The 57,671-nt window shown below is 60.9% G+C and carries 44 protein-coding genes and 8 pseudogenes (1 of these 52 running past the window's edge); 21 read left to right on the top strand and 31 right to left on the bottom strand.

From position 1 onward, the window contains the following. The 4 genes from NKI38_RS09790 to NKI38_RS09775 all read right to left on the bottom strand — a co-directional run. Positions 1–336, bottom strand: the start of a protein-coding gene (locus NKI38_RS09790) for an HlyD family secretion protein (protein ID WP_352656818.1). 537 nt of this gene lie to the left of the window's left edge; the window shows 336 of its 873 coding nt (coding positions 1–336); its start codon is at positions 334–336; its stop codon lies beyond the left edge, outside the window. A gap of 100 nt (positions 337–436) precedes the next feature. Then, positions 437–2,776, bottom strand: coding sequence for an ABC transporter permease (locus tag NKI38_RS09785; RefSeq protein WP_352656816.1), 2,340 nt, complete (start codon positions 2,774–2,776; stop codon positions 437–439). After that, entirely contained in the window at positions 2,776–3,747 is a 972-nt protein-coding gene (locus NKI38_RS09780) for an HlyD family secretion protein (protein WP_352656814.1), read from the bottom strand. Before NKI38_RS09780 ends, NKI38_RS09785 begins: the two co-directional genes overlap by 1 nt. 283 nt (positions 3,748–4,030) lie before the next feature. Then, the gene (locus NKI38_RS09775) at positions 4,031–5,224 is read right to left on the bottom strand and encodes a patatin-like phospholipase family protein (RefSeq protein WP_352656811.1); all 1,194 of its coding nucleotides are present in this window, start codon (positions 5,222–5,224) and stop codon (positions 4,031–4,033) included. Positions 5,225–5,782: 558 nt separating this feature from the next. On the opposite strand from NKI38_RS09775, the gene NKI38_RS09770 reads away from it, so the two are divergent. The 6 genes and pseudogenes from NKI38_RS09770 to NKI38_RS09745 all read left to right on the top strand — a co-directional run. Beyond that, positions 5,783–6,430, top strand: a complete 648-nt coding sequence (locus tag NKI38_RS09770; protein ID WP_502899284.1) for a hydrolase — start codon at positions 5,783–5,785, stop codon at positions 6,428–6,430. 70 nt (positions 6,431–6,500) lie between these two features. Continuing rightward, the gene (locus NKI38_RS09765; RefSeq protein WP_352656807.1) at positions 6,501–6,788 is read left to right on the top strand and encodes a XapX domain-containing protein; all 288 of its coding nucleotides are present in this window, start codon (positions 6,501–6,503) and stop codon (positions 6,786–6,788) included. Between the two features lie 27 nt (positions 6,789–6,815). Further along, positions 6,816–8,705 (top strand): amidohydrolase, encoded by a 1,890-nt coding sequence (locus NKI38_RS09760; RefSeq protein ID WP_352656805.1) that lies wholly within the window; start codon positions 6,816–6,818, stop codon positions 8,703–8,705. A gap of 15 nt (positions 8,706–8,720) precedes the next feature. Further along, positions 8,721–9,212, top strand: coding sequence for a DoxX family protein (locus NKI38_RS09755; RefSeq protein WP_352656994.1), 492 nt, complete (start codon positions 8,721–8,723; stop codon positions 9,210–9,212). Positions 9,213–9,311: 99 nt separating this feature from the next. After that, positions 9,312–9,992 (top strand): DUF1275 family protein, encoded by a 681-nt coding sequence (locus NKI38_RS09750; RefSeq protein ID WP_352656803.1) that lies wholly within the window; start codon positions 9,312–9,314, stop codon positions 9,990–9,992. Between the two features lie 36 nt (positions 9,993–10,028). Next, a pseudogene (locus NKI38_RS09745) lies at positions 10,029–10,507 on the top strand (Dps family protein); the annotation flags it as partial. 94 nt (positions 10,508–10,601) lie between these two features. On the opposite strand, the gene NKI38_RS09740 reads toward NKI38_RS09745, so the two are convergent. From NKI38_RS09740 to NKI38_RS33525, 3 genes and pseudogenes are all read right to left on the bottom strand, one after another. Continuing rightward, on the bottom strand, positions 10,602–11,030 hold the full coding sequence (locus NKI38_RS09740) for a phosphatase PAP2 family protein (protein ID WP_352656801.1): 429 nt from the start codon (positions 11,028–11,030) through the stop codon (positions 10,602–10,604). 105 nt (positions 11,031–11,135) lie between these two features. Next, positions 11,136–12,270, bottom strand: a pseudogene (locus tag NKI38_RS09735) (MFS transporter). A 74-nt stretch (positions 12,271–12,344) separates the two neighbouring features. Next, positions 12,345–12,977 carry a Chromate resistance protein ChrB gene (locus tag NKI38_RS33525; RefSeq protein WP_502899281.1) on the bottom strand — a complete coding sequence of 211 codons (633 nt, stop codon included), beginning with the start codon at positions 12,975–12,977 and terminating at the stop codon, positions 12,345–12,347. 154 nt (positions 12,978–13,131) lie between these two features. On the opposite strand from NKI38_RS33525, the pseudogene NKI38_RS09720 reads away from it, so the two are divergent. Continuing rightward, a pseudogene (locus NKI38_RS09720) lies at positions 13,132–13,287 on the top strand (DUF1007 family protein); the annotation flags it as partial. 15 nt (positions 13,288–13,302) lie between these two features. Beyond that, positions 13,303–13,458, top strand: a complete 156-nt coding sequence (locus NKI38_RS09715) for a hypothetical protein (protein WP_352656798.1) — start codon at positions 13,303–13,305, stop codon at positions 13,456–13,458. 38 nt (positions 13,459–13,496) lie between these two features. On the opposite strand, the gene NKI38_RS09710 is transcribed toward NKI38_RS09715, so the two are convergent. The 6 genes from NKI38_RS09710 to NKI38_RS09685 all read right to left on the bottom strand — a co-directional run bounded on the left by NKI38_RS09710 (position 13,497) and on the right by NKI38_RS09685 (position 19,051). Continuing rightward, positions 13,497–14,498, bottom strand: a complete 1,002-nt coding sequence (locus NKI38_RS09710; protein ID WP_352656796.1) for a YncE family protein — start codon at positions 14,496–14,498, stop codon at positions 13,497–13,499. A gap of 10 nt (positions 14,499–14,508) precedes the next feature. After that, positions 14,509–15,411, bottom strand: a complete 903-nt coding sequence (locus NKI38_RS09705) for a DUF1259 domain-containing protein (RefSeq protein ID WP_352656794.1) — start codon at positions 15,409–15,411, stop codon at positions 14,509–14,511. Between the two features lie 76 nt (positions 15,412–15,487). Beyond that, positions 15,488–16,768 carry a cytochrome b gene (locus NKI38_RS09700; RefSeq protein ID WP_352656792.1) on the bottom strand — a complete coding sequence of 427 codons (1,281 nt, stop codon included), beginning with the start codon at positions 16,766–16,768 and terminating at the stop codon, positions 15,488–15,490. Between the two features lie 14 nt (positions 16,769–16,782). Then, a complete protein-coding gene (locus tag NKI38_RS09695) occupies positions 16,783–17,115 on the bottom strand; it encodes a chromate resistance protein ChrB domain-containing protein (RefSeq protein WP_352656790.1) in 333 nt (110 codons plus the stop codon). Between the two features lie 170 nt (positions 17,116–17,285). After that, on the bottom strand, positions 17,286–18,416 hold the full coding sequence (locus NKI38_RS09690) for a YncE family protein (protein WP_352656788.1): 1,131 nt from the start codon (positions 18,414–18,416) through the stop codon (positions 17,286–17,288). Positions 18,417–18,454: 38 nt separating this feature from the next. Then, positions 18,455–19,051, bottom strand: coding sequence for a superoxide dismutase (locus NKI38_RS09685; RefSeq protein ID WP_352656992.1), 597 nt, complete (start codon positions 19,049–19,051; stop codon positions 18,455–18,457). A gap of 649 nt (positions 19,052–19,700) precedes the next feature. On the opposite strand from NKI38_RS09685, the gene NKI38_RS09680 reads away from it, so the two are divergent. The 3 genes and pseudogenes from NKI38_RS09680 (at position 19,701) to NKI38_RS09670 (ending at position 23,360) form a co-directional block, all read left to right on the top strand. Beyond that, positions 19,701–20,678: a chromate resistance protein ChrB domain-containing protein gene (locus tag NKI38_RS09680; protein ID WP_352656787.1), complete on the top strand. Its 978-nt coding sequence runs from the start codon at positions 19,701–19,703 to the stop codon at positions 20,676–20,678. An 8-nt stretch (positions 20,679–20,686) separates the two neighbouring features. After that, the gene (gene chrA, locus NKI38_RS09675) at positions 20,687–22,102 is read left to right on the top strand and encodes a chromate efflux transporter (protein WP_352656785.1); all 1,416 of its coding nucleotides are present in this window, start codon (positions 20,687–20,689) and stop codon (positions 22,100–22,102) included. A 78-nt stretch (positions 22,103–22,180) separates the two neighbouring features. Further along, positions 22,181–23,360 (top strand): annotated as a pseudogene (locus NKI38_RS09670) (MFS transporter). A gap of 63 nt (positions 23,361–23,423) precedes the next feature. On the opposite strand, the gene NKI38_RS09665 reads toward NKI38_RS09670, so the two are convergent. From NKI38_RS09665 to NKI38_RS09635, 7 genes and pseudogenes are all read right to left on the bottom strand, one after another. Beyond that, entirely contained in the window at positions 23,424–23,975 is a 552-nt protein-coding gene (locus NKI38_RS09665; protein ID WP_352656783.1) for a cytochrome b, read from the bottom strand. 328 nt (positions 23,976–24,303) lie between these two features. Then, positions 24,304–25,188, bottom strand: a complete 885-nt coding sequence (locus NKI38_RS09660) for an NAD(P)-dependent oxidoreductase (protein WP_352656781.1) — start codon at positions 25,186–25,188, stop codon at positions 24,304–24,306. A gap of 238 nt (positions 25,189–25,426) precedes the next feature. Further along, complete coding sequence (locus NKI38_RS09655) at positions 25,427–26,332, bottom strand: NAD-dependent epimerase/dehydratase family protein (RefSeq protein WP_352656779.1); 906 nt, start codon at positions 26,330–26,332, stop codon at positions 25,427–25,429. Between the two features lie 61 nt (positions 26,333–26,393). Next, on the bottom strand, positions 26,394–27,425 hold the full coding sequence (locus tag NKI38_RS09650) for an aldo/keto reductase (RefSeq protein ID WP_352656777.1): 1,032 nt from the start codon (positions 27,423–27,425) through the stop codon (positions 26,394–26,396). A gap of 63 nt (positions 27,426–27,488) precedes the next feature. Next, a complete protein-coding gene (gene mgrA, locus NKI38_RS09645) occupies positions 27,489–28,514 on the bottom strand; it encodes an L-glyceraldehyde 3-phosphate reductase (RefSeq protein WP_352656775.1) in 1,026 nt (341 codons plus the stop codon). Positions 28,515–28,686: 172 nt separating this feature from the next. Then, positions 28,687–29,592, bottom strand: coding sequence for a LysR family transcriptional regulator (locus tag NKI38_RS09640; protein ID WP_352656773.1), 906 nt, complete (start codon positions 29,590–29,592; stop codon positions 28,687–28,689). 476 nt (positions 29,593–30,068) lie between these two features. Continuing rightward, positions 30,069–31,107 (bottom strand): annotated as a pseudogene (locus NKI38_RS09635) (IS110 family RNA-guided transposase). Between the two features lie 436 nt (positions 31,108–31,543). Between NKI38_RS09635 and NKI38_RS09630 the strand changes: the two are divergent. Further along, a complete protein-coding gene (locus NKI38_RS09630; RefSeq protein WP_352656770.1) occupies positions 31,544–31,702 on the top strand; it encodes an RES domain-containing protein in 159 nt (52 codons plus the stop codon). 43 nt (positions 31,703–31,745) lie between these two features. On the opposite strand, the pseudogene scpB (NKI38_RS09625) reads toward NKI38_RS09630, so the two are convergent. The 3 genes and pseudogenes from scpB (NKI38_RS09625) to NKI38_RS09615 all read right to left on the bottom strand — a co-directional run bounded on the left by scpB (NKI38_RS09625) (position 31,746) and on the right by NKI38_RS09615 (position 33,025). Continuing rightward, positions 31,746–32,466: pseudogene (scpB, locus tag NKI38_RS09625) on the bottom strand (SMC-Scp complex subunit ScpB). 2 nt (positions 32,467–32,468) lie between these two features. Next, positions 32,469–32,570 (bottom strand): annotated as a pseudogene (locus tag NKI38_RS09620) (DUF1403 family protein); the annotation flags it as partial. 305 nt (positions 32,571–32,875) lie between these two features. Next, a complete protein-coding gene (locus NKI38_RS09615; protein WP_352656769.1) occupies positions 32,876–33,025 on the bottom strand; it encodes a hypothetical protein in 150 nt (49 codons plus the stop codon). On the opposite strand from NKI38_RS09615, the gene NKI38_RS09610 reads away from it, so the two are divergent. Both NKI38_RS09610 and NKI38_RS09605 read left to right on the top strand, forming a co-directional pair. Further along, a complete protein-coding gene (locus NKI38_RS09610) occupies positions 33,026–33,460 on the top strand; it encodes a carbohydrate ABC transporter permease (RefSeq protein ID WP_352656767.1) in 435 nt (144 codons plus the stop codon). Between the two features lie 90 nt (positions 33,461–33,550). Beyond that, entirely contained in the window at positions 33,551–34,318 is a 768-nt protein-coding gene (locus tag NKI38_RS09605) for an SDR family NAD(P)-dependent oxidoreductase (protein WP_352656764.1), read from the top strand. A 549-nt stretch (positions 34,319–34,867) separates the two neighbouring features. Here NKI38_RS09605 and scpB (NKI38_RS09600) read toward each other — a convergent pair. The 4 genes from scpB (NKI38_RS09600) to NKI38_RS09585 all read right to left on the bottom strand — a co-directional run bounded on the left by scpB (NKI38_RS09600) (position 34,868) and on the right by NKI38_RS09585 (position 37,630). Continuing rightward, positions 34,868–35,554, bottom strand: a complete 687-nt coding sequence (gene scpB, locus NKI38_RS09600) for an SMC-Scp complex subunit ScpB (protein ID WP_352656762.1) — start codon at positions 35,552–35,554, stop codon at positions 34,868–34,870. A 3-nt stretch (positions 35,555–35,557) separates the two neighbouring features. Further along, positions 35,558–36,502 carry a DUF1403 family protein gene (locus tag NKI38_RS09595; RefSeq protein ID WP_502899283.1) on the bottom strand — a complete coding sequence of 315 codons (945 nt, stop codon included), beginning with the start codon at positions 36,500–36,502 and terminating at the stop codon, positions 35,558–35,560. Positions 36,503–36,750: 248 nt separating this feature from the next. Next, positions 36,751–37,344: a type II toxin-antitoxin system VapC family toxin gene (locus NKI38_RS09590; protein WP_352656758.1), complete on the bottom strand. Its 594-nt coding sequence runs from the start codon at positions 37,342–37,344 to the stop codon at positions 36,751–36,753. Then, positions 37,334–37,630: a hypothetical protein gene (locus tag NKI38_RS09585; protein ID WP_352656756.1), complete on the bottom strand. Its 297-nt coding sequence runs from the start codon at positions 37,628–37,630 to the stop codon at positions 37,334–37,336. The genes NKI38_RS09590 and NKI38_RS09585 overlap by 11 nt, the downstream gene beginning before the upstream one ends. 359 nt (positions 37,631–37,989) lie before the next feature. Between NKI38_RS09585 and NKI38_RS09580 the strand changes: the two are divergent. From NKI38_RS09580 to repC, 4 genes and pseudogenes are all read left to right on the top strand, one after another. Then, positions 37,990–39,035, top strand: a pseudogene (locus NKI38_RS09580) (site-specific integrase). A gap of 1,000 nt (positions 39,036–40,035) precedes the next feature. Then, a complete protein-coding gene (gene repA, locus NKI38_RS09575; protein ID WP_352656754.1) occupies positions 40,036–41,217 on the top strand; it encodes a plasmid partitioning protein RepA in 1,182 nt (393 codons plus the stop codon). Beyond that, positions 41,214–42,248, top strand: a complete 1,035-nt coding sequence (gene repB / locus NKI38_RS09570) for a plasmid partitioning protein RepB (RefSeq protein WP_352656752.1) — start codon at positions 41,214–41,216, stop codon at positions 42,246–42,248. The genes repA and repB overlap by 4 nt, the downstream gene beginning before the upstream one ends. A gap of 154 nt (positions 42,249–42,402) precedes the next feature. Beyond that, positions 42,403–43,746 carry a plasmid replication protein RepC gene (gene repC, locus NKI38_RS09565; protein ID WP_352656750.1) on the top strand — a complete coding sequence of 448 codons (1,344 nt, stop codon included), beginning with the start codon at positions 42,403–42,405 and terminating at the stop codon, positions 43,744–43,746. A 289-nt stretch (positions 43,747–44,035) separates the two neighbouring features. On the opposite strand, the gene NKI38_RS09560 is transcribed toward repC, so the two are convergent. Further along, entirely contained in the window at positions 44,036–44,968 is a 933-nt protein-coding gene (locus tag NKI38_RS09560) for a recombinase family protein (RefSeq protein WP_352656748.1), read from the bottom strand. Between the two features lie 282 nt (positions 44,969–45,250). On the opposite strand from NKI38_RS09560, the gene NKI38_RS09555 reads away from it, so the two are divergent. The 3 genes from NKI38_RS09555 to NKI38_RS09545 all read left to right on the top strand — a co-directional run bounded on the left by NKI38_RS09555 (position 45,251) and on the right by NKI38_RS09545 (position 47,747). Beyond that, the gene (locus tag NKI38_RS09555) at positions 45,251–46,369 is read left to right on the top strand and encodes an RHE_PE00001 family protein (protein ID WP_352656746.1); all 1,119 of its coding nucleotides are present in this window, start codon (positions 45,251–45,253) and stop codon (positions 46,367–46,369) included. Positions 46,370–46,460: 91 nt separating this feature from the next. Continuing rightward, entirely contained in the window at positions 46,461–47,138 is a 678-nt protein-coding gene (locus tag NKI38_RS09550; protein ID WP_352656744.1) for an XRE family transcriptional regulator, read from the top strand. Then, entirely contained in the window at positions 47,139–47,747 is a 609-nt protein-coding gene (locus tag NKI38_RS09545; RefSeq protein WP_352656742.1) for an RES family NAD+ phosphorylase, read from the top strand. It begins immediately after the preceding gene. A gap of 327 nt (positions 47,748–48,074) precedes the next feature. On the opposite strand, the gene NKI38_RS09540 is transcribed toward NKI38_RS09545, so the two are convergent. From NKI38_RS09540 to NKI38_RS09530, 3 genes are read right to left on the bottom strand one after another with little or no spacing between them, the layout of a single operon-like run. After that, positions 48,075–51,374: a UvrD-helicase domain-containing protein gene (locus NKI38_RS09540; RefSeq protein WP_352656740.1), complete on the bottom strand. Its 3,300-nt coding sequence runs from the start codon at positions 51,372–51,374 to the stop codon at positions 48,075–48,077. Then, positions 51,371–53,977, bottom strand: a complete 2,607-nt coding sequence (locus NKI38_RS09535) for a PD-(D/E)XK nuclease family protein (protein WP_352656738.1) — start codon at positions 53,975–53,977, stop codon at positions 51,371–51,373. The genes NKI38_RS09540 and NKI38_RS09535 overlap by 4 nt, the downstream gene beginning before the upstream one ends. A 47-nt stretch (positions 53,978–54,024) precedes the next feature. Continuing rightward, positions 54,025–57,144, bottom strand: a complete 3,120-nt coding sequence (locus NKI38_RS09530) for a hypothetical protein (protein ID WP_352656737.1) — start codon at positions 57,142–57,144, stop codon at positions 54,025–54,027. Positions 57,145–57,671 lie beyond the last annotated feature (527 nt).

The raw sequence follows: 57,671 nt of genomic DNA, 5'->3' as shown, positions 1-57,671 counted from the left end.
CGTGTCGAGCGTTTGTTTGCTGGCGAACTCCTTGCCGGCAAGTGCCGAGGCGCGGTCATATTGCTGCTGGGCGAGCACAAGGTTGGCTTGCGACGTCTGGATGGCCTGGTCGGCGATTGCCACCTCTTCCGCCCGCGTGCCCGAATAGACATGATTCCGCTGTGCCTTGGCACTCGCGGCGGCGGCCTTGGCTTCACCGACGGATGCCGTCAGTTCCGGGTTGTCAAGCACGGCAAGAAGATCGCCCTTGTGGACATGCTGGCCCGGATTGACGATGACCTTCGCCAAGCGCCCCGTGGCGTCGGGGGCGATGCGAATCTCGGTCTGCCGGACCATCCCGGCGATCGCAGGTACCGCCTCCTCCGCCCACGCTTGCCGGGCGTCGCACATTACCGCGCCTGCTACCGCCAATGAGATTGCGAGACAATATCCGTGTCTAGCGAGCATCGGGCATCCTCCACCCTGCGGTGATCTTGGCTGAGGCAACGGCAAGGATTGCGTAGACAGCTGTCAGCACCCACAGCCCCAGCCAGTCATGCGAGACGTCCGTCAGGCTCGCTCCCATCTGGTTGACCCGCACCAGGCCATCGATGCCGAAGGTGCTTGGAAGGATAAAGCTGGCGGAGCGAATCATTGGCGGCATCGCCTCCACTGGCCATGCGACGCCGACCAGGAAGAACATCGGAAGGCTGATTGCGACGAACAGGAGAACCGCGGTTTCGCGCTGCTTGAACCAGCTGCCGACGAACTGGCCAAACAGGCTGACCGAGAGGATGAAGGGAATGGCGAGCACGATCAGGTCGAGCACATGGTTGGTTGCCGAGAAACCGTAGACCCTCGGCAGCACGATGAGAAACAGTGCCAAGCCCGGCAAGGCAAGCAGCAGCTGCGCCAGGCTTTGACCGATCACCGCCGACACAGTGCCGCGGCGGCGGCGCGCGCGGCGGCCGCCCTGCTGGTAGGCCACCCCGGCCACCGTGGCCGAGCCCATCAGCCGTGTCTGCTGTATGATCAACATGAAAGCAGCGGGAACGACGTAGCTGCCATAGCCGCCTGTGGGATTGAACAAAGGCTGGTTCAAAATCTCAACAGGCGAGCTTTGCGCGAGAGCCGCTCGGTAGAGGCTTCCGTCCGGGCGGGCGCTGCGCGCGACAAGATCTGTAGTGACCGCACCCACTCCTTCCTGAATGCCTTGCAGGGTCCGGCTGTAGAGCAGGAAGTAGGCTGAATCGACATAGGCAGGCAGCCTGGCCTGATCGCCCTTCAATATCTCGCGCTCGGTTCCCGACGGAATGCTCAGGATTCCGAACACCTCCCGGCGGGCGAGCGCCGCCTGCGCGTCCGCCAACGTGGCCGGCCGAAGCGCCACCTTGACCGCTTCGTCGGCATTGACTGCCTGGATGATCGTGCGGCTGACCGTGGAGGAATCGTCGTCGACGACAGCTATTGGAATGTCCTTGATCAGTTGGCCGAGATAGGGTTGCGGGTAGAACACGCCGTAGACGATGGGCGCCAGAACGATCAGGCCGAAAGCCATGCGGTCACTGACGACGCCGCGAAATTCGTCGGTGAATGCGCGAACGATGCCGATCCTGCCTGGCCGGTCTTGCTGAGGTGCCGGGCTCGGTTTTGGCAGCGGCTTGTGGCCGATGGCGCGCAGTCTCAGCCAAGCCAGGCTGAAATAGATGACGGCAAGCCCCCCCAGCATCATGAAAGGCTCAACGGAATCCCCTGCCGGCACGCCGCGCGCCGCCTGGTCGAACAGGATCTGGATGTACCAGCGTAGCGGCAGCATCGCACCCCAGGCACGGGAGAAGCCGTTCATCGCCAGCACCGGAAAGCCGACGCCGGCGAAGCCGAAGGCCGGCGAACAGATAATACCGGTTAGGCTCAGCCCGAGAGGCAGGCTCCTGACAAGCAGCTGCAACAGCGCACCCAGCGACAGATAGGCGATGATCAGCAGGCAAGCGCCGAGGCCCACCAGAGCGGGATCGCCGCGGAATGGTATTTCGAAATAGCCGTGAATGATGCCGAGCCCGACCGCCATCATGACAAGGAAAATGCCGAAATAGGGAGCGAGCTTGCCGAGGAGCGCGACGAGCATGCTGTCCCCGGCCGTCGCCAGCCATTCGCGCATGTTGCGCGATCCGAACTCGGAACCGACGGCATAGCCCGCGGCAAGTGCGATCACGACATGCAGCACGGTCGGCAGGATCGCTCGCAACAGGAACTGCGCATAGTTCAGCGCGGGATTGGTCAGGACGTACTGTTCGACGACAAGCGGACCGGGCGTGAAGGCTGCGCTGCGTTGTCTCGCCGGCAGATCCGCCACGGCTGCCGAGAGTGCAGCCTGCAGCGCGCTCGAAGCGACGTTGCCGGGCGTAAAGAACTGCTTGTTGAAAAAGATCACGACCTGCGGCCGGCGCCCCGCCGCTATATCGCGTTCGAGATTCTGCGGAATATAGACTGCGGCGATGGCGTCGCCGAAACGGACGGCATGCATGGCGCCATCGAGATCGGCGGACCGTTTCGCCACGGTGACGCCCGGCGCTGAGCTGATCGCCTGCACGAAGGTCTCTGACGTCTTCGACCTGTCCTGATCGACCACGTCGACCTTGAGATCACGGATCACCGCATTGCTGAATGTGGCTGTAAGGATCGCGAAGGCGATCAACGGGATGCCGACAACGAGCAGCAGCGCGACCTTGTCGCGGCAGATCCAGGCCACCTCGCGCAGGGCGACATCGACAATGCCGAAACGGCGCGCGCTCCCCATCACTGCGCGCTCTTCCAGTCGGCGTAGGCGCTCATGCCGGGCCTGAGGCCTGGGATCTTGTCGACCGGATAGGCCCGCACCTCGAAGGTCCTGAGATCAAAATCGCCCGTCGCGCGCGTTGCGCGCCACCCGGCATACTCGCCGCGGGTGGCGATGGTGCGCACCTCGACGGTTATGGGCATGTCGCCAAGCGCCGGGATTTTGACCGCGAACCGGTCTCCAACCTTCAGACCCTTGATCAGATCCTCACGCAGATCGAAATGGACCCAGACGTCGCTGAGATCGACCAGCGAAAGCAACGGCACGCCGGGCGAGACATATTCGCCGACCTCCACGCCGATTTGATAGACTTGGGCCTCCATCGGCGCCTTGACGGTCATCTCGTCGGCCTGCGCCTTCAGTGTCGCGATCGCGGCCTCGGCCTTGGCGACGGCAGCCTGTGCAACGCCGCGTTCCTCGACAGTGTAGCCGGCGACGGCTTCCTGATAGGCGAGTTGTGCCTGCTCCAGCGTTCGCTTTGCCACATCGAGCGATGCGGTCGCCTCGTCGAGCTTTGCGACCGACTCGAAACCGCCCTGCGTGACCTGCTTGACCCGGTCATAGGTCTGCTGGGCAAGCGTCAGACTGGCCTGTGCTGACGCGACCTCAGCCTTGCGTTCAGCCACCACTTCGGCGCGCGTGCCGACCTGGATGCGCGTGAAGTCCGCTTGGGCAACGATCTTTGCAGCCTCCGCCTCGTTGAGCTTCGTCAACAGTTCCGGATTGTCGATCGCCACCAGCAATTGCCCGGCCGTAATATTGTCGCCGCGCGAAACCGGCCTTTGTCCGACCCTGCCGTCGATGCGGGCCGCTATGTCAATGCGCGTGGCATCGGCCTCGCCTTGCACAAGAAGCGGCTGTGGCCGAACTAGATACCACAAAGACAAGCCAACGATCGCCAGCACACTGAGCACGACGATGGCCGCCGCCATTTTCGAGGTTCTCGGTGGTTCAGCGGCAGCGAGTTCAACTGATGCGGGCGCTTGACGATCCGGAAATTCATCTCTTGTCGCACTCGTATCGGCCGCTGCGACGCTCCCCAGCGGCGACTCGTCAGTCGAAACCGATGTCTTGCTCATCGGGTCACGCGACATATCCGGCACCGTATGTCTCCGTTTGGTCTGGACAATCCTTGATGGCGGTTGTCATCGTGGCTGTACCTGCTTTCGCAATGGCTTGCGTGCTCGTCGGGGCCCTTCGAAGGTAGCCGACGCATCATCGCCCTTCATTGGAAGGCTCATCAAATCCGGGCGGAGTCTTTTTCCATGGGACGCCGTTGCGGCCCAGCTCGTAGCCTTTGGCGTAAAGCGCGCGCATGAAGCTTTGGTCGAACGGGCTCTTGGCTTCCACAGTGAAGTCGGCCGGAATGTCTATGGCGTTGAAGTCGATCCCGTCACGTTTGGCGACGGCATAGAGTCGGTAAAGGTCGCCGATACCTTGCGTCTTGATCAGCGACGAGACCGCCTTCTCGGCAATGTCTGGCAAGGTGGCTTTGACCGGGCTGTACTCCGGCGTGGTCTTGCCATTGCGGATCACATAGAGCCGCGCCTTCACCTTGGTATGGAATGTCTTGTCGAGTTGGCCGAGCGTCAGTCCGGCCGGCATGAGGAAGACCTCGTTGGCGGTGCCACCATCGACATGCATCTCGTGATAGGTCTTGCCGGCCGCGGTCACTTCGAGATCGACAGGCGGAAAGATGCCCGGGATGGACGTGGAGGCCAGGATGACCTCGTTGAAAAGTTTCCTTCGATCCGGCCGCCCGCTTGCCGCTATGGCTCCCATATCCCAGATGACGGCCCGATCCGCGTCGAGATTGGTCGTCCCGATAAACAGCCGGCGGCCCTTGGAATACTCAGCCGCAATCTTGGCAAGCATGGCGTCGGTAATATGTTCGTCGAGCATCTTGGCGAGCGGAGCGTTGCTGGTGAAGGAGCCACTGGAGAGTGCTCCGAGAAAACTGTGCCTGGTGTAGATGTTGGCGTCGGTGACCTCGGTGAATCCTGCCTTGAGTTCGTCGTCATAGGCCGGACCAAGGAAAGCAAAGGGTGCGATCAGCGCGCCGGCGCTGATCCCGGTGACGATATCGAATTTTGGTCTGGTCCCGGCCTTGGCCCAGCCTGCAAGAATGCCGGCTCCGAAGGCACCGCTGCTGCCACCGCCCGACAGTGTAAGGGCGTTCAGCGCTCTGAGATTTATGGACGGATCGGCCTTCGACGCCTTCAGCCTCTCGTCATGGAACCGCACAAGTCGCGCAGCCGGATAGGTGGCATAGGAATCGCCCCAGATCCGGATATCGCGCTGATAGCCGGGCGGTTCGGCCGCCGACGCCAATTGCTGTGGGACACCGTCGCGGGGAAAGGCCGCAATGCATCCTGTGAGCTGGCTTGCGCACAGGCCAAGCGCAATCATTCTGGCCCCTGCCCTCATGGAGCGATGGCCGAGGTTGCAGCCGCCTTGAAGGATGCGCATTGCGGCGGGAGAACATTCAGTTGTGCGACGAGAGAAGGACCGGGACCAGCTGCCTTCCGGTGTGACCATGAGGTCCGGACTGTCGTCATTGACCTGTCCTCATTCAAGCTAACGCGCAGCGAGAGAGGTTGGCAGCAGACTACTCCTCAACCGTCTCGACACTTCTACTCACGAAGCATCCTTCGACCACAGGCCGGTGTCCGGCGCTTGTACAAAGCATCTGATATTTTGACGTCTCATGCATGATCAACATCCGAGCAACCGTCCCATACGATTGGGCTCAGCCGAGCACGGCGGGCAGGCCTGCAATCCCGAGCGAAACGTCAAAAGCGCGGATAGTTCCTACAAGCCCTGAATTTCGAGTCGTGATCCAGTGCGCCTCACGGAAACAGAGGCTTGCCGACGCTCTCAATAGCGAGAAGCGCGAATGCACACTGCGTGCCGGTCAAGGCTCCGCACCGAACGTCAATCTATTTTTGAACGAGGACGACCATGCCGCTGACTGCTACTCCGAAACCCGGTTCAGAGCTGATTTCGCCAAAGGACCACACGCTGATCATGATCGACTTCCAGTCGCAAATGTCCTTTGCCACCAAGTCGATCGATGCCGTCCTGTTACGCAACAACGCGGCGCTGGTCGCCCATGCTGCGGCCGGCTTCGGCGTTTCGACCATCCTGACCACCGTCGCCGAGAAGACGTTCTCGGGACCGATGTTCGACGAGATCACAAATACCTTTCCCGGCCAGCCGCTGCTTGACCGCACCTCGATGAACACCTGGGAGGACGCCGCCGTCATCGCCCAGGTCAATGCGATCGGCAAGAAGCGTCTCGTCCTGTGCGGCCTGTGGACCAGCGTCTGCATCGTCGGCCCGTCTCTTTCCGCACTGGATCAGGGTTTCGAAGTCTATGTGATTGCAGACGCCTGCGGCGACGTCTCCGACGAAGCGCATGAGCGCGCCATGCAGCGGATGATCCAGGCCGGCGTACGGCCGATGACGTCGCTGCAATATCTGCTGGAACTGCAGCGCGACTGGGCGCGCGGCGACACCTACGAGCTGACGACGGGCATCGCCAAGAGATTGGGCGGCGCCTATGGCCTCGGCGTCATCTACGCCAAGACCATGCTCGGCGCGCACGAGGGTTGAATCGCCCGCAGTGGCGCTGGCGAAATCGCCGGCGCCGCCAGGCAATCCTTCCGTTCTCCTGGAGCGCCACATGAAACCCTATGTCATCTCGCTTGCCGTCGGCCTGCTCGTAGGCGTCATCTATGGACTGTTGAATGTCCGCTCCCCCGCACCGCCGATCATCGCGCTTGTCGGCCTTTTCGGCATCCTCGTCGGCGAACAACTGCCGCCGCTTGTCAAGAATATGTGGCGCAGTGAACCGGCGGCCCTGTCGTGGCTGCATCAAGTACGCCCGCATGTATTCGGGAATTTGCCGCAAGGCCGCATGCCGTCTGAGGTGTCGGAAGCCCGGGGCACAGACAAGAGCGCACAGGGTTGAATTCCAACATCTGCGAGGCAACGAACAATGGTTGAAGACGACACCGCCGACCTGATCCTGCATCATGGGCTGATCACCACACTTGACCGTTCCAACCCGACTGCGAGCGCCGTCGCCATCAAGGACGGCAAGGTCCTGGCAGTCGGCCACGACCAGGACATCATGGCATTGGCAGGCGCCAGCACCAGGATTGTCGACCTGAAGGGCAAGCGCGTGCTGCCGGGGCTGATCGACAATCATACGCACGTCGTCCGCGGCGGGCTGAATTTCAACATGGAACTGCGCTGGGACGGTGTCCGCTCGCTGGCCGACGCCATGGCGATGCTGAAGCGGCAGGTCGATATCACCCCGCCGCCGCAATGGGTGCGGGTCATTGGCGGCTTCACCGAACACCAGTTCGCCGAAAAACGCCTGCCCACCATCGCGGAACTCAACACCATCGCCCCCGACACGCCGGTGTTCATTCTGCATCTTTACGATCGCGCTTTGCTCAATGCCGCAGCGCTGCGCGCTGTTGGCTACACCAAGGACACACCGAACCCGCCCGGCGGCGAAATCAGTCGCGACGCAGCCGGCAATCCAACCGGACTGCTGCTGGCCAAGCCGAACGCCGGCATCCTCTACGCAACGCTCGCCAAGGGCCCGAAACTGCCCTTCGACTACCAGGTCAATTCCACCCGTCATTTCATGCGCGAACTCAACCGACTCGGCGTGACCGGCGTCATCGACGCCGGCGGCGGCTTCCAGAACTATCCGGACGATTATGCCGTTATCCAAAAGCTTGCCGACGACGGCCTCATGACGGTGCGGCTTGCCTACAATTTGTTCACGCAGAAGCCTAAGGAGGAAAAGGACGACTTCCTCAAATGGACTGCCTCGGTCAAATACAAACAGGGGTCGGACTATTTCCGCCACAATGGCGCCGGTGAGATGCTCGTCTTCTCGGCCGCCGATTTCGAAGATTTCCGCGAGCCGCGTCCGGACATGCCGCCGGAAATGGAAGGCGAACTGGAGGATGTGGTCCGCATCCTGGCGCAAAACCGCTGGCCCTGGCGGCTGCACGCCACTTATGACGAGACGATCAGCCGGGCGCTCGACGTCTTCGAGAAGGTCAACCAGGATATTCCGCTCGACGGACTGAACTGGTTCTTCGACCACGCCGAGACGATTTCGGACCAATCGATCGACCGGGTCGCGGCGTTGGGCGGCGGCATCGCCGTCCAGCATCGCATGGCCTACCAGGGCGAATATTTCGTCGACCGCTACGGCCTGGGCGCTGCCGAGGCGACACCGCCGATCGCAAAGATGCTGGAGCGCGGTGTGCTCGTTTCGGCCGGCACCGATGCAACCCGCGTTGCCTCCTACAATCCATGGGTCTCGCTCGCCTGGATGATCACCGGGCGCACGGTCGGCGGCACGCGGATCTATCCGCGCCGCAATTGCCTTGACCGCGAAACCGCGCTTCGCATGTGGACCGAGAATGTCAGCTGGTTCGCCAACGACGAAGGCAAGAGGGGCCGGATCGAAAAAGGCCAATTCGCCGACCTCATCGTCCCCGACAAGGACTTCTTCGCCTGTGCCGAGGACGAGATCTCCTTCCTCACGTCGGGCCTCACCATTGTCGGCGGCAAGATGGTCTATGGCGCTGGTGATTTTGTCGATCTCGACGAGAGCGACGTTCCGCCAGCGATGCCGGACTGGTCGCCGGTTCGCGTCTTCGGCGGCTATGGCGCCTGGGGCGACGCGGACGGTGCCGGTCGGCACTCGCTGAGAAGGACGGCTATCGCTTCCTGCGGCTGTTCATCCGCCTGCGGCGTTCACGGTCACGACCATGCCGGCTCCGGGACCTCTAAGCTGCCTGTGTCCGACCTCAAGGGGTTTTTCGGTGCGCTCGGCTGCAGTTGCTGGGCCGTCTGATCCAGGGAGCCATTCCTGAACACGAACACCATCGCGATTGAACAAGGCCTCGCAGGCAGACTGCTTTCAGCGCCAGCCCTGCGCACATTGCCGCTGCTCGCTTTATGTGCCGCCTATATCCAGGGACCGATCGTCAAACTCCTCGACTTCAGCGGCGCCATCGCCGAGATGGAGCATTTTGGCCTTCTGCCGGCACCGCTTCTCGCCGCCGCCATCATCGCCTTCGAACTGGCCATGTCGGCGTTGATTGTGACGGGATACTGGCGCTGGATCGGAGCGCTGGCGCTCGCCGTCTTCACGTTTGGCGCGACCTGGATCGCCCTGCGTTACTGGGACCTGCCGCCCGGCCCCACGCAGTCCATGGCCATGAACGCGTTCTTCGAGCACATCGGGCTTGCTGGCGCCTTTGTCTTCGTTGCAGCAAATGACCTTCCCGGCCGCCGGACGTCAGGGGCGGCCAAACATCGTTTCGGAAGGGATGCCGCCACCGGCATCCATCGGGGGTAGTCTAAGTGATAAGGATAGTTCGAGAAAGATCATGGCCGTTGGACACGCCCCGCAATCGGCGTGCATCGCCAAAGCAAGACAGCGCAAGCGGAGAACTCCATGACCAGACCGTCGCTCGGCATGCTTCTCAGTTTCAACGGCGGTTATGTCGACACGATGGGCTTCCTCGCCCTTGCCGGCCTGTTCACCGCCCATGTCACGGGAAATTTCGTCACGCTGGGCGCCGCGCTCGCCTTCGGAACGACAGGCATCATCGCAAAATTGCTCGCATTGCCGGTCTTCTGCGTCGTCATCCTGCTGTCGAGACTGTTGTCCCTGCGGCTCAAGCTCAAGGGACGGCGGGCCATCGTCACGCTGCTTGGCCTGAAGCTTGTGCTGCTGACGATCGCGGCCATTGCCGCAGTCGTTCACGGCCCTGTCTCGAATGGTGACTCGCCCGCGGCCATCGCCATCGGCATGACCCTGGTGACGGCCATGGCGATCCAGAACGGGCTGCACCGGGTCCATCTTTCCAAGCTGCCGCCAACGACGCTAATGACTGGCACGACCACACAGATCATGGTCGACCTCGCCGACCTCATGTCGGGTGCAGCAACCGACCACACGCGCGAACTCAAGGACCGGCTGAAGCGCATGTCAAGCAGCCTTCTAAGCTTTGCACTTGGCTGCGCGGCCGCGGCGCTTGCGTTCGTCGCCTCCCCGACCTGGTGCTTTGTCGTGCCTCCGGTGCTGGCCTGCCTCAGCCTCCTCGCCCGTTCAGGCGACCCTTCAGAAGTGTGAGCCTGGCAATCGCAACGAAGCACTCGGCACAAAACGAAGGCCCCGACCGGCCTCGGGGCTGATGCGACGAAGAACACGGCGCCGCCGCAACGGTGCTGCTTGCCGACATCTTTGCCCTCTATCTGAAGACGAAGAATTTTCATTCGCATATGTCAGGTCCGCTTTTTCGCGACTACCACCGTCTGCTCGACGACCAGGGCGCGGAAATCATCGCCATAACCGATCCGCTGGCGGAGCGGGTGCGCACGCTGGGAGCTCGCACCATCAAGTCGATCGGAGACATTTCCCGCCAACAGCGCCTCCAGGACAATGACGCCGATTTCGTTCACCCGCACGAGATGCTCGCCGAATTGCGCGAGGACAATGCAACGCTAGTGGCAAGCATGCGAACGATGCACGATCTCTGCGACGAATATCGCGACGTGGCCACCGCCAGCCTATTGGAGAACTGGATTGACGAAGGCGAGAAGCGCATTTGGTTCCTGTTCGAAACGCGGCGCGGCATAAATGGATGACCGTAGTGCTGCGGCAGCGTCGAGTCTGTCTGAATGGTAGGGCCCCGCGAGAAGCTGTCATCTGCAACCAGGGATCTCAGCATCCCGAGACGTCCTATAGAATGCCGGTGACGAAGCGGTCGACGCGGGTGTCTTCCCGATAGACCGCGCGAACGGCGAAAGCGGCAATAATCCCGGTCAACGCCCCGCCCAGAACGTCGCTGGCGTAATGGGTTCCGATATAGACGCGCGAGAATGTGACGAGCATGGCTGCAGCGACAAAGCCCAGCCCAACGCGCCGCATGCCATGCAGGAGGAACGCCGCCGCTATGGCAAAGGTCGCCGTCGCGTGGTCGGAAGGGAACGAGGGATCGGCGCTGCGGGCAATCAGGAGATTGGTCACACCGCCATCGTACGGACGCATCCGGTGGATGAAGAGCAGGATAAGCTGATTGAGGGCGAGGCAGAGAAGGAACGAGAACCCTGCCGCGACAAGGACATGGCTCGACGGCCGCGCTTCGTTCAGCCAACCCGTTGATTGCATGTGTTACTGCGGTGTCGAATTCATACATAGGCAGCTCCTAGGTTCAGCGTATTCGGGCTTGGAGGCAATTGGTGGGTGGAGGCCAGCGGGTGGAACCGAAGGTATTCAGGCATCTACCCGCCCTTTCATCCGACCGCGGATGACAAATAATCCTGTAAGCGTCAGCACGGTGAAGATGGCTCCCGCGAGAAATGTACCTTGCGGCCCGGCCACATCCCAAAGCGCGCCGGCGATCACGCTGGCGAGGAGCAACGCGAGACCGGTGACAAGGTTGAACACGCCAAAAGCGGTCCCCCGCAGCTCCGGCGGCGAGGCTTCAGCGACCAAGGTCGCCAGCAGGCCTTGCGTGAATCCCATGTGCAGACCCCAGAACGTCACGCCGATGGCGAGCCCGATCACCTGCGGCGCCAGAGCCAAGATCAGATGGCGACCAGCAGCAGCACCAGGCCCAGGATCAGGATCGTCACCCGATCCACGCGATCGGACAGAATGCCGATCGGATAGGCCGACAGCGAATAGGCGAGGCTCATGATCACCAGCACCGCCGGGACCAGCATCAGCGGCAGGCCGATGGATTGCGCCCGCAGAATCAGAAAAGCCTCACTGAAGCGGGCAAGCGTGAATACGGCGGCGATCGCGACCACCAATAAGTCGCTCCGAGACGGCCAAGCTCGTCACGATGCAGGGGCATGCGAACGCGGCGCAACGCCTTCGGGCGTTCGGGCTCCTTGACGGCGACGAGGATCAGTCCGACCGACAGGAATGCCGGAATGACGGCGATCCAGAACACCGTCTGGAAATGATCCGACGTCAGCCACATCAGGCAGATAGCGATGAACGGGCCGATGAAGGCGCCGATCGTGTCGAGCGATTGGCGAAGACCGAAACTCGCGCCACGCAGATGCGGCGGTGCGATATCGGCGACGAGGGCGTCACGCGGTGCGCCGCGTATACCCTTGCCGATGCGGTCGATGAAGCGTGCCGCGACCAACCATTCGACCGTGGGCGCCAATGGAAAGATGGGCTTGGTGACAGCCGCAAGACCATAGCCGAGCACCGCCAGAATCTTGCGCTTGCCGAGCCAATCGCTGAGCGCACCGGAGAACACCTTGGTGATCGAGGCGGTCGCCTCGGCGATACCTTCAATGATGCCAATGATGAGAGCCGAGGTGCCGAGCACCGTCACCATGTAGACGGGCAGCAGGGCGTGGATCATCTCGGACGAAATATCCATCAGCATCGAGACAAAGCCGAGTGCCCAGATACTGGCCGGGATACCTTGCCTCGCTGAGGGACGCGTAATTGTCTCCGCCACTATTGGGAACCTCGCGCCGTTATGGCCGGCCTTTCACCGGTTCTCGTCATGCGCGTCGAAGACGCGTTGTGCGTAGCTGTCGAGCAAAACCTCGCAAGTGCGCAGCCGCTCGGCGGCTTCCTCGGCCAGCGTCGCGCCGTAGAAATCAAGCTTCCTGATCTTCTCCAGCCAGCCCTGGAGTTCTTCAGGTCGGTGTCTTCCTCTTCGAGCTCCGCATAGGTGAATTTGTTGATCGCGATCTCCTTGGCGATCTCGACCTCGAAATCGGCGCACCGCCCGAGAAACTCGCGGTACTGCTCATCGCGATCGGCCTTGAAGCGGGTGACGACCTTGTCCTCCTGGCCTCGGTCGAGAGCGACCGTTTCAAGGATGACGGACTCGCCACCCATCTTGGAAACATCGTTCTCCAGCATTTTCAGCCGGCGCACATGATCGTCGGTCTTGGGCAGCAGGCAGACACCGTTCTGCAGATAGATCGCGCCATGCCCTTCAGCCTGCGCCACAGCGCAATGCGTTTGGCCGCCGGCTCGGGCGGAACTTTGTAGGTCAGGAGAAGCCAAGAAAGAGATACCATAGCTTCTCAATAATGTTACGGCCGTTGCAAATAAATAGGAACAAGTTTGAATGTGCAAAAGCTACGATACCTTTGTCGCACGTCACGATCGCCGTGCTGATCGCGGTCCTGTCGCTGCCGCTAGTCTCGATCGCCCTCGGCAGTGTCGGCCGCGCGCCGCTGCTGGAAGACATTAGTCTCGGGCTGCTCGGATTAATCGGTATCTGGATGCTCTGCCTGAAGGCTGCTCACGCGCCATCGTGCCTCCGAATCCCGACACGGCTATCGCGCAGAACCAGAAGAGGCTGACAGACGCGTTCTTCACTGACCCGACGGGGACCAATCTCGGCAAGATTTTCGCGACGCGCCTTGAATTGACGTGCGGCTGAAGCGGAGCCGTTTCGATGGCCATGTTCCAGACGCTTGTCGAATTCGGGAGCGCCTTAGTGCATTTCTTCGACAGCCGGCCACGCCTGTTCGATATCATATCCAGGACCATCGAAGGTATCGCCGGCCTCATTCTAGCTGGCGTAGCCGTTTGGCAAATCTCGTCGAACTGAGAGGTATTTTGACTTGGGCGACCGATGCCTGATCGACATCATGGCGAAGGGCGGAATTCGAGGATAGCGGCCCCGGATCCAAGCCATCCAGCACGCACAGCAACAAAGAGGCGATCGAGTTCCGGTACGAAGAGCGAGGTCCGGGCGCCGCTGGAGGTTGCCACACGTTCGACCAGTCTGAGCCCACTAGGGCTACGCCGCACAACGTCGATCACGCCGTCTCCGCAACTCACATAGATTCGATCGCGCTTGCCGTCGAAGAAAACATCGTCAGCATCGCCGCATGTATCGAGGCTCGCTGTCACCGCACCAGTTGCCGCATCCAGCAGGGCAAGCTTTGCCGGACTGCGGAACACAACTGCAAGCCGGCGCCCCCCGCTGTCGAGCGCCATCGGAAAATTCGCCGCCAAGCCTGGAGTTTTCCAGGTAGCCACCTGCTTGCGCGATTTGAGGTCGATGATGGCGATCTGCCCGGCGTCCGGCACATTGGCGAACACCTGGCCCGTTTTCGCGTCGACCTGAAAGCTTTCGGGATGGCCGGCCAGTCTTATGTCTTCGAGCTTTGAATGGGTCACCTGATCGAGGATGGCCAGCCCGCCATCGCCATATCCTACAAGGACATGACCGGAAGACGGATCGATGCGGACATTGTCCGCATCGTTGCCGAGAGCCGCGGTTCCCAGTGACGACAGATCACCAGCGCGCAAGAACCGAACGGACCCGTCATCGCCACTGGCGACGACAATCACGTCCCGATCGGCAAGATATGCGACGCCCTGCGGCTCCTTCAGTCCGTTGATCCTCTGGGAGACTTTCCCGGCCTGAAGGTCGACTACATCGACGCTGTCGTTGCCGAGTTCGGCGACGAACAGTCGTCCCCCAACACGATCGATTGCCATATGATCGATGCGGCCCCAGACGTTTTCGAGCGGGATTGTTCGCTCGAGGATCAGAGGCGGCTCCGCCGAAGCCGGGCCGACGGAGCATACGATCAGGGGGATCGAGGCGATGAGGCCAACGGCCACGCTGGCGGCGCGCACTGGACCGACCCTAGCTGTTCGCGAGGTTCATCTTGTCGAGAGCCGCCTTGAGGCCGCGCGCCAGCTTGGCGGCGTCGTCATTCGCCCAGAAATGCATGAAGAAGAGCCGCGGCTGCTCGTCGATCATGTGGCTATGCAGTGCCGTGATCTCTATGCCGCTGCCTTGCAGTACTTTGATGACTGGATTGACCTCCGATGCGATCAGTACAAAATCGCCCGTGATCGCCGCCTTGCCTCCTCCGGTCGGCTGGAAGTTGATGGCAATGGCGGTACCCATCGACACCGGGACCGTCATACCACCGTCCGTGATCGTTTCGGCTCGTGGGATGGTGAACTGATAAACTCCGCCATTGGCCTTGCCTTTATGACCAATAGCCTGGTCGACGGCCGCCGTGTCGAACTCGATCTGCTGGGGGGCGGGTTGCGGCTGTGCGGCACCGGACGCGGCATTCTCCATCGGTGTCTTGCTCAGCGCCAACCCGGCATGAAGCGCTGTGGCGAGCGTGGCCGGGTCGCCCTGGCCGAAGACGTGCATGTAGAGTGTCATTGGCTCCGCGCGCAGCAAGTGGTTGTGAAGCGCAGTGATCTCGATCCCACCTGCTTGAAGCTTCTTCATGACCGGGTTCACCTCATCCTGCGTCAGAACGATGTCACCCATGACCATTGCCTGATTCCCCATTGGTTCGAACGCGATCCAGCCTCCGAGGGCAAAGCCTGGCTTCAGGGTTACGCCATCGAGCGATACTTTCAGGTCGGATCGTGGCAAGCCAACTCTATAGACGCCGTCGGACAGCGTGGTCCCTCCTTTGCCCAGCGCTTTTCCGACTTGGCTCCAATCTGGATTGGCGGCGAACGAGGGGGTGACGATAGTTGCGGCAGCAATGAGAACTGCCAAGCGGGTAGGGAGTGTCATGGCGGTATTCCTCTTTTCTTCACTGCGAATTGCTTGGTGGCCCGTGATCTTCAGGCGCCTGAGCGCGGCTGGCTGGTCACGGCGTATGCACCGGCACCTGCGCTGCGGCAGGATGCGCGTCGCCCTTCGGCAGAACTGCCGAGACGATACTGGTCGGGAGCGGCAGCGGGCGCTCGAAAATGCCGAGAAACGGCATGACGACCAGGAAATGGAAGAAGTAATAGAACGTGCCAACGCGGCCGATGAGAACGAAAAAGCCCTCCGGCTTGTTGGCGCCGACCCAGCCCAAAACGATGACGTCGATGACCAGGAACCAGAAAACCCATTTGTAGATTGGCCGGAAGCGGGCACTGCGGACCTTCGATATATCCAGCCAGGGCAGGACGAAAAGGACACCGACGGCCGAGAACATGGCGATGACGCCGAGGAGTTTGTTCGGAATCGAGCGGAGTATCGCGAAGAACGGCAGGAAGTACCATTGCGGCACCACTTCGGCCGGCGTCTGCAGCGGATTCGCTGGAATGTAGGCTGTGGGATCATTGAGGTAGTTCGGCAGGTAAAAGACGAAGAAGGCGAACACCAGCAGGAAAGCCGCCAAGCCGAGCAGGTCTTTGACCGTGTAGTAGGGGTGGAAGGGGATGCTATCTCCCGGCCCGTTGCGGTCGATGCCGAGCGGATTGTTGGAACCGTGCCGATGCAGCGCGACGAGATGCAGCATGACGACGCCGACGATGACGAACGGCAGGAGGTAGTGCAGGGCATAGAAGCGCTGCAGCGTCGGATTATCGACGGAGTACCCGCCCCAAAGCCAGGTGACGATGCTCTCTCCGATAACCGGAACCGCGGAGAACAGGTTGGTGACCACCGTGGCGCCCCAGAACGCCATCTGGCTCCAGGGCAGGACATAGCCAAAGAAGGCGGTTGCCATCATCAGCAGCAGAATGACGACCCCCAGCATCCACAACAGCTCGCGCGGCGCTTTGTACGAACCGTAGTAAAGGCCGCGGAAGATATGGATGTAGGTCGCGATAAAGAAGAACGATGCGCCGTTCAGGTGGATGTAGCGGATCATCCACCCGTAGTTCACATCGCGCATGATGTGCTCGATGGAGCCGAAGGCGAGCTTAGAATCCGCTGTGTAGTGCATAGCGAGCACGACGCCGGTGAAGATCATGACGACCAGCATGAACCCGGCCAACGAACCGAAATTCCACAAATAGTTCAGATTCCTCGGCGTCGGATAGGCGTTCAATTCATGATTGACGAAGGTGAAAACTGGCAATCGGTGGTCGATCCACTGAACGACGCGGTTGCTTGGCTGACGTCCTGCGACGTCCTCATTCGATTGGTCTACCATTCCGTGTCCTCTGCTCAGGCCGCCGGCTTCGTGGCGGGTGGCCAGCTGTGCGTTTCCGCTCTGCGGCCCGAGGCCCACGCGTAGAGCGCGTCATAGATGACGAAGCCGTGCTTCAGCACCTCGTGGTCGTCAGGCGTCACGTCCCGCAAACCCATGGAGATCGCCAGTAGCCCCGCCGACTGTGGCGTGAGATCGTGCCGGTCCGTGTCGGCGCCGCGCACGATCGCGGCTATGGTCATGATCGCCGGGTCGCGCTCGAGACCGTATCTTGAGACGAAGGTGTCGAACCTGCAGCCGTCGCCGACATCGCTATTAGCTTTTGCGCCAGTCGTGAGTTTTGCATGCATAGGATTTCTCCGTGTGAATTGCCCCAATATGCCCAATGTCTCTCGCTCCGAGACATTAATCTCTTGCAGAGGGCTTCTGCAGGACACCCTCCAGGAAGAACGTCCCATCCGGATCACGCATCTCTACTGTTGTGTCGGAGATCCAGACCAGATAGCAGTTCTGTTCGTCTTCAACGGACATGCAGAGCTGCTCCTTTCGACGCGCCACTTGCCGTCTTTGGCTGCAAAATCCGTAATACGGCGCGTCCGTCAACATTGCGAAGCGGCAGAAATACCCGGTGCGAATTCGGATCAACGCCGACCGAGTGCGCATTTTCGGCGTATGGAAACGTGGCAATCACGACGGGCGATGCCGCATCCTTGATGTCGAGCACCGATAGAGCGCCCGATTCGGAAGCGAGGTAGAGACGGCGCAGGGCAGGGTCGATCGCGAGTACGTCGGGTCTGTGCGCGATCGGCACGCTGTCGAGAACGCGTCCAGTGTCGAGCGCCACGACCAATAGCCGATCGTCCTCGTCGCAGGCGACGAACGCTAGTGCTGATCCGGGCGAGATCGCTACTCCATGCGGATGCCTACCGCCATTCAGCCGATACCGCGCCGCGACCGCATGCGATCTGGGATCGATTGCGACAAGCTCATTGGTGTTTTTTACGGCCGCATAGACCCGCTTTGTGATCGGATCATATTGCACATTGCCTACCAGCCCGCCCAGTTCGATCCGGCCGATGGTTCGGTCCGCCTCGCCGTCGATGATAGTCACGCCCTTGCCGAACTCATCTGTGACAAAGATCGTGCGATCGTCCGGGTCGTAAGTGATCCCATTTGGAAACACGCCACCGGGCACGCGCGCGATTTCGTGCAAGGTGTTGCTATCGAGGATGACGACTTGACCGCCGCCGCTGCCGATGCCAGCCATCCCAGACGCGGCGGATACGAGGGCGCCGACGCCGTCGCCCGGCACACTGGCATAGACCTTGTGCAACTCCGGAACGGCAAGCACGCCGGTGACCTGGGGATACCCGTTCAGCTCTGTGATCAGCTTGTTGGTCCTGGTGTCGAACACCAGTAATTTGCCGATGCTCATGCCGGAGATGAACAAACGGCCGGAGCTCGTGTCGAGGCTTTGATAGTCGAACCGGTCGATCTTCGGCCCGAGCGGCACATCGCGCTCAAGCGCGAAGAACTTGTCCGCGGAAGGAGGAGGGGCCGCGAGCGTCGGCACGGAAGCCATGCCTCCGCCCGCGAATGCCACTCCAGCAAGCAGGGCGCGCCACACGCGGGCGGTCTTCAAACGCATCATGAATGACATGCCTTCCGTGTTTCGCGCCTCGCTGAAAGTCACCCTTCGCGACTGTAGCCCTCATAGAGCTTCGCTGCATTCTCCCACCGGATCGCCTCCATGTAGACGTCGACATAGGAGGCGGCCTTGGCACCATAATCCATGTGATAGGCGTGCTCGTACATGTCGAGGACAAGTACGGGCCGCCCCCCCGCCAACGTCGTCGTATGATCGGCGGCCCACTGGTTGACCAGTCGCTTGTCGCGCGGCGAATAGGCGAGGATTACCCAGCCCGAGCCACCGCCCTCGGCTTTGCCCATAGCCGCGAATTCGGTTCGCCACTGGTCCACGCTACCAAAGTCCTTCGTGATCGCGTCCGCCAGAGCCCCCTTCGGCGCACCGCCGCCGCCGAGACCTTGGAAATACGCTTCGTGCAGGATCATCGAGTTCGTGGCGATTAGCTCTTCGCGTTTCAAGCCGTTGATCATGAAGACGGGCGCCTTGGCGAAATCCAGTTCCGCCAATTGCGTGCCGATCGCATTGAGCCGCTTTACAGCGCCGACGTAGTTGTTCTCGTAATGGCTCACCAGCACCTTCTCGGATATGCCCTTAATGTCCTTGGGGTCGAACGGGAGCGGTTTAATCTCGTAGTTCATAGGCTTGAGCCTCGAGGTGGAAGATGTTTGAGCCAGAGCTGGGCTCTCAATCAGCGTCGCCGTCGCGGCAGCGCCAACAATGAGTCCGGCATTACGCATGAAGTCGCGTCGTTTTATTCCGTCGGTCATATGCTTACTCTCTATGGTGATGTGTAGAATCAAGCCGCACCAAAATGGGCGGCCGGCGGTTAGGTGTGAGTTTCACCCAATAGGGGAGCGCGCCGGGCATACAGGTCGTTCGCGAGTGATGATTCTGGTGGGGCATCGTTTCCTCGCTCGGCGGCACAGCCCATCCCGTGAGGAAACGAAAGCTATGCCCAAATCGAGAATGATACAAGTGTTGCATCTTACTCAGGCTTTGATACGGATCACTTATAAGTGAGGGGGAAATCGGTGTAGTGGCCTTGGCTCCTCCAAAACCAAGCTCTGGGGCAGCGCGCCGGGACGACGTTCGAGGGGTGCCACATGAGCTTTCTCTCTTTCGCCGGGAAGTGCGCTGGGATCAGCCCCGGCGCTTCGACAACCGACGATCATCTTCGCCCGCATTGGAGTTCGGTGTATTTGCGGATCTTGCGGCCATTTAGTCATGGGTTGCGCAAAAGGATGATACAAGTGTTGCATTTCATACGGTTCGTGATACGGTTTCCTTATGAGTGAGGGGCAATCGCAGGAGCAGCGCTGGCTGCTCCTGATCCATCAGCTGCCAAGCAAGCCCGCCTATTTCCGGGTGAAGATCTGGCGACGGTTGCAAGGCATCGGCGCGGTCGCAGTCAAAAGCACCGTTTACGCCCTGCCGGCGAATGCCGAGATGCAGGAGGATTTCGAATGGCTTCTGAAGGAGATCGTCGCTGGCGGCGGCGAGGCCATGATGTGCGAGGCGCGCCTTGTCGATGGTTTGTCTGATACCCAGGTCCGGGCGCTGTTCGACGCTGCCCGTGACGTCGACTATGGGGAGATCATCAAGGAAGCGCGCGATCTGGCCGTCGCAACCAAGACCGAGGCGACAGCGGAAAAACATGCGGAAGCGCGTTCACAGCTCGGCCGCTTGCGCAAGAGGCTCGCGGACGTCGTGACAATCGACTTCTTCGGCGCCAGCGGTCGCCTCGCCGCCGAGGGACTGATCGCCGAGCTCGAGGCACAGCTTATAGAGAACAAGGCCATGACCAAGGAACCGAAGAAGGCGACCGAGTCGAGCGAGCTCAAGGGCCGGATCTGGGTCACGCGCCGGGACGTGCATGTCGACCGCATCGCCTGCAGCTGGCTAATCCGTCGCTTCATCGATGCCGATGCGATCATCCGCTTCGTGGCCGGAAAGGGATACGTGCCGAACGAGGGGGAAATGCGTTTCGACATGTTCGAGGGCGAAATCACCCATGAAGGTGACCGCTGCAGCTTCGAGGTCCTGCTCGCCCGCGCCGGCATCACCGATACGGCTTTGCAGGCCATCGCCGAGGTCGTCCACGATATCGATCTCAAGGACGGCAAGTTCGGCCGCGAGGAAACCACCGGCATCGCCAGCCTGATCGCTGGTATCGCCATGGCGAACGCCGGCGACGAGCAACGGATCGCCGAGGGCGCTTCGGTGTTCGATAATCTCTATCGATATTTCCGTTCGAAACGCGGGTGACCTGAACCATGGCCAATGCAGAGAGCACCATAAAGGCGCCAAATCGATCAAGCGATACGACGGGCCATGGCATTTCGTTTGCTGAGGCCACACAGGTCTGGGCTCGCGTGGCTGTGCTCAGCTTCGGCGGTCCGGCCGGTCAGATCGCCGTGATGCACCGGATCATCGTCGAGGAAAAGCGCTGGATCGGCGAGACCAGGTTCCTGCATGCGCTGAACTATTGCACGCTGCTGCCCGGACCGGAGGCGCAGCAGCTGGCCATCTACATCGGCTGGCTCATGCACAAGACCAGAGGCGGCCTTGTCGCCGGGATTCTGTTCGTGTTGCCAGGCGCGATTGCCATCATGGCGCTCAGCTGGATTTACGCCATCTTCGGCAACGTCGGCGCCGTTCAGGCTCTCTTCTTCGGTTTGAAGGCGGCGGTCCTCGCGATCGTGCTTGAGGCGGTCTTGCGGATCGGCAGGCGGGCGCTCAGGAACAATGTCATGGTCGGGCTCGCGGCAGCGGCCTTCCTGGCTCTTTTTCTCTTCCATGCGCCGTTTCCGTTGGTGATCCTGATCGCTGGTGTGATCGGTTTTGTCGGCGGGCGGGCTGGATGGGCTCCATTCACCTCGGGTAACGGCCACGGCAAGGTCGGCGGTAAGCAGGTCGCCGATGCCGACACGGCACTCGGCGAAGGGGTGCCGGCTCAGGCCCGGCCATCCATCGGCTGGTCGCTGAGGATTGCAGCGGTGTTTCTGGCGCTGTGGTTCGTGCCAGTCTTGGGACTGCTGCTGTTGCTTGGGCAAGGCAATGTCTTCACAGACATCGCGATCTTCTTCTCCAAGATGGCGATGGTCACCTTCGGCGGCGCCTACGCGGTGCTCGCCTATGTCGCGCAGCAGGGCGTGGAGCATTATGGCTGGCTCAAGCCAGGAGAGATGCTGGATGGCCTCGGCATGGCCGAGACCACGCCTGGCCCGCTGATCATGGTCACGCAGTTCGTCGGCTTCATGGGAGCCTATCGGGCGCCGGGCGTACTCAACTCCCTTGTCGCCGGAACGCTCGGCGGCTTGCTGACGACGTGGGTCACCTTCGTCCCGTGTTTCCTATGGATTTTCCTTGGCGCGCCGTTCATGGAGACAATGCGCAGCAACAAGGCTCTGTCGGCGGCGCTGTCGGCCATCACGGCGGCGGTGGTCGGCGTGATCTTGAACCTGGCGGTGTGGTTCGCGCTTCACGTGCTGTTCCGCGAGCTGCATGACGTCAGCTGGCTGGGGATGACGCTGGACGTGCCCGTGTTCAACTCTGTCAACATCCCCTCGCTGGTCCTGACGCTCGGCGCGCTGCTCGCGGTATTCCGTTTCAAGATCGGCATGATACCGGTGCTAGCGGCATGCTCTATCCTCGGCCTGCTCTACGGCGTTGTCAGCGGATCGATCTGAGCCGTGCGGCCTGCGCAGCCATTCTCCGGGCGGGAGGAATCCTTGACGGCTCAGTCGGAAAATGCGTTGGACACTCCGGTGGCGAAACAAAAGTTCGCGCTCCTTCCTTCCGGTGCCGGGCCAGCGGCTACCTATCTGCTGGCCTCGAGAGGATTGCGGGCGTTTGGCGACGGACTCGTAAGTCTCCTCCTCCCGGCCTATCTGGCCGTGTTGGGCTTCGACGCCTTCCAGATCGGAATCCTCGCTTCGGCCACGCTGGCGGGTTCGGCGGCGCTTACCTTATCCGTGGGGTTTGTGGCGCATCATTTCTCGCGCCGATCGCTCCTGATCGCAGCGGCCGTCTTGATGATCGCCACGGGGATCAGCTTCGTCCTGGTCAGGGATTTCTGGCCGCTGCTCGTGATCGCCTTCGTCGGAACGCTGAACCCATCCTCGGGCGACGTCAGTGTGTTTCTGCCGCTGGAGCATGCGCAACTCGCTCATAGCGTGACGGATCGCGACCGCACCGCGCTCTTTGCACGCTATAGCGTGGTCGGTTCACTTGTCGGCGCTGTCGGCGCTCTGGCCGCCGGAGTACCTGACATGCTTCGACAGGTTGTCGGACTGGAGCTCAGGCAGGCGCTTCAAATCGCCTTCCTCCTCTACGCAGCCTTGGGGGTGGGATCGTTGCTCCTTTATCGGCGGTTGCCGAATGAACCGCTTGATCCGGGGGCGACACCGGCTGAGCCATTGCGCAAATCCCGAGCCATCGTCCTCACCCTTGCTGCGCTTTTCAGTCTTGACGCTTTTGCAGGCGGCCTGGTGGTCCAGTCATTGCTGGCTCTGTGGCTTTTCCAGCAGTTCGGCCTGTCGCTCGCAGCGACGGGCGCCATCTTCTTCTTCACGGGGATCCTTTCGGCCGACACACCTCCCGTCGAGCCTCTGCTTGCTGCTCATTCCCTTTATGCCGAGCCTCGGTCCGGTCATCGTACTTCTGCTGATCAGGAGCGCGTTGTCGCAGATGGATGTGCCGACCCGCACGTCCTACGTCATGGCGGTGGTGACGCCGGGTGAGCGGGCGGCAGCGGCCAGTGTCACAGCCGTGCCCCGCAGCCTCGCGGCAGCCGCCAGTCGATCCTTGCCGGCTCACTGCTCCCTATCTCCGGTTTCGGGTGGCCGCTGCTCATCGCGGGCGCCTTGTAAGATTGTCTACGACATCCTTCTGCTTGCAATGTTCCGCAAGGTTCGTCCGCCCGAAGAACGCCAAGATCGACAGTAGCAATCAACCCAGGTCAAGTGGCAACGAATTGTCCAATTTATGCCGCTCTGCAACCGGATCCATTTACGAGTTGGGCAAGCCAGGCAGCATCTGCCTCAGCACGCGATCGTGTAGGAAGACATGGTGACAGATGGCCGCGGCGGCGTGCAGACCCGCGAGCCACATGAGGACATCGCCGAGCGTGCCATGGATCTCGGCAAGGGATGCGCCGAGGCCCCAGGCGCCAAAGAACGGACCAAGGGCGCCGAGGCCGTATACCGTGACCGGGTGGCCGCCAAACCATGCGCCGAGTATCGCCGTCGCAGGGACGGCGAACAGCAGCGCGTAGAGCGCCCAATGCGTTATCTTCGCCGCGACATCCATCCAGAGAGGCATGGGCGGCGACTCCGGAATACGGTCGAAAAAACGCCACGCCAGGCGTATGACCAGCAGCAAGAAAACGGTGAAACCGAGCGATTCATGAAGCTGCAGCGTGGCAGCGTTAGCCGGCGCATAGACGCGCGTTGGAGGACCGCCTTGCGAGACCAAGAAGGCGACAAGTACGAGCAGCGCAGTAAGCCAGTGAAAAGCCTGGGCGAGACTGCCGTAGCGAATTCTTGTACCTGATATGGACATGAAAGGGCTCCGAAAAGGTGTCGGAGACTATTTTCTCCGAAGCTGGCTTTAGTGTGCCTGTGCAGCAATTGTTCATCCAAGCCACAACGAAATTTACGATGCGGCTGAGCCAACGGGAGTGGTCCGAACAAGGAAGAGCGTACTCAGCGATCGTCGATTTGGCCACGTCGAGCGGTTCAGCGGCGCGCAGGGCGGTATCCAAGAAAGCTGTGGCCGCCCAAGAGCGCTCCCGGTCTGCGATCCTTTTTGAATGAAATGCGCATTCAGGTCGATCGTTGGACAGTGGGCCACCTCCTGGTCTGCCTTTGCTGGCGCGGAATCGCAGTCCTTAGTTTGCTGCCTCCCCAGCATCTCTTGCTGCAAGCGAACCGAGCGCGGACCAGTCGAGATTGTCGCCGCCATGGGCGAGCAGGCTCAGGAAACGGTCACGCAGAAGGCTGGCGATGGGAAGCGGTACGCGCAACTCTTCAGCCGCCGCGAGCACCAGCCGGATGTCCTTCTGGCCGAGTGGTGCCGCGAAGCCTGCCGGCTCGAATTTTCGATCGACGATCAGCCCGCCATAGGTCTTGTAGACAGGAGCGCCAAACAACGTCGAGGTGAGCATATCGAGATACTGGTGTCGATCGACGCCGCCCTTGCTCACCAGCGCAATCGCCTCGCCGAGGGATTCGATAACCGAAGCGATCAGGAAATTGCCGCTGAGTTTTACGAGATTGGCGGCCTTGGGCGTCTCGGAGACAACGAAAGTCCTCTGCCCAACGGCGTCGAAGAACGGAGTTGCGGTCGTGACGGCCTCCGACTCGCCGGCGGCAACGACAAAGAGCTTTCCATCCGCAGCAGCCTCAGGCCGACCGAACACGGGAGCAGCGACGAAGCGTTGGCCGGCTGCGGCGTGATCAGCTGTGAGCCGCTCCGCCAAGGCAACACTAATCGTACTGGAGGAGACATGGATCGCGCCTTTGGCCAGGCTCGCTAGCACGCGTTGATCGCCATACACCACGCTTTCGACCGCGTGGTCGTCTGCCAGCATCGTCACGACGATCTCGCCATCGCAGGCTTCCGCAACCTCGGCGGCAGCCCGGGCGCCCATCTGGACGAGTTCCTCGTCCTTGCCGGGCGTCCGGTTGTAGACGGTAACGTCATGCCCGGCCTTCAAAAGCTTGGCTGCCATTCCAGCACCCATGCGCCCGAGTCCAATGAAACCAACATTCATAAGGGTCTCTCCTTTGTCGGTGACCGCCCAGATCCAGTAAGCGCTCTGAAGCGGCTGCGGGGTGGGGATCGATGCTGCCTCGGACTCTGGTCCGATCGCAGGGATCATCCAGCATGCGCTGACGATCCTACTCCATTTCTTCGTCGCGACGGCTGTGCTTTGAGTTCTCGGGTGCCGTTTTGCCCCCGGGACAAGCGGATCGACCGGCCGGTACTCCCGCACGGCGCCAGCGCCATCGTCAGACATATTTTCGCCAGTCATGCTCCTCGCGGAATCCGAGTACCTCGCGCGCCTTGCGGTTGGACAGCGGCGCTTCGAATTCGCCCATCGGGCGGGTGACCGGCACGGCAGGGCACCAGCGCCTCAAGAAGGCCTCGGTCGGCTCATTGGCGGTGATCGTGTCGTTAACGGCATTGAATACCTGAAAGCCGAGACCGTCTTTACGAACGCAAAGATCGACGATCTGACCCAAGTCGCGTGCGTCGATATAGCTCCAGGCATTGCGCTTGCGCGACAACGGATCGGCGACGAAACTCGGGAACCGGTCGTATTCATGCGGCTCGATCACGTTGCCGATGCGAAGCGCATAGATGTCTGTACCGAAGCGCATGGCGAAGGCACGCGCCGTTTTCTCGTTCACCACCTTGGACAGGCCGTAGCTGTCCATCGGGTCGACATCGTAATCCTCCTCCAGGGGAAACTGGTGGAAGTCCTTGTCGCCTTCGGCGAAGCAGACACCATAGGTCGTCTCACTGGACGCGATGATGATCTTGCGGATGCCGAGCTTTGTAGCCGCCTCGATGACATTGTAGGTCGAAGCGACATTGGCCTGGAAGGTGACGTTGTCGGGGCGCAGCAACAAGGCGGGGATGGCGGCAAAATGCACGACAGCATCCACCGGTGCAGGCCCCTTGCCGGTGGTGAGCCCGCTGCTGTCGAAATGCATCGACAACGCGTTGAAGGCCTGCCCGCTGTCGGTGAGATCGGTGATCAACGTCCCGACACCGGGATGGGCGAACGGTACCAGATCGAGGTTGAGCACCTCGTGGCCGCGCTCCAGCAAGTAGGGAATAGCGTGCCGGCCGGCCTTGCCGGTGCCGCCGGTAAAGATGATGCGCTTGCCTGGGGTATCGGATGCGGACATGCCGAGATTCCTTTGATGGTTATCGATGATGAATATCGATGCGGTTCGCCTGCCGCCAAAGTCAGCGGCCACCCTCGATCTTGCGGTGGCGCTGGCTTATACCGCCCGTTCCATAAGGATATTCCGACATTTCCGGTTTGCTCGCCGCGGTGAGTTCGGCAATGGTTTCGTCCGTCAGCGTCAGCTTGGCCGCACCGAGATTGTCGGCCAGTTGCTCTCGTGTCCGGGCCCCGAGAATAACCGACGTGACCGCTGGCTGTGCGGCGACCCATGCCAGCGCGACCTGCGCCATGCTCGCCCCAAGCGCCTTTGCGGTATCTTCCACCGCGCCAATCACGTTCCAGGTGATCGGCCTGGCGTTGCGGGCGACGAACGCTTCCATGCCGCGTTTGGGATTTTCGCCAAGCCGCGTGGCGCCCGCCGGCATCTGGTCGCGCTTGTATTTGCCTGAGAGCCATCCGCCGCCCAGCGGCGACCACGGCAGCAGGCCGATACCGGCGTCGAGCGAGGCCGGCACAAGCTCATGTTCGATGTCGCGGACCAGCAGGCTGTATTGTGGTTGTAGCGTCACGGGTGGCGTGTAGCCATTGGCTTTTGCCAGCCACACCGCCTTGGTCAGATGCCAACCCAGGAAGTTCGAGAACCCGTAATAGGCGATCTTGCCGTTGCGGATCGAGTCATCGAGAAAGCGCAGCGTCTCCTCCAGCGGCGTTAGCGCGTCCCAGGCGTGCATCTGGTAAAGATCAACCTGCTCGACACCCAGGCGCTTGAGCGAGGCATCGAGCGCTGCCCCAAGATGCTTGCGCGACAGGCCGAGATCGTTCGGCCCCGCGCCCATGGGAAAACGACCCTTGGTGGCGATCACCAGATTCTTGGCGGTTCCTGGCTTGCTCTTGAGCCAACGGCCGATGATTTCCTCTGACACGCCGGCACTGTAGACGTCGGCCGTATCGATGAAATTGCCGCCGGCCTCAACATAATCATCCATAAGCGCGAACGATGTGGCTTCGTCGGACTCGTGTCCAAAAGTCATGGTGCCGAGGCAATAGGCCGAGACGACGGCGCCACTATTGCCGAGCTTGCGATATTCCATGGTCTTGCTCCTTCACGGATCTTAATCGGGCCTATCACGCAGCGGGCCGACGCCATCGTCTTCTCAGGCTGCCTTTGATTGAGCTCGCCAGAGGTCGACGCCGCCCTCGGTTGCGTACCCGTCGATTTTGCGAAGTTCTTCAGCATTGAATTCGAGCTTCTCCAAAGCGCCGAGGGAATCATCGAGTTGGGCCACGTTGCGCGCGCCTACCAGCGCGCTGGTTACGCGTGGATCTCGCAAGGTCCATGCGATCGCCATCTGGGCAAGTGTCTGCCCGCGGTCGCCTGCGATCGCGTTCAGTCCGCGGACACGCTCTATGTTTGCCTCACTCAGCAACTTTGTGTCGAACGAGCCGCCACGCGCTGCACGCGCGCCGTCCGGGACGCCATTCAGATACTTTGATGTCAACAACCCCTGTGCCAACGGTGAAAATGCGATACAGCCGGCACCAAGCTCTTCCAGCGTGTCGAGTAACGCATCCTCAATCCAGCGGTTCAGCATGGAGTAGGACGGTTGGTGGATAAGCAGGGGAATTCCTTCGGCGCGCAGGGCGCGCTCGGCTTCCCGAGTGCGATCTGGCCCATACGATGAAATGCCGACGTAGAGCGCCTTGCCTTGCCGCACCATCTGCACGAGCGCGGCGATGGTTTCTTCGAGCGGAACATCCAATGTCGGGCGGTGGGAATAGAAAATGTCGACATATTCGACACCCATTCGCTTCAGGCTCTTGTCGAGCGATGCAAGCAGGTGCTTGCGCGATCCTCCCGCCCCATAAGGACCCGGCCACATATCCCAACCGGCTTTCGAGGAGATGATCATTTCGTCGCGGTGGCTCGAAAAGTCCCTTTTGAGGACCAGTCCGAAATTCTCTTCCGCCGACCCGTAGGGCGGGCCATAATTGTTCGCCAGGTCGAAATGAGTAACTCCCTGGTCGAAGGCACGCCGGATCACGGACCGGCCGGTCTCGAAGACATCCTGACCACCGAAGTTCTGCCACAGCCCCAACGAAATCGGTGGGAGCTTCAGCCCCGACCGACCACAGCGGCGGTAGGCAATCGCGTCGTATCTCTTGGCATCTGCAACGTACATTCAAGCCTCGTATTTGTATTGCATGCGCCATTTCGGCCCATCGGCCGCGCAGCATTCGAGAGATTGAATAGCATCGTCGATTAATGAATCAATGGGTGATAGGTAATCGGATCAATGATCTGTGCTCATCGATGGCCGCTTGATTGTCACCCATCTTCCGACCTCAGCCACTTCATTTCAGCGGATTGATATCGCGTATCACCTGAATGAGGGCACTGATCCCGAAGGGCAATTGCCGGCGACTCGAGTAGTACATGGACAAAGGCGGGCCGATTGAAGACCATTGCGGCAGTGCCACTTCCAGCCGTCCTGCTGCAAGGTGAGGGCTCGCGAGCTTCTCCAGGCAATAAAACAGACCAATACCGTCGATCGCAGCATTGATGGCGAAAGCCGACTCACTTGAGATGAGCGAGCCAGGAACGTCGATCTCGCGCCGATCGTCGCCCTGCTCGAATTCCCATTTGTAAATCTGCCCTCGCCCCGTGCGGATGCGGATACATTGATGGGAATGAAGATCGTCAGGCAATTCCGGCCGACCGTGTCGCTCGAAGTAGGCCGGTGCACCGACAACCACCCATTTGAGCGGTGGCGTCAATGGAATGGCAATCATGTCCTCCGGTATCGTGCCACCATATCTGAGACCGGCGTCGAAGCCTTCCGCTGTCACGTCGACGAAGTGATCGTCGACCGCAATCTCCAATTCGATGTTGGGAAAGCGCTGCAGGAAGATCGGCAATGCCGGGCGCAAAAGCAAAATCGACGCATCACGCAGTACATTCAACCGCACACTCCCGGCGGTCCCTTCATGGTGCCCGTGCAGTTCTTCCAGCCCGGTATTGATAAGATCGAGGCCAGCACTCACTTTTTCGGCAAGCGCGCTTCCCGCCACCGTTGGAGCAACACTTCGGCTTGTACGGTTTAGCAGCCTTACACCAAGTCGCTCTTCAAGCGCTTTCACCCGGTGGCTGAGTGCTGACGCGGTTACGCCGAGATTGTCCGCAGCCTTTCTAAAACTGCGATACTGTACGATGAGCAGGAATATCGAAAGGTCGTACACTTCAGCGCGACTGAGTGACATAAAAACTCCCAATATCTAGGTCGCCACGGTGCAGAGATAAAAACTCACTGATATGGCATTAAGCAGTCGAGATCGAAATCCTCACGATTGATCCACCATGCCACAGAAAATAACGCCGCCATCCGCCAGATGTGTCGAGCCCACCTGGCGCAACCTCGAACTGAACTTCGCTGTCAGCGACGTCCTCTGTGGATGGCTCCCGCGATGCAAGAGGTAATTCGTGTTCTGGCGCGTTGGTCGGGTGCAGTCTTCTGTCCGGCCTGTTGATGCAGCCATTCGAGACTGCTGGCCCTGATGGGGTCGGCGAACTGGGTCCCAATCTGCTTTGCAGGCTATGATGCCTCCGACATCGCATGGGTTGTCCCTGTCCCGGCCTGACCGGTCTCGCCATCACATCGCGTCACTCTCACAACCTCATGGAGCCGATCGATCGGCTCGATCTGATTTCTGCTTCAGTGTCTCGTCTTCTGCGCAACTTACGCTGCAAGGTTCGGAGCATGACGCGCTTGATAGGTTTCGCCGCGCGCCATGATAGCCCACACCACGCGGGCCATCTTGTTTGCCATCGCTACGCTCGCCACGCGCGCTGGCTTCCTGGCGAGCAACGCGAGGAGGCGCGGATCCGCAGCCTCGGGCTTATGCCTTGCCCGTCGGATCAGAGAGGTCGCGCCGATCACAAGGAGCTTTCTCAGATACCGGTCGCCCATCTTGGTGATGCGGCCGAGCCGATCCTTGCCGCCGCTCGAGTTCTGGGAAGGTGTTAGCCCGAGCCAGGCGGCGAACTCTCGACCCGAGCGGAACTGACCCGGATCAGCAACCGAGGCCGCCAACGCAGTGGCACCGATCGGGCCAATGCCAGGTATGGTCGATAGACGCCGTGCCACTTCATTCGTTCTTTGTTGGGCAAGGATCGACCGGTCAATGGTCTGGAGCCGGGCATGGGTGTTGAGCACCTGCTCGCACAGGAGACATAGAATCTGCAGTGCCATTGCCGGTACGTCCAATGTGGATTTCTTCGCGGCTATCTGGCGCGCCAGCTTAAGCGCCCGCTCCAAACCTTGGGGAATGTCGATGCCGAACTCAGCCAACAGGCCGCGGATCATGTTCACCAGTTGCGTACGCTGCTTGACCAGAAGATTGCGGGTGCGGTGAAGCGATAGGGCCGCTTGCTGCTCGGCTGACTTCATCACGACGAAACGCATAGTCGGGCGTGTCACCGCTTCGCAGATTGCTTCCGCGTCCACCGCATCATTCTTGCCGCGTTTCACATAGGCCTTAACGTAGGCCGGCGGCATCAACCGGACCTCATGGCCGAGCTCCGTCAATTCTCGAGCCCAGTGATGTGACGTCCCGCAGGGCCTCCATGCCGATCAGGCAGGGTGGCAGCTTGGTGAAGAACGGCAGAACTTGCGATCGGCGCAGGGCCTTGCGCACGACAACGCCCCCAGACGCGTCGACGGCATGAACCTGAAAAATGCGCTTGGCCAGATCAAGGCCCACGGTGGTAATCTGCATGGCGGATGGCTCCTTTGCACGGGTTGCCTGACAGCAAACCCACTGTGGCACTCAGATGCCGGGAGCGGGAGCCATCCACCTCATCTGCTTTCAGGCGGTGGCGACGGGCGTGCCGCTGGATCATCGAACGATCGCTTTCGGAAAAGAGAATGAATTCAACGCAAAAATGCACCATTGGCGTCAGTCAGTGAGTGGCAAAGCGGTGCTCCTCCGCTTACGGGCGCCTTGCCTTTCGCAAACGCATTTCGCCCATGACTCCATGACACACTAACCTATTGAAATACAAAAGAAAAATGGCGCACCCGACAGGATTCGAACCTGTGACCTCTGCCTTCGGAGAGCAATGGTTCGACGTCATTGCACTGCGATGGCGAGGTTTGCCGCGCCTGACCGCATTGACAGGAAGGCTCCGCCATCGGGGAAGCTCGCGGACCTGGTGATCACGGCTGGACTTCGCGGTATCCTGTTTCCGTCGCTGCGTCATGCCGGCGGCACCAATCTGGTGATCTTCCCGATCAATCTTGTTGAAGGCGATCACGTCGAGGTCCATGATCCCGATCATCGGCTGCCGCACGATCAGTCATCCTGGTCGTGAATTGCCGCCTGTCGCCAAGGGCGCAAATTCGGCCACGACCCGCTCAAGACACTTGGTCTTCAACGATATCGCCCCCCGGTTCTTCCTCTTCATCGTCGCGCTCCCCGCCCGCCAGCCCAACCGGGATATCCCCTGCGAGCGCCCTTTCCTTCGACAGCAGTCCGGCGTCCTCGAGCGCCTCGAAATCGGGCAAGTCGCGCAGCGTATCGAACCGAAATGCGACATGAAGGCTTTGGTTGTCACGTAGGTGTAGGGCGCGCCTGGCTGTGGGCTGCGCGGTCCCGAGCGATAAAGTCCTGCGCGCGCAATGTGCCAATCAGATCGCGGCTGACCTCCTTGCCGAAGAAGGTCGAGAGCTCGCTGCGGGTGATCGGCTGGAAGTAGGCGATACACATCAGTACAAGGGCCTCCAATTGCGACAACGGGCGGGAAATGTCGCCCTGCCCTGTTGCAGCGCGAATGACCTCGCCAAACGCTTTCTTGGTCCGGTGCTGCCAGCCGCCGGCGACAGACACAAGCTCATAGGGCCGGCTGCGCAATTCCTCGCGGATGTCGTCGATGATCAGATCGATGTTACAGCTCTTTCCGACGACCCGCGCCAGCGTATCGCGCATAACGGGCTCGCTGGCTGCGAAGATGACGGCCTCAATCCGACCCATCCATTCACGCCAACGCAGTTCCGGCGGCAGGTGCTCGAGTTCGGTGTCGACCAGCATTCGCTGGACATCCGTTTTGCCTTTCGTGTGCCTGAACGTTTCAGCCATGATCAAAGTCCGTAGAGCCGGAAGGTCGGCCGACCAGACAACTCCCGCACGGCGCCAAGGTCGACCAGCCTGTCGACCAGTCTCCGATGACCGCGGTCACTCATGATAGCCGACGCGGCAGCGCGCATAAAGCTGCATGGCGGGCTGGCACGAGAGCCCATTTGAAGACGTGGTGCTTGTCCATCAGTAAGCTCCGAGCATATGGCGGCACCTCCTCGCCAAAGCGTGTTGACATTCCGCGAGTCCATATGAACGCGCTGCATCCGGAATTGGGGGACCATACGAATTCGAATCCCAGCCTATAGAAGCGGTAATTGATCCCAGGTGCAAACCCAGGAGTTGATACAGGACCTGTGGCTATCGAGGGATTAAGGTAAGGTTGTCTGCCAGCCGCGATCCGAGAACCGATCTAGGCCACTTCGCCGCGCAGTTTGGCCAGCAACTCGGTGGCACGGTCGGCCCGGACATCGCCGGCGCTCGCCAACTCGGCCGCCACCTTGTCGATTTCGGCGCCGACCGCACCGGCGGCGATGGCAATGTTGCGGGCGTGGAGGGCCATGTGCCCGCTCTGGATGCCTTCGGTGGCCAGCGCCCGGATCGCTGTCTCACCTTCTCGGTGCCGTTCGCCATCTGGATGATCCGCGGCTTCCTCGTCGCCATCCCGCTCGATATAGACGAAGCGGCGCGGCTCGACGGCGCCAATTCCTGGACGATCCTGTGGAAGATCATCCTGCCGATCACCGCGGCGCCGATCTTCACCACGGCCGTGCTGATCTTCTGCTTCTGCTGGAACGAGTTCCTCTTTGCGCTCATCCTGACGGACCAGAAGGCGCTCACCTTCCTGCCCCTGCTGACGCGGTACGTGCTGCCGCAGGGGCCGCTTTACGGCCAGATCTTTGCCGGCTCGACAATCTATTTCGCCGTCCCGATCATCGCCCTTGCCTTGATCCGGCGGCGATTGGAGGGAAGCTTCGCGGCCGGCAGCGTCAAGTAGCCGGATCCCGGCGTAGCGCGTCAGCTTTTATCGCCAACTCAAGAAACGGATGCTTTCCCACAGGCATCCAACAAATCCCAAAGGTGCTTGATGCCTCTGCTCGAAAACAAGGTCTGCGTTATCACCGGGGGATGCGGCAGTGTCGGACTGGCCTCCGCGCGCCGGTTCCTCGCCGAAGGCGCCAAGGTGACACTCGTCGACCTGAACGCGGTGCGCCTCGCCGACGCGAGGGCGGAACTCGACCCGGCTCGGGTGGAGATTTTTGCCGGCGCCATCTCGGATGCCGTGGTCGTGCGCTGCTATATCGACGCGACTGTTGCCAAGTGGGGGCCGATCGACGTCCTGTTCAGCAATGCGGGCAACCACGGCCTCGTCGCAAACCTCGAGGACTACGACGAGGACGCCTTCGACCTGACCTTCCGCATCCACGCCAAGGCGGCCTTCCTGGCATGCAAATATGGCGCGCCCCAGATGCACGACGGCGGCAGCATCATCGTCACATCGAGCCTCGCTGGCCTCCGCGGCGGCGAATGCGCGGGACAGAACATCAGCTACACCGTCGCCAAGCACGCGCAGGTCGGCGTGGTCCGCGCCGCGGCCCGGGCGCTTGCGCCGCGCGGCATCCGCGTCAATGCCCTCAATCCAGGTCCGATCCACAACGCCTTTCAGTACGACATCGAGAACCGCATCAGCGCGATCAGCGGCGTCAATGTCACCGAGGCGCTGAACAAGGCCATTCCGTTGCAGCGCCACGCCGACCCTCACGAGATCGCCAGCGTCGCCCTCTATCTGGCGTCTTCCATGAGCAGCTACGTTACCGGCCAGGTGCATGTCGTGGATGGTGGTCTGGGAAGTTGACCCTATGCGAGCGGGAACGGCCGATAGTGAACCTCACCATCGGGTGCGCACGACCCTCCCATCGCGGACCTTGGATGCAAGAATTCGCTCCGGCGCCTCGAGTGGGGTAAAGGCGCTAGCTCTGTCGACTCAAACCCGAACACTTCTGTAATTGTTGGCGCACCCGATAGGACTCGAATCTGTAAACTCTGCCGTCGGCAGCAGCTGAGGAACGATCTCTGCGGCAAAGCGCATCTCTGCTCGCATTACCGACATACAGATCGAAGCGATCCTGCACTTCTCCGAACTCAGCTTCGTTACCTGATGTCGGAGCGCCGCTCGTAGTCGAAGGGCAGCAAGAGCATAACTTAGGTCTCCTTGCGGCCGTACGCTCTGCCGATCTGGAACGCCGCGTAAATCGCGCCGAGGCGGAAGAGGAATCTAAACATGGGAGGTCTTCTTTGACGGTAGGAACCGACCGGCATCGAGATGGTTCCAATGTTGGCGGGTGGGGACGGCCTTGCCGCCTCGCATTGTCCGGCCAAGGACGTGGAGAGCATCGCGCCGCCATCATTCATCCTGTCTGTGATCGCCTTCGTCGTTCAGTCTAGGTATCAGATGGGCTTCACCGGACAACCATTTGTCCTTGTTCAGCAAGCCGGCGTCTTCGAGCGCTTCGATGTCGGGCAGCTCGCGCAACGTGTTGAAGCCGAAATGGCTCAGGAACGTCCTTGTCGTTACATAGGTGTAAGGTGCCCCGGGGGTCGGGCTGCGTGGACCTGATGCGATGAAGCCCGCGCCGCGCAGATCGCCGATCAGGTCGCGGCTTATCTCGCGTCCGAAGAACGACGATAATTCACCGCGGGTCACCGGCTGGAAATACGCCACGGTCATGAGCACCATCGTCTCGAACTGCGAAAGGTCGGGGACGTTCTCGTCCACACCGGTAGCCGTGCGTATCGCGTCGGCGAAGGCTGGCCGGGTGCGGTACTGCCAGCCGCCGGCGATCGACACCAGGTCGTAGGGCCGGCCACGCAGTTCTTCGCGAATGTCGTCGATGATCAGATCGACATTGCAGCTTTTCCCAACGACTCGCCCAAGCACTTCGCGGGTGACCGGCGCGCTTGCGGCAAAGACAACGGCCTCGATCCGGCTCATCCACTCGCGCCAGCGCAACTCGGGCGGCAGATGCTCCAGCTCGGTGTCAAACAAGGACGGCTGGGCATTTTCCTTCCTGCGGGTGGATTGGTCAGCCATCCCTTAGAGCCCGTACAATCGGAAGGTTGTTCGTCCAGACAGTTCGCGAACGGCGTTGGCGTCCATCAGCCGCTCGAATAATCGCCGTGAGCCGAAGCGTGACAGCCGCGGTGTAACCAGCGACCCGGACACAGCATCTTCGCACAGGAGTTTCACGATCGCCTCGCCCGCCCCCTTGGCGCGCAGGCTTGGTGCCACAGCCGCCAGCCGCTCGGCCCGCCGCGCAATCTCGCCAGCGATCCGGCAAGCTTCAGCAGCACCTTGCGCAACCGCGATACAGACCGCTCGATCAAAGCCGCCCGCTCCGGGCCGGAGTCTTGAACTGCCGGCGTGCAAGGCCGGTGTAAAAACCTGGGCCGTCAGCAATGGCACGCATCTTGACCAGCGCAGCTTTTGCGACAACACCAGATCGGCCAGCCACCAGGCCAGTTGCTCGGCGTCCGGGCGCACGGCAAACACCTGGATTGCGATCATTGCAGCCGAAAACGGCGCCGGCGTGGGGGCGCGAACAAGCGCGTCGATTTGGCTCGGGAATCCCTCGAGATCCTGGCTCCAGGCAAGTCCGTGCAAATCGACGACCACGCGCAAAGCCTCCACGTCGACACGGGCGCTTCGAGAGGCAAGCCGTCCCCACGCGGCAAGGACATTGCCGGCGGGTCCTGGATCATCGTCGGGGCGGGTCAAGAGAGCCGCATCGCGCAACGCCGCTTCACTTTCGTTTCGACCGGCAAGGCGCACTGAAGCGACCGCGCATTTCAATGCCAGCCGCTGCCGCCACGCCCCTGCCCAGGCCGGATCGGCGCGTACCAGCCCATCCAATGAATTCAACGCCGCGCCGGCCATGAATGCAGCCTCGGAATCGCTGGTGATCGACCCTTGCGGGACCGCCCAACCAGGCACCGTCGGCAGCACAGGCGTGACAAAGGGAATTGCCGCAGCTCGAATCATGATCCGACTACGATACGATGGTAGTGCGGTTTCGGCCACGGGAAAGGCAAACTTCCGCACAGCCTGTCGTTTCAACATAACGAACGATAATCTTGCATTATCATTCGTTTTTGTCCTTACGTTAGAAATGGCCGTTGTCGCCCGCGTTCAACGGTCGCAGGAGAGTGTCAGCGACCTTTTTGAAGACTGGTGGTCATTAACGGAGGGTGGACGATCACGGTGCACGGGCATATCTGCCACAGACGCTTTCAACCCTGCGGGCGCAAGTCTGTCACCGGCCGGTAGAAGATCACACGCACCGACGGAACAAGCTGGTTGAGGTAATCGAAATCCCGAACATTGCCGGTCAGGACCATCGCGCCCAGCAGACCGGCCTGGTGAAAGATCAGCGCATCGTTGAGGAAGCGGCGTTCATGCCCCTCCCCTTTCGGCAGACGGCTCAGCCGGAACAGCAGGCCGGCAAGCATGCCGGCGCGTCCCCAGGCGGTGGCGTCGGGTGCATGCAGCCGGTGCACTGGAATGTCTTCAATCGTGCCTGCAACCACTTTCAGGACCGACTTCGTCGTGGGGTGCGCTGGGTCGAGCCGGCCGAACAGGTGGCTGAGCTCGGCAAGGCAGACGGCCGAGTGCTGACAGAGCCGATAGGTCAGAAGGTCATCGACCACTTCGGGCGTGCGGCCCTGCAGGACATCCAGATAGACGCTCGTGTCGAGAAGCAATGCACCGCCGACAGGCGGCTGGTCCGCTGCCCAGGACAGAGCGGAATCCGGCCGCCGTTCCAGCCCCCCGGCACGCCGCTGTGGTTTGAGGGAACGCAGTGCGCTCCCGAGATCAAACGCCAAGATCAATGTCCGCGGAGATGCTGCCCTTGCGGCGGACGAGCCGGGCGCCAAAATCGTCCTCGAGGGCCAGCCGCGACAAGGCGAGCTCCAGCAGCTCAGTGTCGGAGGTCACATGAGCGCGCTTCTTTGCCGCCTCGATCAATTCCGATGGCACCCTGCCCGACAGGCGTGTGTTCTTGGCCGCGCCGAGAAGGCCGACCGCCTTCGCCTGCTCAAGCACCAGACGATTCCGGGTGTGGGCGATCCGCTCCTCGCTTTCGGCTGCCGTTGCGCCACGTACGCTCATCCTGGATTCTCCTGTTGAACGAAACATAGGGGATGTTGAACATGAAGGCAAGGATCGGCACTGAGAAAGAGGGCCCTAGGAGGGTCAACACTGGATCGGACATGGTCCGTCGCCCGGTCATGCTATGGCACGACCCAGCGTGTGGTCGTACGCGACCGGCGCAAATCTCGGGAGCTATTGGTCAAGCACCTCGCGGTGGACAATTGGGCGCTTTGGTCGCACGTTGGGGCTCTCAGAATCGCACGACTGTGACATTCAAATGATCGAGAGTTTCGATGGGCAGTCCCCGTAATTTCATGACGCCCATCGACGCGGTCGACACCAGCGACCTGCCTGACATTGTCGACGTCGTCATGGAAATGGGGCACCCGGATGAGGCTCCCTCCCCTCCCACGCAGGTCCTCGACTCGCGACAAGCATCACTGCCTGCGCATCTCGAAAAGCTGGCCGACCGCGCGCGCGATTACGTCGAGGCGGCGAGTTCGGCAAACACCCGTCGCGCCTATGCCGCCGACTGGAAGCATTTTTGCGCCTGGTGCCGGCGCCAGGCGTTTGATCCGCTGCAGCCAGATCCACAAGTCGTGGGGCTCTACATCACGGCCCAGGCCTCAGGATCGGAACGGGACAAAAAGTCTGTTTCGACCATTGAGCGCCGCCTGTCGTCGCTGACCTGGAACTATACGCAACGCGGTCAACCGCTCGACCGGAAGGACCGGCATATCGCCAGCGTGCTCGCCGGTATCCGCAATAAACACGCCTCCCCTCCCCGTCAAAAGGAAGCCATCCTGCGCGACGATCTTGTCGCCATGCTGGAAACGCTCGATCGTGGCACGCTGCGCGGTCTGCGCGGCCGCGCCATGTTGCTTTTGGGCTTCGCCGGCGGCTTGCGCCGCTCCGAAATCGTGGGCCTCGATGTTGCGCGCGATCAAACCGAGGACGGCTGCGGCTGGATTGAATTTTTCCCGGACAAGGGCGTCCTGGTTACGCTGCGAGGCAAGACCGGCTGGCGCGAGGTCGAGATTGGCCGCGGCTCGTCCGATGCCACCTGCCCGGTCGTCGCCCTGCAGACCTGGCTGAAGCTGGCCCGCATCGCGCATGGCCCCCTCTTCCGCCGCGTCACGGGGCAGGGCAAAGCTGTGGGCGCCGAGCGGCTCAACGATCAGGAGGTGGCGCGGCTGGTCAAGCGCGCGGCCTTGGCCGCCGGCGTGCGCGGTGATCTTTCCGAGGGCGAGCGCGGCCAAAGTTTTCGGGCCACTCGCGTCGTGCCGGCCTCGCGTCCTCTGCCGAGGTTGACGAGCGCTACGTGCAGAAGCAGCTTGGTCACGCCTCGGCAGAGATGACACGCAAATACCAGCGCCGGCGCGATCGCTTCCGCGTCAATCTTACTAAGGCGTCAGGATTGTAGAGTGCGGTACGCCCCCCAGCCGCAGGTGACTCTGGATGCGCCAATCCACCCCGGCGCCACAGATCCAACCATCAAGTTGATGGGTTTCTAAGGTTTATTGGTGCGGCGCAAGTCTCCAACTTGAAGAGCTGTTCCCAGCTGGGAACTCAAAGTACGGGTTGTGCGAGAAGTTTGCTTTTCGATGAGTCTCCAGGATCCTTCGCCGACACTTGGACTAGCCCCCGAGGGAAGTTGCCTGGCGACTGCAGGAGCCTCTTGCTCGACGCTGGACGAAAGTGCGCGTGGACAGGACCCCACGTGCCAAACGGTGCTGATTGCTGTCAAATCGCGTGGGACGCCTAGCGACAGATCCTAGCCGCTTAGTTGCCATTCGCGAGAGTCGCTCGACCCGGAAGGAATGCCTCGCTGCAGGGTAGGGGCCGTGGGGCGTCTAACTTGTCAGCCTGGGGGCGATCACCGAAGTGACATCGGAAGCGGCGCGGCATGTGCTGCATCACAAACACAACCCATCGTCTCCGACGCAAAGGATGGTGACTCCCCTAGGGCTGCGCGAGCTCAGTGCCTCCGTCACAACGGGAATTGCGCCGCCGCGGCAATGTGGGGGGTATCTCTCCATGCGCCGAAACCTACCTGCGCTTCTGTAGGTTGCTCGCCGCCGTACGGTGAAGCCAGAGGCCAACCGGCACACCAATGTCGACTATCTACGAGAACAAAACGGGCAACGGGGCTCGCCCGTGCCCCCATGCTGCGTGACCAACTTCATAGCTGTCTTTTTCAATGCCTGGTGCGCAGCTTTGACGGCACAAGGGAAGCCAGCGATAGCGAAAAGTTCCCAGCTGGGAACTGCCCTGTGTCCATTTGCTCGAATTCTCCGAATCGGGCATACCTCCAGTAACGGAAAAACCGCGTAATTCGAAAAGTTGGCGTAGTTGGCGTGGCGTTAACAGCTTGTTAACCACAGTCGCTATCAATAGGCGCTGCGTGCAGGAGGAGAATCTGGGTGACGCGGCATCTAAGTAGCCTTCAGTTCATGAATACCTTTTCGACGAAACTCGAGAAGGCACTCAACAATCTTTCGCTGGCTCAGTATCCTCCTGATGCGATTCGTACGATGCGCAAATTCACTTCGACGGAAGTGGCAGCATTGCTAGGAGTGACCGAAGCTTACATACGGCAGGTCTCCTTAAAAGGGCAGGGACCTGAGCCAGAGACAACGACCACCGGAAAGCGCCTATATTCTGTGGAGCAGGTGCTGGACCTTCGGATGCACCTGGCGGAAAAGGCACGGAAGAAATGGATCAATCCTCGTCGTGTTAAAGGCGAGGATTGCCAGATCATCGCGATCACGAACTTCAAAGGTGGGTCGTCCAAGACAGCGACCACTATTCACTTGGGTCATTGGTTGGCACTACGTGGATATCGCGTTCTCGCAGTCGACATGGATCCCCAGGCGTCGTTAACAAGTCTGCAAGGAGCGTTACCCGGATTTGACTACAGAGAAGGTGACACCCTTTACTCAGCGATTCGGTTTGATGATCCGGTGCCAACGGAAAAGATTATTCATCAGACGCATATCATCGGATTCGACGTCATCTGCGCCGGTCTTGAGCTGACAGAATTCGAAACGGCCGTTACCCTTGAGATGCGCAAGAGCGGTGGAACCAGTTTTCTGCTTCGAGTGTCACAGGCCCTCGAACAGATCGTCGATAGCTACGACATCGTTCTTCTCGACTGTGCGCCGTCACTCAATTTCCTGACGCTTTCGTCGCTCACTGCCGCTACCGGAGTCCTAATCCCAGTTCCAGCGCAGATGCTCGATGTCGACTCCACAGGGAAGTTTTTGGAGCTGGCCGCATCTTATATGCAAATCCTGGATGAGGCTGGTGCAGGCGCACGTTGGGATTTCGCCAAATTCCTCATCACAAAGTTTGAGGCCAACGACCACCCGCAAGCCAACATGCAGGCCCTAATGCGCCAAGTGTTTGGAGAGGATTTACTTCTGAATTCAGTCTCCAAATCCACTGCGGTTGCGGACGCTCTCACTTGGAAGCAGAGCCTCTATGAAGTGCAACGATCGAGGTTTTCGGCACCTAAAACTTATGATCGTGCAATCGAATCGATCAATGCCGCGAACGCGGAAATAGAAAGCCTCATCACAATGGCATGGAGGCGTGAACAGTGAGCCGTAAAGATTCTAAGGGCATGTTTGCTGCTGTTTTGGGGCAACTCGGGGAGGACAATTCGGAGGAGGGCGTCAGCCGCCGCACGTCATCGCCGCACCTGATGAAGGTGGCGGCTGGTGTTCGCCAAATGCAAGAGCGTAGCGATATCGCCGACAAGTTACTGAAGTCAGGCGAACAGATCATTGAACTCGATCCCGACAAAATACGGCCGTCGTCTATCACCGATCGATATGATGACGCCTACGAGATTTCCGCCATCGCTGAGATCACTGAATCCATGCGGGAGCGCGGTCAAATTGTGCCTGGATTGGTTCGGCCAGTACAAGGCAAGGATGGCGAGTTTCAAATCGTCTATGGTCGCAGAAGATTAGCGGCAGCTAAGCAGCTTGGGATCGGATTCAAAGCGGCCGTCCGCGAGTTAACTGATGAACAAGCAGTCATTTTCCAAGGCGAAGAAAACACCGCTCGAGAGGATCTTTCATACATTGAGAAGTGCGCTTTTGCGCTTGCGCAGCAGGAAGCGGGATACAAACGGGACACCATCTGCGCTTCGCTGTCGACAGGAAAATCGCATGTCTCCGAGATGATCAAAATCGCCTCATCGGTAGACAAGGAGATACTGCAATCGATTGGTAAAGCTCCCGGGATTGGTCGAGGACGATGGCAGGAATTCTCGAACCGCTATTCCATAGACGGCTCACTCGCAAAAGCTTTCGATCTTATTCGCAAAAACAAATTCCGCGAGGCAACGTCCGACGACAGATTCATTATTCTGCTTGAGACGCTTCCATCGGATCAAAATGCGATCAAAGAAGCTGCGGGTCCGGCCAAGCCATCAAAGCCCAAGATTGCTATGAAATCCTGGGCTGCTCCAGACAAAACAGTCAGCGTCAGCCTCAAAGACAACGGAAAAACTACCATGATTGCCGTGGGAGAGGCAGAAGGATCGCGTTTCGCAGCGTTTATCGCCGGACAACTGGACGACCTGTTTGAGGCCTTTCGGAAGTCCATCACGAAACAAGGAGTCTGAAACCGCAAAAGAAAAAGGCCCCCGAACGGCAAGCCGTGGAAGCCTCTCTCTGAACTAAGCACTCTGAGAATCGCATCTCCACGAATCACTGTCAAGAGTCATTGGCGTCGTTTTGGCGAGCAGGTTTCTTTTGCCTAATCGAGGGTGAAAGAAAATGGAGACGAATATTGCAACGACGCCCTTTGGGCGGCGGCCGATGACGCTTGGCATGATTTCAAGCCAAGTCACCGCAAGGGCCGTGGCGAAGGACGCGACCGTCCAAAAATGGCATGTCTTCCAAGATATCAAGGACGCCAGGATCGCTCTGGGCGCCACTGATCGCGCTTTGGCTATTCTCGACGCGCTGTTGTCGTTCCATCCGGACACGACGCTTTATGGCGACAGCGAGCTGGTTGTATGGCCATCCAACGAGCAGCTGATCCGCCGCGCCAATGGCATGCCCCCAACGACCTTACGGCGACACTTGGCGGTTCTGGTCGAGTGTGGATTGATCATCCGTCGGGACAGCCCAAACGGCAAGCGCTTCGCCCGGAAAGGGCAGGCGGGCGAGATCGAGCAAGCCTATGGCTTTGACATCTCGCCGATCGTGGCGCGCGCTGAGGAGTTCAAGGATCTTGCGGATGCGGTCAGATCTGAGAAGAAGGCATTTCGTCTCGTTAAGGAGCGGCTAACCATATGCCGACGTGATATCGTCAAGATGATCGACACCGGCATTGAGGAAGGCGTGCCGGCGAACTGGGGCAGGGTTCAGCAGGCCTACCAGGCGATTGTTGGTCAGATACCACGCACTGCACCTAGGCAGACTCTCGAGGTGATTGCCGAAGAACTTGAAGGCCTTTGGGCTGAAGTGCGTGAAGCATTGGAATCATTTGTAAAAACACAGAAAGTGGACGCCAATGAGTCCCAAAACGGGCGCCACATACAGAATTCAAAACCAGACTCTAAATTTGAATCTGAAACTGGCTCAGGAAATAAAGATGAAGCGGGCGGCAACGTTGCGGATACCGACAACGTACGGAGCCTACCGAAGCGCGAACTGCCGCTAGGGATCGTGCTGGATGCCTGCCCGAACATGCTTTGGCTCGTGAAGGGCGGCGGCGGAATCCGCAACTGGCGTGAATTTCTGGCCGCGGCCGAGGTTGCCCGACCGTCCATGGGCGTCAGCCCGAGCGCCTGGGAGGAAGCGCGAACGGCAATGGGTGAGCAGCAGGCGGCGATTACCATTGCCGCGATCTACCATCGGCAGGACCAGATCAACAGCGCCGGCGGCTATTTGCGCAGCCTGACAGATCGAGCAAAGGTCGGAAAGTTCTCGGTCTGGCCGATGGTGATGGCCTTGTTGCGGGCCAAGCTTGACGCGTCGAAGACGACCGGAACCGGAGCTGAAGCCGCCGCCGTCGATTTGGAGGCGGCAGGCAAGGTTGTGCGCACCGAATCCCGGCTGGAAATCAGCGATGCGTTGCGCCGCAGCCTCGACAAGCCAGGGCGCGGATCATGATCAGCCGGGCGGGTTTCGATCCGTGGACGGTGGCTGCAGCGCTTGTCGGGACGAGCGTCTTATGAGAGCATCGAAAGCATGAAAAACCAACACGACCAGGAACCGACGCCCAATGAAACCGCCGGAATGGTGTGGTGGAACTCACTCGCCGAAACCGATCGAGCGGCTTGGCTGACGCGGGCCGGCAGCGCTGTTCCAGCTGATGCCTGGGCCGCGTACAAGCGGCTCGGGAATGTCGAGCGTCAGCCACAGACTGTAAACTGAGGACTGTTCTGCAGCGGGATGACGGTCAACTCGCGGGTAGATCGGCGACGAGCCCAAGCCGACGGGCTCGATCGAGTAGGTTCTTGACTGAGGAAGCAGACCATTTTGCGCTTCCTCGTGGGGTTCGCTCATGCAGGCGCTCGAGCTGGCCAGCGATGTCGCGGAGCGACAGGTCTGGGTTAGATTGCGAAATCCCTGCCACAAGAGTCATCAGGCGATCTTCGGGAGGCAGAGGAGACGCCCGCTTTAGCAGTGTGGATTCGGCCAGGTGCTCGGTGACGAGCCACCTCACTGCCCGCCGCAGTCGTTCAGGCGTCCAGTCGAGGCCGCGCTGCTTCAGGACCCGAGCGATGTCGTCCCAGTTGTGGTCTGGTCGCATCCGTCGGACCGTCGGAAGCCATTGGTTCATAGTTGATTGTAGCCGTCGGCCATAAGCCGCCTTTTGTATCGCGGTCATTTTCGCCAGGGCTTCGGGCCTGCGCTCCCGGATACCAGGATTGCCTGGCAGTCGCCCCTTGGATCGTGCAGCGATGATGCCGGCCTTGGTTCGCTCCGAAATCAGTGCACGCTCGAGCTGGGCAACGGCGCCGAGTACCTGTAGCGAAAACATGCCCTGTGGCGTCGACGTGTCGATTGGATCTCGGAGAGATCGGAAATGCGCGCCCTTCTCAGTCAGATCCTCGATCACCTGAAGAAGGTGGCTGACCGAGCGCGCAAGGCGATCGAGACGCACGACGACCAGGACATCGCCGGCGCCGATGTCGCTCATCAACCGCAGTAGGACCGGGCGAGCTCTCGACGCACCGGATCCATGTTCCTGAACGACGACGTCGCAGCCGGCCGATCGCAGCTCAATCTCCTGCGCTTCCGTCGCTTGTTCGTCCGTCGACACGCGCGCGTAGCCGATTTGCCGGCCTCTTGGTCGTCCGGAGCGTCGATCTTGCGTTTCACGGGCCATTTGCGGCGTCTCTCAACATGTAAAAGAGGTGTTTGTACAAACTCCGAAGATATCGACAAACGATCGTTTGTAAACGTCTCTAGTGGCCCTTTGCGTAGCTCCAACGGCTTTGATGAGCCTGAAAATCAACGTTTTCTAGTCTCCTGACCGCCCAGGGCGTGGTGCTGTACAGTCCCGATATGGGGTCATTATCGATAGTGATTTTTCTCCTGATGAAACACGACGTAAGTCCAGTGATACCCTCACTAGCTTGACCAACGCGAATCAGCCATCATGAAAACAATGGCTTACACGCTCGACAAACTGCCCCTGGAAACCCTGATCGGGCCGCTTGCCCGCGCGACCGCGGCTTTGGCGCGCCTCGACGAGCGCCTGGCCCGTTCGCAGGTCCGCGACGGCTTTGTCGAGCGCCAGCATTTTGCCGACGCGGCTTCCGCGCTCTGGCTCGAGGGCGAACTCGTCCACCTCGAGGACCTCGTGCTGCACGACGCCCACATGGACATCCGCACACCGACCCACGAGTTGACTCGCGCGCACGCGGTGCTGCGAACCCGCCGGCGGATTTTTGCGCAAAAGCCGGACTGGGCGCTCAGTCGCGACGGTTTTTTGGCGCTGACCGGTCGCGGCGGCGCCATGCCGGCGGCGGGCCAAAAAAGCCGGGACAGGGAGGGGGCTAAAACTGCCTCTGTGGAAGCCGACGATCGCGATGACGCTGAGGACGATCTCCTGGCCGAAGAATTTGCCGAGATCGATGCTGTCCTGGCGCGCTCGTCGAAGGTTCTGAGCGGCGCCGACGTGCCGGCGAAAGCGGCGCGCCCGGACGACCGGCCGGACCTGATTTACGATCTCGACTGGAATGAGGAAGAACGGCTGGCTGAATGGCAGGCCGTGCTCGCCGACACGCGGGAGTTGCCGGTCGTGATGCGCGCGGCGATCCTGCTCGAGGCCTGGTCGGATATCGAGGTGCTGCAGCATGCCACGTGGCTCGGGCCGCTGCTTGTCGCGGCACTGCTGCGACAGGAAGGACTCGCCGCCCACCATCTCACTTGCATTCATCTCGGCGCGAAAAACATTCCGCGCGAGCGGAGGCGAGCGCGTAATCGCGGCGATCGGCTGCTCGCCTGCCTCGATGGAATCCACGACGCAGCGCTGGCTGGCCTGAAGGAGCACGATCGGCTGACGATGGCGAAAAGCCAGATGGAGCGGCGGCTGCGCGAACGCCGCGCCAGCTCGAAATTGCCCGGCCTGGTCGAGCTCGTCATGTCGCGGCCGCTCGTTTCGGCGGGCATGATCCAGGACAGGCTAAAGGTGACAAAACAGGGAGCGCTCAACATGGTCGGTGAGCTTGGTCTGCGCGAGATGACGGGCAGGGGGCGGTTTCGGGCGTGGGGAATTGTTTAGTCCGCAGCATTCTCCACATACTTTACGAAATTATCGAACTTGACGAACTTGCGTTCTGTAGCCATATTGGTGACAGCAAGAGGTTCTCATCATGGCCGCTCCAAAACGCAGCAATCATAGCGGTGCCGCGTCCCCTGCGGGAGTCGCCGCCCTGAGCTTCACCACGAAGCTGCCGGCACAGGCAGACTTCAAGAAGGTGCTGCTCGAACGCTATCAGGAAGCGATAGCACGCAGCCGCAAGATCGGCCACCGTGTCTCGTTCCGAGTAGAGGTCGATCCGGCGTCCGATGCGCAGACGATCACGCCAGTCGAAGAGCAACCGGTCGATACCTTTCCCGTCGAGGATACGGGCAAGCCCGATGCCGAACTCGAGGCGGCGCTTGCCACAGCGCGCGTGCGTGGCCGCAAGCGTGTTGCCGAAATTGTCGCCGGCAAGGACATGCTGAGCGCGGATGCCTTTGCCAAGCTGCTCGGCACGTCGCGCGTGACGGTCAACGCCAAGCGGCAAAGCGGGCAGGTGCTCGGGATAGATGGCGCCAAGCGCGGATTCCGCTTTCCTGTCTGGCAACTCGACAGGGACGGCCGACCGTTCGGGACATTGCCGGCGCTGCATGCCATGTTGGGCAACAGTGCCTGGGCCGTCTATCGGTTTCTGGTGTCGCGGCATGGCGCCCTCGATGGCCGGACCGGCCTTCGAGCCCTTCAGCAAGGCGATGACGCCTTGGTGTTGGCTGCGGCGGAAGGCCTGGCCAGGGGCGATTTCGACTGAATGCCCGGCGTTCCACCTCCAGCCGATTTCGGGCGCGCAAAGCTCGAAATCGAGACCATACCGCGGGGTCGGACGTTCGGTCGGATCTACTGGAGCACCTATCCCGATCCGTTGGGATACGGGAAGTCGCCGAGCCGATTCAGCGATCCTCGACGCCGTCTTGACGCCAACCGGTTTGGCGTTCTTTACGTCGGTGACTCCCTGAAGGTGTGCTTCCTCGAGACCGTGCTCCGCGATCGCCGCGAAGGAATCCTTGACGATCTTCCCATAGAGGAGGTGGAACTGACCCAGCGGCGCTATGCGGAGATCGCGACCACGACAGACCTACGCCTGGTCGATCTCAGAGGCGACAATGCCGTTCGCATGGGTGTGCCGACCGATGTCGTTCGGGCACAGCGCCAGAACCTGGCACGCCGGTGGTCACTGGCGTTTCACGAGCACCCATCCGCGCCCGACGGGATCATTTATCCCTCGCGCCTTAACGAGGCGACCAATCTTGCCATTTACGATCGCGCGGTACCGAAGCTTCAAGCGAGGCGTGTTGTGACCCTTCTCGGCGCGCGAGGGCTGGCTCAGGTTCTGGAGGATTTCAGGGTGGGGTTGGTGTGAAGATGCAGCACGTATCCGTATCGCTTGGCGAAGGTCGCTGTAGCGCCAGAAGCGTCCATTAAGCCGGAGCAACGGAACGACCGGTGTGGGGCCGTGTGCCGACAGACAGCTTTTGGCGACTGCGCTAGCTGTGATAGCGGACGTTCATTATGTGGGCGGGTCCTAGTCGCCAAGGACTGAGACGTTTGCTTTCCACACGGAGGGTAGACAGTTGGCCGGCCCGCCGCATGCGGCTGGAGGCGAAAGTCAAGCGAGCGCAGGTAACGAACCCCCGCCGTGAGTTCCAAAAGCTCGCTTCCTCGGCGAGCTTCTGGTGATCGCCGCTCCTCAACCTGCTGTGGTGAGATCCCTGCTGGGCTCCACCCATGAGACCTGCCCGGATGACATGTAGACGACGGCCCCACGCTCGGCCCCGGTCACGCGGAGGTAATCCCTCAGTTGCGCGGCGTAAGCTGCTTGGGCGTCTAGTTCCGGGTGCACGTCGGACTTCCAGTCGACGACGAGAATGATCCGGTCACCCTCCATGACCACCGCGTCGGCCCGACCGGCCAAGAAGTGAGGCGGTCTCGCCTCCCACACTGGTAGCTCAGGCACAAAGCGCCCTAAGAAAGGGGCCAGTTCGGGCAAGGCCAGCGTACGCATCGCGGTCGCGGCCATCTCGGTCGCATCCGGCGGCGCAATTCCTGGGTCATGTTCCTTGAAGGACTGCAACTGGTCCAGCAGCACTGCCGCCCGCTTAGCGATCTCCTTGGGGTTGGGAGGCAGGTCCCCGTCCAGAAGCTCCTCCATAAGCTTATGCAGAACGGTACCCCTCAACGCGCCGGCACCCACTATCGGCTCACCGATTGATGCTTGGTCCTCGACGAACCCGTCCGCCATGTCAGGACCGCGATCCGAGTCGCGATCGCTCGGGCGATCCCAGACGATAGGGGCAGACGTAGCCGCGATGCGGTCGCGCTCACCTGCGAAGATCGCTTCTGTCTGAGCGTTCACCGTCAGGTTAGCAGACTTTGCCACGGGGACAGGTAGGGCATCTAATTTGACCTCAGGCAGGCGCTGCTGTCCGAGATTCATCACGTGCGACCACGAGTAAGACGACGCTCCCGGAAGGTTGGGAATTATCAGCAGGTCGCGGGCACGCGTTGTGGCTACATACCACACCCTCTCACGCTGACGTGCCTCGCGGAATTCCTCTTCTCTGCGGGCGGCGGCCAGGTCTGGTGTCTCGATCCCTTCGATTACCCAGTGGATTGTGTCGTCAGACTGCCGGTAAACAAACTGGTCCTGGGGCCTGAATCGGGTCGACGAGTTGACCGGGATCACCACAGGCCACTCCAACCCTTTAGCACTGTGCATGGTTACGATCTCGACAGAGTCTTCAGAGACATCCACCCGCCCCTCAGGATGGCGGCGCTTCTTTTCCCATCCCCGCTGGAGGTCGAGCGCGAACGCCCGGAGACCGGACACGCCGTAAGGCCGAGCCAGCTCGACGATTGCATCCAGGTTCGCGAGGGCACGGGCATTGCGGTGCCCATGCCGGGCGGCCATCACAACCCGGAGGTTCAGACGCTCGATCGCGTAGGCAAGCAGTTGCATTGGGGTAAGCTCGGCCGACAGGCGGTGCAGGCTCTGGAGCTTCTCAAGCATGTCCCGGGCGAGGGCATGCTTTACTGCCGATAGAGCAGTTCGAAGCTGGAATCTGCGCCGCCCGTCGGCGTCCGCCTCGAGGACCGCGGTGACATCGAGCAATTCCTCGTCGCTTAGTCCGACGATGGGTCCGCGCATGAGAGCGCCGAACGCAAGGGTGTCCAGGGGGTCGGAGAGGGCTCGAACCAAGACGAGCAGATCCTGCAACTCCTGCCGCCGGAAAAGGGCGTTGCCAGCCTGCGACGCGACGGCGATCTGCTTGCGTTCAAGGGCACGTTCGTAGCGCCACAGATCGGTGTGAGTGGGGGCCAGCAAGGCGATGTCGCTTGCGCGAAGGAGCCTTTCGACATCGTCCGCCCCAACGATCGTGAGTGCGCCGATCAACCGGGCGCATAGGTCGGCTACTGCTTCCGCCTCGGCGTCGCGCTGCTCGTCTGCTCGTGCATCGCGAGGAACCTCAATCGTGAGCTTGGCGGCAGCGGGGAAGGGCAGCGGAGGCGGATTAAGGGTTGCTGCCAACGGGACGAAGCCAGGCTGCCCGTCCGCAGCGAGCACTTCGCGGAATACCTCGTTTACGTGGTCGATCACCCCTGCACGGGACCTGAAATTTGCCGTGATGGTAAGCACCTTACCGCTGGCGGCGATGACGGATTTTGCCAACACGTACGCTTCCACGTCGGCGCCGCGAAACCGATAGATCGCTTGTTTTGGGTCGCCAACGAGAAAAAGGGCACCAGGCCGGAGCTGTGCTGTCGTCCACTGGGTCGGTTGCCCGGCGGCCGCGATGCAGAACACAAGTTCGGCTTGGATTGGGTCTGTGTCCTGGAACTCATCGACCAGAAGGTGGGGATACCGTCGCGCGAGCGCGTCGCGCACGTCAGGGTGCTCGCAGACGAGCGAGCGAGCTTGGCTGAGCAGGTCGTCAAAGTCGAGGACTGCCGCCTCACGCTTGCGCATGTCGTAGGCGTCGACGACCTCACCCAACAGCGAGGCGAGTTCGTGCACCAACTGCTGCGCGATCGAGCCGATCAGCACGCGGTACGCGTCATCGGCGCGGTCGGATTGCGCAGCCGCCTCATTGGCGCGGCGAAGCCCCTCGGTCTCGCCCAGGAGATTCTTCCAGGCTTCAGCCCTATCGTAGCGCTGAAGGTCAATAGACTTCGGCCGCATCGCGTCCACTTGCGGTGGTCGCGTGAGACGCCAGAGTTTATCGAATCCTGCCTTCTCAAGGGAGCCGTCGTAGAATGCGGCGAGCTGTTCGAGGTCCGTGATACGATCCGCGGTGTCCCTCTCTCCCGGGCCGGCGGCATGCCACCGGGAGAATGATGCGACTGCTTCCGCAAAAGTCAGGTCGGGACGGAGCGAGAGGTCGGGTGAAGGGGTTGTGGCATTTCGATGATCTCGACGCAGGATCGCGAGTTCGCGAAGACGCTCTACCACGCCGAGCGGATCGTCCTTGGCCATTGTAGTGATTGGCCCATGGGCGGCTGCGCCGTCCGCCAGCTTGGCTTTCAACCAATCGGACAGGACTTCGTCGAACATCGCGTCGGCCATGTGAGCGTCGACGACGCGGGACCCAGGATCGAGACTGGCCGCCAAACCATGAGCCCGAAGGATGAGTTGGCAAAACCCGTGAATCGTCGTCGAAGTGACCTCGTCCAGCCGCGGCGCCGCCGCTTCAAGACGCGCGAGCCCATCGTCGGAAAATGGCGCATTGAGTACGCTTGAAAGCGCCGGCGGCACACGCCCTGCGCGAAGTTCGCCCACCGTCCAGCGAATCCTCGCCGCGAGTTCGCTGGCCGCCGCCTCGGTAAAGGTGATTGCTGCGATGCAAGAAGGTTCGGTCCCAGACGCGATCATCATCGCGACGCGTGCGGCCATCAGCGACGTTTTACCCGTCCCAGCCGCCGCCTCAACGAGCATGTTGGACGTGAGGTCTGTGAGCGCCAGTCTTCGGGCGTCACGGTCTGGCACGATCACGCGCTGCTCCAGAGCTTGGCAAGCGGGCTGTTGGCTTGTGCGAACTGACGCTGCTTGAGGCGCCGGTAAGATTCTGCATCGGCGGGAAGAGCGATCGACAAGGGGTCGAAGAACTCCGGCTCAGGGCCGGGAGCGATGCGTCCGCTATGCTGAACCTCGGCGCCTGCCGCCGTAAACGAAATGGCTTGTTCTATCGCAGTTGCCAGCGCGTCATTGGCGAGGCCGAATGCGACAGCCGGCTCATTCTTAAGATACACGAGGCGCGACTCAAGGTTGCGGACGTCCGGCAGGAGATGGCTTACCGCCATAGCGTAGAAGACCCGTTGAAGCTCCCTACCGCGATCGAAAATCAGTGGCCTTTTTCGGCGCGGAGCCTCTCCCGCCTTGAAGTCGGTGATCGATGCTGCTCCCATTGCAACGTCTTCGTCCAACCGATCGATCCGACCGCGGAACCTCACCCCGCTGCCGCCTATCTGCACTGGCTCAAGGGTCGTCCATGGGTGTGGGCCCTCGACTGTCTCCCCGAACACAAGCTCCGTCCAAGTCTTACCTCGTGGTTCGCCCAACGCCTCCTTCAGTCCGCGGGCAGCCCGCTCGCTGGCCAGCGTAATCGTATGGCGCCAAAGCACCCCAGGAGGCACGGCCCTGGATATCGGCCAAACCGCCGCCAGTCGTTTTGCCTCGTCTGTCAACGCTATGTCGATTCCGTCTGCCGTGCGCGGGGCCCCGTCTCGAAGGACTCCAGCGATGAGGGCGTGTACCAGCTCTCCGAATGATCGCGGGTCGAGGGCGAGTGGTTGCGGATCGAGGCTAGGCTGACGCCAATGTAAGGCGTACTCCCAGACGAATCCGAGCGGGTCGCAGAGCATGCGGCGAAGAGAAGTCGTCGACTGTACGTCCGACAGCGCGACGGCGATCAGGGGATGCTCGGGACGAACCAAGCCATCGTGGGCGGTATGGCGGTCGCCATCACTCCAGGCCTTCCAACACGCCCGGCTGGAGCGGATTTGCGGCTGCTTGCCGGCGTCAGGTGGCCGGGCATAAAGGCGGTCGCTTGCGCTGAAGGCGTGACGGGGGATGGCGCTCCTGCCCACGATCCGCTCCAGGTCCGGCCTCCATAGGATGCTCCGCCCCTGGCGTGCGCCGGAGGCGCCTCTGTCCGCTCGGGAAAGTGTGTATTCGACGGACTGGCCTACGAGGATGTCGTGAGCCATTCGGTCTTGGTCAGTTATGTCTGACGAGGGAAGTCGCAGACCTTCGAGGACGTGATCGGGCAACAGCGCTTCGCCGAGCGACCTCCGAGGCCACGAGTTCGCGTCGAGACCGATGAGGCGGACGTGTTTGCGGGGAGCGGCGGCCAAGTGCCGAGCGGGTCCCCAGACGATAGAGTTGCCAGGCTCCCCCCCATCGCTGACCCGCAATGCCTGGAGCGACAACTCGATCGCCTGAGGTGGCGCCATGCGCAGGGCATCCTCCCACAAAGCCAACGACCGTCCTCGCAACAGCCGGGTTCCAGCTTGCTTGGCAACTGAGATCCCTTCGGCGAGCAAGTCGAGGATCGGAAGCAGCACGCGCTCGACCACGTCGCCGTCCTTTCGCTCGGCACGGGCATGGCTGAGGGCGTGGCGCCACAATTCAGGGGTAGTGAGCCCGGCCCCGCGTCGCAGGCCTTGCGCCCAATCAGCAGGAAGCCGCTCGCGCAGCGCCGGCAACCGCGCAAACAGGAGGCGCACGCGCTCCTGGGAAACCCCACGCAGCATGATGTCGGCGAGTGAGGCGCAGGCTTGACCCTCTCGGGTGGAAAGTGCCGGCACCCCATGCGTAAAATGCAGCGGCAGTCCGGCCTCACGCGCCAGAACGAGGAGGGTGTCGTCCCAGGCCCAGGGCGAGGCCGTTGCGATGGCTATGTCTTCGGGTGCAACGCCCGCGTCGGCGATACGGGAGCGCGCCCAGCGTAGGGCTTCCCGCGCTTCGCTCCTCGGATCGGCGCAGAGGTCGGCTGATACGAGCGCCGATTTGCCTTCGGAACGAGACACGACCATTCCGGTGAACCAGCTTCGCTTGCTTTGCGCGGCCGAAATCCAGCGCACTGGCACGACTTGGGAGAGCTGTGCGACGAGCGGACGCCAGACTGGCTTGATGTCCGGGACGTCCTCGATGGTGACGGGCCCAACTAATCTGGGTGCCAAGCGAAGGCGCCTCGCTGCTGCGTCCACCAAATCAGGCGGCGCCAGCATTCCCGATGGCAATGCGGCCCGTACCCGCCCTTCTAGCAGGGCGAAATCCCGAAGGCGGGCATTGTTGGGCAGGCGTTCTGGAACGCCTGCATCCCACCAATCGTACAAAGCCGCAAGGACGGCGGCAGGCATACCGGGCAGGGTCGCAACGCCACCGATATCCTCAAAGCCGCCCGCTTCTAGGGCCAGCCTAATGGCGGGGTACAGAAACTCCTGGGACGCCGGCGCCAAAAAGCCGCCGGCGAGTCGCGAGGCGAGGAGCGGAACAGTCAGAACCTGCCGGCCAGTCGCACCCTGTCGTGCGGCATCGAGCCGGCGCATCCGCACGGCGAGAGGTCCATCGACGATCACGGTGTGTATGGGCATAGCTTCATTGACTTAGCTTAGGGGACAGCATCTACAAACCCTAACCGTCAGCTTGGCGTGGTTTTCCGTCCGGCTGAAATCTTGAAGCCTTCTGGAGCGGGTTTATACCGGTCGTCCGACCTTGGCCAGCGGTGAACGCGACTCTGCTGAGCCCGAAGTGCTGCTGGGTTGATTTCGACTACCACTAAGTGATCGTTCTTTCCTCCGCGAATCCGGCACAGGTCGCGGGCAAAGGAGTCTTTTCGTGGTGCACGCACTCGGCTGTCTCCGAACGCTCGGTTGTTTACCAGTGCCACGTACGCATGCACATCAAGACTTGCCGCCTCAACGAGTGCCGAGAAAGTCTCAAGGTCCTTGTTCCAGGACAGCACGGCCAGCAGATCCACGTCCCCTTGGAAGTCGCGGCGGTGGTCGATGTTCTGGAGCTCAGAGCAAATCAGCACGCCGAAGTGGATACCCGCATGCACATAGACCGGGTGCTTGTGTTTCGCCCCCCAGTCCACCCATGTGCGGCCATAGGACTGAAGAAGGTGCTCAGCCTCAGCCGGCGCTCCTTCGAGCTTGGGTTGGCGTATCTGCACGGCCGATTTGAAGCCAAGGCGCTCGTCCTGTAGGATGAGGGCAGCGGAACTAGATATCCGGTCGCGACCCTGAAGATTGTAATCAAGTCCTGCGATCAAGCTAACGCCTGCCTCAAGCAGAACGGCGCCAATAGTTTCTAGCCAAGCCTCCGGAACGCTCAACTCAGGCAGGAGGAGGTGAGTTGGCCGCGGCTTCGCCTGCACCGCGAGGTTTATGATAGTGGCCAACCGTGTGTAGCGTTGCGCTGAGCGGTCGGGTCGTCCTTCCGCAGCGAGTGCCCACGTCTCTTGACTGGTCTCGAGGCTGGTAATTCCCAGTCGAATGGTCCCGGTTGGAGAAGACCCTCCAAGATCGATCTGACCCGGGGGCGGCGCGTCTCCGGGGGTGTCCGGCGCGGCCTGTGGAGTGCCACGAACTGCACGACAATAGAGTGCCCAAGCCTGGGCGGCCGGCATCTCGCCGTCGCCGAACACGCATTCCTCTGGACGGTAGAGGGCGATGTCCTGAGCGCTGTACGGCCGTGTTGCCAAAATGTAGGGAAGCATCGATGCCGCTTGCACTGGTGCCGACTCTAGTGCGCCTGGGTTCACCCGCCACACGCCCGCCTTCCGTTCTGGGCGGCGAGATCTGCCCAAAAACTCAGAGAGTTTCTCGTGGTGATGAAAGAGGTCCGGCAGGAGGTACTCCCCCTCGATGGCTGGGCGCTCACGGTCTGCGTCAAGCCGCAGATGCTCCCGATATGGACGCTTTGCCCAATCAGTCTCCCGCAACTCTCGCACGGTTTGGAACAGGGCCTCAGGTCGGTGCATGATGCCTAGGTCTGCCAAGAGGTCACGCGCTGCACGCGGCAGTCGGAGTAGTCGACGCTGATCATAGGGGACGGATCGCAGGACTGCTTCACCACAAGCTCCTTGCACCCAATCGGTCAAGCCCCCCCATATGCGACTGCTCAGCCGTCGCGTTTGACCATTTATCTTACACTGGCCAGGTTGAAACTTGCTCTTTTGGAGCTTGCTCTGGAGCGTCGCGAGCGCGTTTGTGGCAGTGCGATACAGTTTGGCTGCCCCGGACCAATCATCCAATGACACAGCAAGTGACATCAATCGTGCGAGGCCATCGACATGCTCAAGGATCTTGTCCGGTCGCAGAATATGCGCACAGGCGAACTCGTAAAAGCGCTTGCGTTCCGCAGTCCAAGCATTGCGGTCGAGGTCGCGTGCCAAGATCTCAGCGGATCTCAGTTGCAGCGCCCATCCCAACCTACGCAAGGTTAGGCCGTCGGCACGTCGTAGGGAGTCGGGCTCTTCGGCTGTGCCGCTAGCTGCAGCGAGAGCTCGCGCGGACGCCATGTTGTCCATATCTTCCGCCAAGGGCATGAGCCGGCGCTCGCTCGACAACGTGTTCACCTGGTGGGCTATGTTGTTCAGCAAGTCGCGGCCCGACTGGCCGCGCAGGAAGAAGACCTTTTGTTTCTCCTGCTTAAGCATGAGCCGCGAGCGCCCCTGGTAGCCACCCGGCAGCACAACCTCGACCTCACCCGGTGTGGTCTCTTGCAGGAAGATGTCACCGGCTCGCTGGCGAATGAATTCCCACAGCTCGTTCGTGCTGCGAATCCGGCCCGAATCGCGGATAACCAGGAAGACGTCGTCGACGTATCGACCATAGTAGACCGGCGCCAAGGCATCCAGAATACGTTCGTCGAATGCGTAGAGCAGCACGTTAGTGATGATGCGCACTGCGGCTAGACCGATGGGCATCCCGCCCACTTGGCCCTGGGAACCGCCGGCCGCCATGCCTATGAAGCGTGCGGCATCGGCTCCCCAAGCCTTTAATGCGGCAACGAGCGCTTCAGTGAACTCGATTTCCCAGGGAGATAGTTCAAGCCCAATGGTGGACAGGAAGTCTACGTTGGCGACAAACGAAGGGTCCACGTTGTGGTAGTATGAGGAGAAATCCAACGTCAGAGCGACGACCGCTTCACCCTCGTCGAGGGCGGATCGGATTGCGCCAATCCCGCGATCTCGCCACTCACGGTAGGGTTGGAAGTAAGGCTCGAAAGACCCGACTGCGTCGTATTGGTAGTCGCCACTAGGCCTATTCCTGAGTTCGGTATGGCCAAAGCGTCGGACGCGCGAGCCGAAAGCATGACCGCGCAGGCGCTGGTCATACTTGTGCCCTATGAGGTTTATCCAAAGTCCCGACAACACGTGCATCTCAACGTCGAAGGAGCCCACCAGTCGAAATTCTGGGGTGAGTTCGTGGCTCACATGCAGCCGCTCAAATGCGCGATCAGAGTCAGAGAAGAAGCACTGAGGCGTACTATTCCGCCGTGGCTTCGCGCCCAAGCCCTTGGCGAAAATCCGTGGATGACCCAGTGACCGCGCGAAAACATCCGCGGCGCGGCCCGCGTGGAGATCTTCCAGCAGGTTCTCGAGGTTGGCGAATATGTTTTGCTCGTAGGTGGAAAAGGGCTCAGCGCAATAGATCGAACGTTCAAAAAAGCAGTCGGCCTTAGCCTTTCGGAAGGCACCAAGAAGGTCGGCGAGATCGACATCCGCCCAAGATGTGTAATGCTGTGTTTGCAAGAGTAGCCCCCACCGCACCATAGACAGGTTCGCTGGCGGGCAACAAGCCTCTGTAGTGACAAAAGCACTGAGTCTTACTTGCGTGACCCACGAGTCTCATGAGCTGCTGCGTTCCCGCATCTCGACCCAGGACCGCCTACTGGCGCTCAGTTACTGCTTGATTTGTTGGCCGAACGACTGATGGCCAGCTTCGTCGAAGGTGCGCCTGTCAAATTTGAACGGTAGTTTTCAGGAATATCAAAGTTCGGTTAGAGACCGGAACGGGGGCGCAATGCTGTCGACGGATTCCGCCCCCGTTTGATCTACACCATCTGTTCTATCGACAGGCCAGCCATTAACACCAGTCGGCATCCCATCCCGCTTCAAACACCAATTCTGTTTTGGCCGAACGGCGGCTTTTAGGAATTAGCCAAGGTGCTCTCTACGTCCGCCATGGTGAAGGGTTTCGGGTGCCGGCAGGCGTACGAAAGCCTCTCATGCAGGAACCCGCGGGCCACGAGGTTGGCTATGGGGATTTCGATTTACGG

This window comes from Mesorhizobium sp. M0621 (genome assembly GCF_040320745.1).
In the GTDB taxonomy this organism is placed as follows: domain Bacteria; phylum Pseudomonadota; class Alphaproteobacteria; order Rhizobiales; family Rhizobiaceae; genus Mesorhizobium.
This window is presented reverse-complemented; position numbering and strand designations above follow the sequence as displayed.

Bases quoted from the DNA above. Each gene is read 5' to 3' on its own strand.
- NKI38_RS09785 (WP_352656816.1), bottom strand. From the start codon at position 2,776: ATGGGGAGCGCGCGCCGTTTCGGCATTGTCGATGTCGCCCTGCGCGAG.
- NKI38_RS09680 (WP_352656787.1), top strand. From the start codon at position 19,701: ATGAGTGAGGGGCAATCGCAGGAGCAGCGCTGGCTGCTCCTGATCCAT.
- NKI38_RS09660 (WP_352656781.1), bottom strand. From the start codon at position 25,188: ATGAATGTTGGTTTCATTGGACTCGGGCGCATGGGTGCTGGAATGGCA.
- NKI38_RS09535 (WP_352656738.1), bottom strand. From the start codon at position 53,977: ATGCCCATACACACCGTGATCGTCGATGGACCTCTCGCCGTGCGGATG.
- mgrA (WP_352656775.1), bottom strand. From the start codon at position 28,514: ATGTACGTTGCAGATGCCAAGAGATACGACGCGATTGCCTACCGCCGC.
- NKI38_RS09555 (WP_352656746.1), top strand. From the start codon at position 45,251: ATGGCTTACACGCTCGACAAACTGCCCCTGGAAACCCTGATCGGGCCG.
- chrA (WP_352656785.1), top strand. From the start codon at position 20,687: ATGGCCAATGCAGAGAGCACCATAAAGGCGCCAAATCGATCAAGCGAT.
- NKI38_RS09690 (WP_352656788.1), bottom strand. From the start codon at position 18,416: ATGATGCGTTTGAAGACCGCCCGCGTGTGGCGCGCCCTGCTTGCTGGA.
- repC (WP_352656750.1), top strand. From the start codon at position 42,403: ATGGAGACGAATATTGCAACGACGCCCTTTGGGCGGCGGCCGATGACG.
- NKI38_RS09585 (WP_352656756.1), bottom strand. From the start codon at position 37,630: ATGAGCGTACGTGGCGCAACGGCAGCCGAAAGCGAGGAGCGGATCGCC.
- scpB (WP_352656762.1), bottom strand. From the start codon at position 35,554: ATGGCTGACCAATCCACCCGCAGGAAGGAAAATGCCCAGCCGTCCTTG.
- NKI38_RS09655 (WP_352656779.1), bottom strand. From the start codon at position 26,332: ATGTCCGCATCCGATACCCCAGGCAAGCGCATCATCTTTACCGGCGGC.
- NKI38_RS09605 (WP_352656764.1), top strand. From the start codon at position 33,551: ATGCCTCTGCTCGAAAACAAGGTCTGCGTTATCACCGGGGGATGCGGC.
- NKI38_RS09545 (WP_352656742.1), top strand. From the start codon at position 47,139: ATGCCCGGCGTTCCACCTCCAGCCGATTTCGGGCGCGCAAAGCTCGAA.
- NKI38_RS09695 (WP_352656790.1), bottom strand. From the start codon at position 17,115: ATGCATGCAAAACTCACGACTGGCGCAAAAGCTAATAGCGATGTCGGC.
- NKI38_RS09685 (WP_352656992.1), bottom strand. From the start codon at position 19,051: ATGAACTACGAGATTAAACCGCTCCCGTTCGACCCCAAGGACATTAAG.
- NKI38_RS09760 (WP_352656805.1), top strand. From the start codon at position 6,816: ATGGTTGAAGACGACACCGCCGACCTGATCCTGCATCATGGGCTGATC.
- NKI38_RS09615 (WP_352656769.1), bottom strand. From the start codon at position 33,025: ATGGCCCTCCACGCCCGCAACATTGCCATCGCCGCCGGTGCGGTCGGC.
- NKI38_RS09665 (WP_352656783.1), bottom strand. From the start codon at position 23,975: ATGTCCATATCAGGTACAAGAATTCGCTACGGCAGTCTCGCCCAGGCT.
- NKI38_RS09640 (WP_352656773.1), bottom strand. From the start codon at position 29,592: ATGTCACTCAGTCGCGCTGAAGTGTACGACCTTTCGATATTCCTGCTC.
- NKI38_RS09715 (WP_352656798.1), top strand. From the start codon at position 13,303: ATGGCCATGTTCCAGACGCTTGTCGAATTCGGGAGCGCCTTAGTGCAT.
- NKI38_RS09780 (WP_352656814.1), bottom strand. From the start codon at position 3,747: ATGGCGGCGGCCATCGTCGTGCTCAGTGTGCTGGCGATCGTTGGCTTG.
- NKI38_RS09550 (WP_352656744.1), top strand. From the start codon at position 46,461: ATGGCCGCTCCAAAACGCAGCAATCATAGCGGTGCCGCGTCCCCTGCG.
- NKI38_RS09560 (WP_352656748.1), bottom strand. From the start codon at position 44,968: ATGGCCCGTGAAACGCAAGATCGACGCTCCGGACGACCAAGAGGCCGG.
- NKI38_RS09750 (WP_352656803.1), top strand. From the start codon at position 9,312: ATGACCAGACCGTCGCTCGGCATGCTTCTCAGTTTCAACGGCGGTTAT.
- NKI38_RS09650 (WP_352656777.1), bottom strand. From the start codon at position 27,425: ATGGAATATCGCAAGCTCGGCAATAGTGGCGCCGTCGTCTCGGCCTAT.
- NKI38_RS09775 (WP_352656811.1), bottom strand. From the start codon at position 5,224: ATGATTGCGCTTGGCCTGTGCGCAAGCCAGCTCACAGGATGCATTGCG.
- NKI38_RS09765 (WP_352656807.1), top strand. From the start codon at position 6,501: ATGAAACCCTATGTCATCTCGCTTGCCGTCGGCCTGCTCGTAGGCGTC.
- NKI38_RS09595 (WP_502899283.1), bottom strand. From the start codon at position 36,502: ATGATTCGAGCTGCGGCAATTCCCTTTGTCACGCCTGTGCTGCCGACG.
- NKI38_RS09705 (WP_352656794.1), bottom strand. From the start codon at position 15,411: ATGACACTCCCTACCCGCTTGGCAGTTCTCATTGCTGCCGCAACTATC.
- NKI38_RS09740 (WP_352656801.1), bottom strand. From the start codon at position 11,030: ATGCAATCAACGGGTTGGCTGAACGAAGCGCGGCCGTCGAGCCATGTC.
- NKI38_RS09700 (WP_352656792.1), bottom strand. From the start codon at position 16,768: ATGGTAGACCAATCGAATGAGGACGTCGCAGGACGTCAGCCAAGCAAC.